This is a genomic window from Gluconobacter cerinus (assembly GCF_025961355.1).
Taxonomy (GTDB): domain Bacteria; phylum Pseudomonadota; class Alphaproteobacteria; order Acetobacterales; family Acetobacteraceae; genus Gluconobacter; species Gluconobacter cerinus.
In genome coordinates, this window is the sequence record NZ_JAOQNM010000001.1 from 1,379,399 (window position 1) to 1,436,772 (window position 57,374).

The 57,374-nt window shown below is 52.7% G+C and carries 52 protein-coding genes and 2 tRNA genes (2 of these 54 running past the window's edge); 24 read left to right on the top strand and 30 right to left on the bottom strand.

What is annotated here, in order from left to right; genetic code table 11:
• Positions 1–172, bottom strand: the beginning of a protein-coding gene (locus tag M2305_RS06390; protein ID WP_211514586.1) for a hypothetical protein. The gene continues 680 nt to the left of window position 1, outside the view; the window shows 172 of its 852 coding nt (coding positions 1–172); its start codon is at positions 170–172; its stop codon lies off the left edge, out of view.
• On the bottom strand, positions 172–813 hold the full coding sequence (locus M2305_RS06395) for a hypothetical protein (protein ID WP_264648886.1): 642 nt from the start codon (positions 811–813) through the stop codon (positions 172–174). The genes M2305_RS06390 and M2305_RS06395 overlap by 1 nt, the downstream gene beginning before the upstream one ends.
• Before the next feature lie 139 nt (positions 814–952).
• On the opposite strand from M2305_RS06395, the gene M2305_RS06400 reads away from it, so the two are divergent.
• The 4 genes from M2305_RS06400 (at position 953) to M2305_RS06415 (ending at position 4,546) form a co-directional block, all read left to right on the top strand.
• Entirely contained in the window at positions 953–1,198 is a 246-nt protein-coding gene (locus M2305_RS06400; protein WP_264648887.1) for a helix-turn-helix domain-containing protein, read from the top strand.
• A complete protein-coding gene (locus M2305_RS06405) occupies positions 1,195–2,226 on the top strand; it encodes a virulence RhuM family protein (protein WP_015072884.1) in 1,032 nt (343 codons plus the stop codon). The genes M2305_RS06400 and M2305_RS06405 overlap by 4 nt, the downstream gene beginning before the upstream one ends.
• A gap of 62 nt (positions 2,227–2,288) precedes the next feature.
• Positions 2,289–3,608, top strand: a complete 1,320-nt coding sequence (locus M2305_RS06410) for a restriction endonuclease (protein WP_264648888.1) — start codon at positions 2,289–2,291, stop codon at positions 3,606–3,608.
• A gap of 125 nt (positions 3,609–3,733) precedes the next feature.
• On the top strand, positions 3,734–4,546 hold the full coding sequence (locus tag M2305_RS06415; RefSeq protein ID WP_264648889.1) for a DUF3800 domain-containing protein: 813 nt from the start codon (positions 3,734–3,736) through the stop codon (positions 4,544–4,546).
• A gap of 218 nt (positions 4,547–4,764) precedes the next feature.
• Here the strand turns inward: M2305_RS06415 and M2305_RS06420 are convergent, their stop codons facing one another.
• Complete coding sequence (locus tag M2305_RS06420) at positions 4,765–6,030, bottom strand: tyrosine-type recombinase/integrase (RefSeq protein WP_264648890.1); 1,266 nt, start codon at positions 6,028–6,030, stop codon at positions 4,765–4,767.
• A gap of 573 nt (positions 6,031–6,603) precedes the next feature.
• Here M2305_RS06420 and M2305_RS06425 point away from each other — a divergent pair.
• Positions 6,604–6,771 carry a hypothetical protein gene (locus tag M2305_RS06425; protein ID WP_264648891.1) on the top strand — a complete coding sequence of 56 codons (168 nt, stop codon included), beginning with the start codon at positions 6,604–6,606 and terminating at the stop codon, positions 6,769–6,771.
• A gap of 30 nt (positions 6,772–6,801) precedes the next feature.
• Here M2305_RS06425 and M2305_RS06430 read toward each other — a convergent pair whose 3' ends face one another.
• Both M2305_RS06430 and M2305_RS06435 read right to left on the bottom strand, forming a co-directional pair.
• Complete coding sequence (locus M2305_RS06430; RefSeq protein ID WP_264648892.1) at positions 6,802–7,491, bottom strand: histidine phosphatase family protein; 690 nt, start codon at positions 7,489–7,491, stop codon at positions 6,802–6,804.
• Positions 7,488–9,536, bottom strand: a complete 2,049-nt coding sequence (locus tag M2305_RS06435) for a hypothetical protein (RefSeq protein ID WP_264648893.1) — start codon at positions 9,534–9,536, stop codon at positions 7,488–7,490. Before M2305_RS06435 ends, M2305_RS06430 begins: the two co-directional genes overlap by 4 nt.
• Positions 9,537–9,724: 188 nt before the next feature.
• On the opposite strand from M2305_RS06435, the gene rfbB reads away from it, so the two are divergent.
• From rfbB to M2305_RS06460, 5 genes are all read left to right on the top strand, one after another.
• Positions 9,725–10,780, top strand: a complete 1,056-nt coding sequence (gene rfbB, locus M2305_RS06440; protein ID WP_099211286.1) for a dTDP-glucose 4,6-dehydratase — start codon at positions 9,725–9,727, stop codon at positions 10,778–10,780.
• A 20-nt stretch (positions 10,781–10,800) separates the two neighbouring features.
• A complete protein-coding gene (gene rfbA, locus M2305_RS06445; RefSeq protein WP_174694806.1) occupies positions 10,801–11,673 on the top strand; it encodes a glucose-1-phosphate thymidylyltransferase RfbA in 873 nt (290 codons plus the stop codon).
• 106 nt (positions 11,674–11,779) lie between these two features.
• A complete protein-coding gene (gene rfbC, locus M2305_RS06450) occupies positions 11,780–12,343 on the top strand; it encodes a dTDP-4-dehydrorhamnose 3,5-epimerase (protein WP_046900410.1) in 564 nt (187 codons plus the stop codon).
• 8 nt (positions 12,344–12,351) lie between these two features.
• Positions 12,352–13,242, top strand: coding sequence for a dTDP-4-dehydrorhamnose reductase (rfbD, locus tag M2305_RS06455; protein ID WP_232309224.1), 891 nt, complete (start codon positions 12,352–12,354; stop codon positions 13,240–13,242).
• A gap of 76 nt (positions 13,243–13,318) precedes the next feature.
• Positions 13,319–14,329: a glycosyltransferase family 2 protein gene (locus tag M2305_RS06460; protein WP_264648894.1), complete on the top strand. Its 1,011-nt coding sequence runs from the start codon at positions 13,319–13,321 to the stop codon at positions 14,327–14,329.
• Here M2305_RS06460 and M2305_RS06465 read toward each other — a convergent pair.
• From M2305_RS06465 to M2305_RS06490, 6 genes are all read right to left on the bottom strand, one after another.
• A complete protein-coding gene (locus M2305_RS06465; protein ID WP_264648895.1) occupies positions 14,320–14,763 on the bottom strand; it encodes an HIT family protein in 444 nt (147 codons plus the stop codon). The two genes, M2305_RS06460 and M2305_RS06465, sit on opposite strands and share 10 nt — an antisense overlap.
• A 29-nt stretch (positions 14,764–14,792) precedes the next feature.
• Entirely contained in the window at positions 14,793–16,280 is a 1,488-nt protein-coding gene (locus M2305_RS06470; protein WP_086633309.1) for a sugar porter family MFS transporter, read from the bottom strand.
• 258 nt (positions 16,281–16,538) lie between these two features.
• On the bottom strand, positions 16,539–17,345 hold the full coding sequence (locus tag M2305_RS06475; RefSeq protein WP_099211294.1) for a metal ABC transporter permease: 807 nt from the start codon (positions 17,343–17,345) through the stop codon (positions 16,539–16,541).
• Positions 17,332–17,997 (bottom strand): metal ABC transporter ATP-binding protein, encoded by a 666-nt coding sequence (locus M2305_RS06480; protein ID WP_264648896.1) that lies wholly within the window; start codon positions 17,995–17,997, stop codon positions 17,332–17,334. Before M2305_RS06480 ends, M2305_RS06475 begins: the two co-directional genes overlap by 14 nt.
• Positions 17,981–18,835, bottom strand: a complete 855-nt coding sequence (locus tag M2305_RS06485; RefSeq protein WP_264648897.1) for a metal ABC transporter solute-binding protein, Zn/Mn family — start codon at positions 18,833–18,835, stop codon at positions 17,981–17,983. The genes M2305_RS06480 and M2305_RS06485 overlap by 17 nt, the downstream gene beginning before the upstream one ends.
• 57 nt (positions 18,836–18,892) lie before the next feature.
• Positions 18,893–19,309, bottom strand: a complete 417-nt coding sequence (locus M2305_RS06490) for a lytic transglycosylase domain-containing protein (RefSeq protein ID WP_202206879.1) — start codon at positions 19,307–19,309, stop codon at positions 18,893–18,895.
• A gap of 99 nt (positions 19,310–19,408) precedes the next feature.
• On the opposite strand from M2305_RS06490, the gene M2305_RS06495 reads away from it, so the two are divergent.
• Positions 19,409–19,894, top strand: a complete 486-nt coding sequence (locus tag M2305_RS06495; protein ID WP_099211300.1) for an aminoacyl-tRNA deacylase — start codon at positions 19,409–19,411, stop codon at positions 19,892–19,894.
• A 118-nt stretch (positions 19,895–20,012) separates the two neighbouring features.
• On the opposite strand, the gene M2305_RS06500 is transcribed toward M2305_RS06495, so the two are convergent.
• Positions 20,013–20,088 (bottom strand) — tRNA-Ala (locus tag M2305_RS06500).
• Between the two features lie 92 nt (positions 20,089–20,180).
• Positions 20,181–20,792 (bottom strand): Maf family protein, encoded by a 612-nt coding sequence (locus M2305_RS06505; RefSeq protein WP_264648898.1) that lies wholly within the window; start codon positions 20,790–20,792, stop codon positions 20,181–20,183.
• A 353-nt stretch (positions 20,793–21,145) separates the two neighbouring features.
• Between M2305_RS06505 and hemE the strand changes: the two genes are divergently transcribed.
• Genes hemE through hemJ form a run of 3 tightly spaced genes read left to right on the top strand, consistent with a single transcriptional unit; the run spans position 21,146 to position 23,339 of the window.
• Positions 21,146–22,195, top strand: a complete 1,050-nt coding sequence (hemE, locus tag M2305_RS06510) for a uroporphyrinogen decarboxylase (RefSeq protein ID WP_264648899.1) — start codon at positions 21,146–21,148, stop codon at positions 22,193–22,195.
• Positions 22,192–22,896 (top strand): HAD family hydrolase, encoded by a 705-nt coding sequence (locus M2305_RS06515; RefSeq protein WP_203548071.1) that lies wholly within the window; start codon positions 22,192–22,194, stop codon positions 22,894–22,896. The genes hemE and M2305_RS06515 overlap by 4 nt, the downstream gene beginning before the upstream one ends.
• Positions 22,896–23,339, top strand: coding sequence for a protoporphyrinogen oxidase HemJ (gene hemJ, locus M2305_RS06520; protein ID WP_408871460.1), 444 nt, complete (start codon positions 22,896–22,898; stop codon positions 23,337–23,339). Before M2305_RS06515 ends, hemJ begins: the two co-directional genes overlap by 1 nt.
• A gap of 26 nt (positions 23,340–23,365) precedes the next feature.
• Here hemJ and M2305_RS06525 read toward each other — a convergent pair whose 3' ends face one another.
• Positions 23,366–24,337, bottom strand: a complete 972-nt coding sequence (locus M2305_RS06525) for an SDR family oxidoreductase (protein WP_264648900.1) — start codon at positions 24,335–24,337, stop codon at positions 23,366–23,368.
• Positions 24,337–24,939, bottom strand: coding sequence for a DedA family protein (locus tag M2305_RS06530; protein WP_264649941.1), 603 nt, complete (start codon positions 24,937–24,939; stop codon positions 24,337–24,339). Before M2305_RS06530 ends, M2305_RS06525 begins: the two co-directional genes overlap by 1 nt.
• A 149-nt stretch (positions 24,940–25,088) precedes the next feature.
• Between M2305_RS06530 and M2305_RS06535 the strand changes: the two genes are divergently transcribed.
• Positions 25,089–27,005, top strand: coding sequence for an alpha/beta hydrolase family protein (locus M2305_RS06535; RefSeq protein ID WP_264648901.1), 1,917 nt, complete (start codon positions 25,089–25,091; stop codon positions 27,003–27,005).
• Positions 27,006–27,250: 245 nt separating this feature from the next.
• Complete coding sequence (locus M2305_RS06540; RefSeq protein WP_264648902.1) at positions 27,251–28,297, top strand: aldo/keto reductase; 1,047 nt, start codon at positions 27,251–27,253, stop codon at positions 28,295–28,297.
• A gap of 38 nt (positions 28,298–28,335) precedes the next feature.
• Here the strand turns inward: M2305_RS06540 and M2305_RS06545 are convergent, their stop codons facing one another.
• Positions 28,336–29,631, bottom strand: a complete 1,296-nt coding sequence (locus M2305_RS06545; RefSeq protein ID WP_264649942.1) for an MATE family efflux transporter — start codon at positions 29,629–29,631, stop codon at positions 28,336–28,338.
• Between the two features lie 297 nt (positions 29,632–29,928).
• On the opposite strand from M2305_RS06545, the gene flgE reads away from it, so the two are divergent.
• The 4 genes from flgE to htpG all read left to right on the top strand — a co-directional run bounded on the left by flgE (position 29,929) and on the right by htpG (position 35,740).
• Positions 29,929–31,188, top strand: coding sequence for a flagellar hook protein FlgE (gene flgE / locus M2305_RS06550; RefSeq protein WP_264648903.1), 1,260 nt, complete (start codon positions 29,929–29,931; stop codon positions 31,186–31,188).
• A gap of 25 nt (positions 31,189–31,213) precedes the next feature.
• Positions 31,214–32,737, top strand: coding sequence for a flagellar hook-associated protein FlgK (gene flgK / locus M2305_RS06555; protein ID WP_264648904.1), 1,524 nt, complete (start codon positions 31,214–31,216; stop codon positions 32,735–32,737).
• Positions 32,738–32,739: 2 nt separating this feature from the next.
• On the top strand, positions 32,740–33,807 hold the full coding sequence (locus M2305_RS06560; protein ID WP_264648905.1) for a flagellin: 1,068 nt from the start codon (positions 32,740–32,742) through the stop codon (positions 33,805–33,807).
• A 67-nt stretch (positions 33,808–33,874) separates the two neighbouring features.
• On the top strand, positions 33,875–35,740 hold the full coding sequence (htpG, locus tag M2305_RS06565) for a molecular chaperone HtpG (RefSeq protein WP_264648906.1): 1,866 nt from the start codon (positions 33,875–33,877) through the stop codon (positions 35,738–35,740).
• Between the two features lie 89 nt (positions 35,741–35,829).
• On the opposite strand, the gene M2305_RS06570 is transcribed toward htpG, so the two are convergent.
• The 3 genes from M2305_RS06570 to M2305_RS06580 form a co-directional block, all read right to left on the bottom strand.
• Positions 35,830–36,696 (bottom strand): helix-turn-helix domain-containing protein, encoded by an 867-nt coding sequence (locus M2305_RS06570; protein WP_264648907.1) that lies wholly within the window; start codon positions 36,694–36,696, stop codon positions 35,830–35,832.
• Between the two features lie 152 nt (positions 36,697–36,848).
• Positions 36,849–40,262, bottom strand: a complete 3,414-nt coding sequence (locus M2305_RS06575; RefSeq protein ID WP_264648908.1) for an AAA family ATPase — start codon at positions 40,260–40,262, stop codon at positions 36,849–36,851.
• Positions 40,262–41,494 carry a metallophosphoesterase family protein gene (locus M2305_RS06580; protein ID WP_264648909.1) on the bottom strand — a complete coding sequence of 411 codons (1,233 nt, stop codon included), beginning with the start codon at positions 41,492–41,494 and terminating at the stop codon, positions 40,262–40,264. The genes M2305_RS06575 and M2305_RS06580 overlap by 1 nt, the downstream gene beginning before the upstream one ends.
• A 55-nt stretch (positions 41,495–41,549) precedes the next feature.
• Between M2305_RS06580 and M2305_RS06585 the strand changes: the two genes are divergently transcribed.
• Entirely contained in the window at positions 41,550–42,989 is a 1,440-nt protein-coding gene (locus tag M2305_RS06585; protein WP_264648910.1) for a glycosyltransferase family 2 protein, read from the top strand.
• 17 nt (positions 42,990–43,006) lie between these two features.
• On the opposite strand, the gene M2305_RS06590 is transcribed toward M2305_RS06585, so the two are convergent.
• The 5 genes from M2305_RS06590 to M2305_RS06610 all read right to left on the bottom strand — a co-directional run bounded on the left by M2305_RS06590 (position 43,007) and on the right by M2305_RS06610 (position 49,531).
• The gene (locus M2305_RS06590; protein WP_099211326.1) at positions 43,007–43,513 is read right to left on the bottom strand and encodes a DUF892 family protein; all 507 of its coding nucleotides are present in this window, start codon (positions 43,511–43,513) and stop codon (positions 43,007–43,009) included.
• 159 nt (positions 43,514–43,672) lie between these two features.
• Positions 43,673–46,159: a TonB-dependent receptor gene (locus M2305_RS06595; RefSeq protein WP_064275197.1), complete on the bottom strand. Its 2,487-nt coding sequence runs from the start codon at positions 46,157–46,159 to the stop codon at positions 43,673–43,675.
• 224 nt (positions 46,160–46,383) lie between these two features.
• Positions 46,384–46,854 carry a sulfotransferase family 2 domain-containing protein gene (locus tag M2305_RS06600; protein WP_264648911.1) on the bottom strand — a complete coding sequence of 157 codons (471 nt, stop codon included), beginning with the start codon at positions 46,852–46,854 and terminating at the stop codon, positions 46,384–46,386.
• A 160-nt stretch (positions 46,855–47,014) separates the two neighbouring features.
• Entirely contained in the window at positions 47,015–48,094 is a 1,080-nt protein-coding gene (locus M2305_RS06605; RefSeq protein ID WP_015075063.1) for an IS5 family transposase, read from the bottom strand.
• Between the two features lie 441 nt (positions 48,095–48,535).
• Positions 48,536–49,531, bottom strand: a complete 996-nt coding sequence (locus M2305_RS06610) for a bile acid:sodium symporter family protein (protein WP_086633289.1) — start codon at positions 49,529–49,531, stop codon at positions 48,536–48,538.
• Between the two features lie 111 nt (positions 49,532–49,642).
• Here M2305_RS06610 and M2305_RS06615 point away from each other — a divergent pair, with 111 nt between their 5' ends.
• Together M2305_RS06615 and M2305_RS06620 are read left to right on the top strand one after the other, a co-directional pair.
• Positions 49,643–51,577, top strand: a complete 1,935-nt coding sequence (locus M2305_RS06615; protein WP_264648912.1) for a glycoside hydrolase family 32 protein — start codon at positions 49,643–49,645, stop codon at positions 51,575–51,577.
• A gap of 57 nt (positions 51,578–51,634) precedes the next feature.
• Positions 51,635–52,105, top strand: coding sequence for an MgtC/SapB family protein (locus tag M2305_RS06620; RefSeq protein ID WP_264648913.1), 471 nt, complete (start codon positions 51,635–51,637; stop codon positions 52,103–52,105).
• A 73-nt stretch (positions 52,106–52,178) separates the two neighbouring features.
• Here the strand turns inward: M2305_RS06620 and M2305_RS06625 are convergent.
• From M2305_RS06625 to infA, 5 genes are all read right to left on the bottom strand, one after another.
• Positions 52,179–52,254: transfer RNA gene (locus M2305_RS06625), tRNA-Phe, on the bottom strand.
• Positions 52,255–52,315: 61 nt separating this feature from the next.
• A complete protein-coding gene (locus M2305_RS06630; protein ID WP_211502471.1) occupies positions 52,316–52,492 on the bottom strand; it encodes a DNA gyrase inhibitor YacG in 177 nt (58 codons plus the stop codon).
• Positions 52,489–53,532, bottom strand: a complete 1,044-nt coding sequence (locus M2305_RS06635; RefSeq protein WP_264648914.1) for a ribonuclease E/G — start codon at positions 53,530–53,532, stop codon at positions 52,489–52,491. The genes M2305_RS06630 and M2305_RS06635 overlap by 4 nt, the downstream gene beginning before the upstream one ends.
• Positions 53,529–54,176 carry a Maf family protein gene (locus tag M2305_RS06640; protein ID WP_264648915.1) on the bottom strand — a complete coding sequence of 216 codons (648 nt, stop codon included), beginning with the start codon at positions 54,174–54,176 and terminating at the stop codon, positions 53,529–53,531. Before M2305_RS06640 ends, M2305_RS06635 begins: the two co-directional genes overlap by 4 nt.
• A 13-nt stretch (positions 54,177–54,189) precedes the next feature.
• Complete coding sequence (infA, locus tag M2305_RS06645; protein ID WP_007282896.1) at positions 54,190–54,408, bottom strand: translation initiation factor IF-1; 219 nt, start codon at positions 54,406–54,408, stop codon at positions 54,190–54,192.
• A gap of 281 nt (positions 54,409–54,689) precedes the next feature.
• Here infA and M2305_RS06650 point away from each other — a divergent pair, with 281 nt between their 5' ends.
• Entirely contained in the window at positions 54,690–56,279 is a 1,590-nt protein-coding gene (locus tag M2305_RS06650; RefSeq protein WP_264648916.1) for a DUF6311 domain-containing protein, read from the top strand.
• A 14-nt stretch (positions 56,280–56,293) separates the two neighbouring features.
• Here M2305_RS06650 and hisD read toward each other — a convergent pair whose 3' ends face one another.
• Positions 56,294–57,374, bottom strand: partial view of a histidinol dehydrogenase gene (gene hisD / locus M2305_RS06655; protein ID WP_264648917.1) — the 3' portion only. Its footprint extends 218 nt past the window's final position; the window shows 1,081 of its 1,299 coding nt (coding positions 219–1,299); its start codon lies off the right edge, out of view — the gene reads right to left on this strand; the stop codon is at positions 56,294–56,296.

Genomic DNA, 57,374 nt, shown 5'->3' on the forward strand with positions numbered 1-57,374 from the left:
CACGTGCCCGATCAGAAACAGCCTGAGCCTCAGGACTGGCTGGAACCGTTTCCATAAGCACATCCTTGGCCCGCACAGTCTGCACGAACTCACCGCACAGACGGATCAGAACGGCATCAGGCGACACATCAGCCGCACTCTCTCCACCCGCATTAACCTTGAACGTCTGCATCACAGGAGCCCTCCCTGCATGTCTTCCAGCAGGGAGCGCATCAGGGCCTCCCGCATGTTACGCGGGACCACCGCATCCCCAAGCACAAGCCGCGTGGCTCTGCTCTTGGCCTTAAGACCGTCCAGACTGCCTGCCTTCGTCTCACAGACCGCAGCAATCAACGTCTGACGCCGGGCCAGCAGTCCCCCCAGGCGAGACGCCGGAAGACTGTGTGCCTGGTCAAGCTGACGTTGCCGCTCTCTTTCCGTGGCAGCCAGATCCGCGCAGAGACCAACCAGGTGTGAATCCACAGGAGGCGGACAGAATGAAAGAGAGTCCGCCGTAATGGCGTCTGTCCCTGTCATGGCTGCCAGCCCGGCGAGACGGCCCAGACCCGCTACAATCGCCATTCTGGCCTTGGACTGATCGTTCATCATGAACGCCCCCCTTTCCGCTTTCGCAGACGCCAATAGGAGGGAGGAATGGGTATGGTGATGACCAGCCTGCGCCGGGCCGTGCAGGTTTTCTGGCTGAATGAGTGTCACGACAGACAGCAGGAACAGACCCGCACCCAGAACAGCAGGCGCGGCCTCAGAAACAAGGTGCGCAGAAGCAATCACTGCCCGGCGCAAGCCGGACGTGGTAAAGGCATGAATAGCCATTGCCGAGGTCCCTCTCGGTATGTGGTTAGGCTGGGCGCGGCGTTGGTAGCGCCTCATCCAGCCGCAAATCAGTTTGTTCCTTGCAGAACGATACGGAGAGTGTCACTCTCCCGCATCAGAAGCAAGCGGAAATGATATTGTGGATACCATTTCACCGGCACAGGTAAGAGCAGCAAGAGGATTGCTGGACTGGAGCCGAGATGAATTAGTTAATGAGAGCGGCGTTCCTAAAAGCACTCTTGTCCGTTTTGAGGACGGTGCGACTGCCCCACGATCCACGACGATCACAGCTATCCGAAGAGCCCTGGAAGCCGCAGGCGTAGAGTTCCTCCCCAAAAACGGAGGCGGCCCCGGCGTGCGCCTGAAAAAGGAGACGTCCCTATGAGCAACGGCGAGATCATTCTCTACAACACCGAAGACGGCACGACCTCAATCCAACTCAAAGCCATAAACGGAACAGTCTGGCTCAGCCAGAAGGAGTTAGCTGAGTTATTCGCCCGCGACGTCACCACAATCAATCAGCATATCCGGGCGATATACGAAGAGGGCGAATGCGTACGTGAGGCAACTATTGGGAAATTCCCAATAGTTCAAATGGAAGGGAATCGTGAGGTTTCTCGCGAAATCGAGGTGTATAATCTCGATATCATTCTCGCCGTTGGTATGCGCGTCCGCTCGCAACGTGGAACCCAGTTCCGCCGCTGGGCCAACAGCGTCCTCTCAGAGTATCTCGTCAAAGGCTTTGCCATGGACGATGAGCGCCTGAAGGACCCCAAACATGACTATTTCGATGAGCTACTCCAGCGCATCCGGGATATCAGGGCATCAGAAGCGCGTTTCTATCACAAGGTTCGCGACATTCTGAGCCTGAGCCCCGATTATGACGCAGACAGCCCAGTATCTCGAAATTTCTACGCCACTATCCAGAACAAGATGCTCTACGCAATAACCAGCCATACAGCGGCTGAACTGATCATTGAACGATCTGACCCAAATGCACCGAACATGGGTCTGACATCATGGTCCAGTAGGCGAGTATGCAAGGCAGATGTAACCACTGCCAAAAACTACTTGGGCAATCAGGAAATCCAAGAACTCAACCAGATCGTCACGATGTTTCTTGAGACGGCAGAATTTCGAGCCAAGCGACGTAGCACGATTGCCCTTCAGGAGTGGACGGGCATCCTTGATAACTTTCTGAGCGGTAACGAGCTTCCAGTTCTTCGTGGAGTAGGACGGCGCTCCAAAAAGCAGGCCGATGACATTGCCCACCAACGATACGAAGCCTTTGATTCAAGCCGCAAACTTGCAGACCGCCAAAAGATGGAAAGCGAGCCGGACATAGACGTGAGCGTCGCTCTGGAAGACATCGAGAAAACTGTGCGGCTTACTCGCAAGAGAAGGCAGGACTGAGCGCACTGCATCAGAACCCAGAACATTGAGCAAAACAGTCATTGAGAACGTCAGGAGAAACAATGCGCGGCCTTAACACCAGAACACTTCTCTTGGCTCTCACGCTGTTTGCTCCCATCACAGCCTTCGCAGATGGGGTATTTCATCCCGCCGGGCAGTCCTATGCCTGCGTAAACCCACGAGCCACACGCGCCCTCGCCAATCATGCAGATCCGCGCCAAAACGATCCAGGCTGGGTCCACTTCGTCATTACCGATGGCCGATGCTTCCAGGTTGAGCCCAGCGAGAAATGGGAACAGATCAGCCAGCAAAACGGACTGCTTCTCTTACGCCGCGATCCGCCACGCGCAGGGATGCCCCCACTGTTCTTCCTTCCAGAACAGGTATCCGCTGGCCTACCCATACCTCCCCAGTCTTCCGCAGAAGCCCCAGCAGACGGGCCAGTGCAGCTAGCCCCCGCAAGCCCAGACCAAGAAGCCTCACAGCCTTCTAGCGAGACCACGGATATTCTGCCTAAAGGCTGGCAGAAACCCCGCCACGACACAGAGGCCACAACCAACGAGGCACCAGAAGACAATACGCCAAGTGAGCCTGTGCCGTCTGTCACATCTAGTCCTGTTCCCAGTTCTGCAAAAACCCAAGATACAGGATCGGGCGGACTACTGATATTCGTTCTGATAGCAGCAGGCCTGATCGGATATTTTGTACTTCGGGCACGCCGCCGGGCCGCACGTAAACGCCGGGCTTGGGAAATCATCGATAAGGAAATTCGCGACCAAGGCACAGCTTTGCAGGTTCGCCGCCTTCAACTGGTGACAACAGACGCCTATGGCACAATTCATCTGACCAAATGGGCCAAGGAGATCGGCTATTTCTGCAACACCCGCGTTTCGCCTCTTCTGCAGGTAGAAGGCTTGGCCGATCAATGGCAGGGGCTAGCAGACCAAGCACAGGCACGCATTGAAGAAATCGCCCAACGTATGCCGCCCGGCGCTGTTCTCAATCAAAAGCCACTGAGCGATCCACGCGTATTCGACCCTCAGATGGACCCCTTCGACTATGAGCGGCATTGTGCCCTGCTTCTGGAACAAGCCGGATGGAACGCCCGCGTCACACAGGCCAGCGGCGACCAGGGAGCGGACATCATTGCTACCAAAGGCGGCCGGAAGATCGTGGTTCAGTGCAAACTCTATAGCCAGCCGGTCGGCAACAAAGCCGTGCAGGAGATCTACACCGCCAAACAGCACCAGCAGGCAGATGAGGCTATCGTTGCCTCAAACGCCGGTTACACAATCCCGGCCCGACAGCTCGCAGCCACAACAGGCGTGCATCTACTGCATCATCAAGAACTGGCTTCGTTCTGTGAGCGGCTGGCAGCTTAGTCACCATATCAGTTTTGAATGTATAATTTTGGATTTTCGAAATTAATCCACGCATCCATGTCAACATAAAATAGCCGCAAAGTTTGGTTGCGAAAATTCTCAGGTGGAGTAGATAATCCCGAGTAATGCCTACTCCAACTTATCACCTCTTTGTAGATGATAGCGGATCTCGCTTCATCGATCGTCCATCCACCCCTCGAAATGATGGGATGGACTATTTTGCAATGGGGGGAATCCTCATAAAGGCTGAAGAGGCACGTCAAACTACCGTCGATTTAGATAAAATCTGCGAAAAATATAGTATAAATTATCCGCTGCATTCCACAAAAATTCGTTCCAAAAAGAATGAATGGTCTTGGCTGGGAGACCAAAAACAAAAGAATAAAGCTAATTCCTTCATGGAAGACCTTAGTAATTTTTTGTGCAATATTCCAGGACATGCAACAGCTTGTGTAGTCCATAGGCCGGGATACCTAGAAAGATATTCTCATTACCCAGCCCTAGAAAGATGGAATCTGTGTAAGAGCGTTTATTCTATTCTCATAGAACGAGCTGCCAAAATAGCTTTGAGAGATGGAAGAAAGTTAGCCGTTTACATAGAAAAAACTGGCAAGCGTGAAGACGCTGATATTTGCAGATATCATACAGAAATGATAGAAAAAGGAATAAATTTCAATCCAGTTACTTCTTCGAAATATAATCCTCTTGGTTCTCGAGATTTTTCTTCATCCCTTTTAAAAAATCCAAATTTTTTCAACAAATCTCATCGAATGGGACAAGTTGCTGATCTCTTATTGTATCCCTTGGTAAAAGGTAGATATGATAAGAGTTACCTTCCTTATATTAATCTCCACAATTCATGTAAAATTATTGACAATACACTAAAGGAAACCGAGGAGCACCTTGGTGTGAAATACTACTGCTTTGACGGAGTTTAAACAGACAAAAGGCCCGAGAGTATAAACTCCCGAGCCTCCTATCCCGCTGTCATACGACAGCGCCCGGCCTCAGTTGGCCCTATGGGTCGCCTTATAACGACTTACTTGTAACTTTTGAAGCCTCAAAAAGTTTAAATTTATATTTTATCTTATATGACCGAAAATCGTCGAAGATTATCAACTGCTTAATGTCAAAATGTCATAGCTTCACATTTATACTACTTACTGATTACAAGCACGTAAGTCGTCCAACTATCCATGGCAATCTCCCGTTCCTTCAGAAATTCATGCCGCTGATAGACAGCCGCTACCCCCTTGATCGTCCCCTGAACATGGTTCAGCACCCGATCAGCCACATGAGGCCCAACCCCTAGGCGGGCCATAACCGTCACGCCTGTTCGTCGCAGATCATGCAATCGCCAGCCCGGTGCGGGCATGGCGCAGACTTCTTTTCCCGGCGATTTTTCAGCTCTCTCAACTTCAATCAGTCTCTCCAGCCGTTCCTTGGCCCCTGAGAAGTCGGAGATCGGCGTCCTGCCTGTATTCGTGAAGACATAAGGAGAGATGGCCCCTGTCTTCGGATCTGTCTGCCTATGCAGCGCAGCCAGGACATGCCGTGCAGGTTCCGACAAATGAACGATATGCGCTCTGCTGTTCTTTGTTCGCTCCGCAGGAATGGTCCAGGTTGTCAGATCAGGTGAGATTTCCTCCCAGCGCATTTCTGCAACCTCTGCCCGCCGCTGCAGGGTGAGCAACAACAACCGGAAGAACGGCCCGAAGGGATAGGCCATCTGTCCAGCCGCCCGCCATATCTCCCCGATTTCCTCATCGGTCAGAACGCGATCCCTTGAGACTTCACGCCCTTCAACAATCAGTCGGGCGAAAGGGTTATCCTCGACCAGCTGACGCTTCACCGCCCAGGCATACATGGCGCGGGCATAGGCTTGCAGGCGCCGGGCCGTGGTGGGGTGCCGTTCTGCAATCTCATCGAGCCGGGCCTGTAACTCAGAAACTGTCAGGGATTGCGCGGGGCGATTCAGGAACTGCTGGAAGTTATACCGGATGCGTTGCGGACCCTCCCGCCTATAGGTCTCGCTATGCTCCCTGAGGGCCATGGCAGCCCAGCGATCAATCAGCACATCCAACGTCAGGGCATCTATCGCCGCTTGTGCGGCCCGTTCCTGTAGGGAGGCTTGATAGGAGACTACTTCCGCCAGGCGTTCACCCACGGGATCTCCGCCAGCAAGAACGCGCCCACGAGCTTCCTCAGCCATCTTCCGGGCTTGGGCAATGGTCAGCGCCCCATACTCTCCCAACTTGAGGCGACGGACCTTTCCTGCGTAGCGATACTGAAAGAGGAACAGCTTGGCTCCCGTGTCAGTGACACGAACAAGGAAACCTTTGGTCTCTGTATCCGCAAACAAAGCGTCCCGTTTGCCCGGCGGGCAGGTGAGAGCGTCTATTTCCCGCTTCGAAAACCTCATGCCCAGCCCTCAATAACACCTTTAACACCTACGAAATCGAAAGGTGTTAGTGAGAAAACCGGATAAAAACACAGTAAAATCAATATATTATATATGTGAGTAACACCTATAACACCTATAACACCTATAACACCGTAATTGTGTAGCTCCCTGAATTTCATTTTGCCCCATTTCCCCTCTCTGAACCCGCTGACGAGTTTTTCCGGACTCAATCCGGACTCATTTGAAATAGCAATAGGGGCGTTTCGGTGCGTCTCTTTGCACAAACCGTCTCAGACGCCCTTTTATAAGGCGTTGTTATTGCGCGGTTTTGCGTTTTATTGCGTCTTAACTGTATTTCGCCGGGCGTAACTCTTAATCAGCGGGTCCAAGGTTCGAGCCCTTGTGTGCCCACCAAGCTCCGTTTCCGGTCTTACCCTTCAAAAATATAAATTTTTAAATTCGGTTGCTTTCGCTTTTAAAAAGCATTCGCTCGAGCATTTTCACAAAAATTAAAAACAATAGCCCCTAGAAGAGCTTTCTTTAGTGCTAATGAAATCTTCCTATCGCCATTTTTGACGACAAAAAGATCTCATGGAAAAAGCTTTAAAGAATTTTTGCCCGGCGCTGTTCGCAGTTCTGACATACAAGCTTCTGCAAGAGTACCATCACGCATCCTATATTCTGGCTGCACTCGGCGGTTGCCTGATGCACTGGATTGTTGATGTGACAAGTGCTCGCTTAAAGAAAAAGAATACCTGACCACAAGACCTCTTCAGGGGCATCCCCGGTTTATCCCCGAAAATCTGGCAGTTCATTAACAGCCACAACACGCCACAGCCCATTGATACGCTCGATAATCGAAATCGATAGATTTTGAATAGTGAAGCGCAGAGCAATATCAGGGTGAATGGCCAGAGCATGTGAAAGTGCCGCCCGGATCGCGCCACCGTGGCTCACAACAACCATATCCTGACAAGCATTTGCGTTGGCAAGATCTTCCAGCCCATGGGAGACGCGCGCACAAACATCCAGCATGCTCTCTCCGCCCGGCGGAAGCTCACTGGCTGACAAAGACCAAAATGGATTGGGCGGCAGCCTCAGCAGAGAGAGAAACTGATCGTGCGGCGTTCCGTGCCACTCTCCGATAGATTGCTCAATAAATCTTGGGTCAACCGTGACGTCAGCGTGTGTAAATGCTCCTGCGCAGCGTATCTGCGCGGCAGTATCGCGTGCCCTTTGCAGGGGTGAGGTATACCAGACAGCATCGGACGGCAGACGTCGGGCCAAAGCAGCGTATCCACCCTGCTGGCTTGCCATCGCATCCCTGCAAAGCGGAACGTCCATCGCGCCATACATGGTCTTTCGCGCGCTCGCCTCTACAACGGCATGTCTGATCAGCCAGAAGCGGGTAATACCGCGCGGCAGTTCAGGCGTATCAAGAAAGTGTCCATGAGGGACGGCTTGGTCTGTCTGTGTCATGAGAGAGGCGCGTAACGGGGAACAGGGTTGGCGTCCAGAAGAACGTCCCAGTTTTCCAAAATGAGCTCAAGTTTGGCAAGCACCCGCTTCGCGTCTGCGCATTCCCGCTGCAAGCGCTGCTTTTCGTCCAGGCCTTCGTGCGATGGCTCTCCTGAGACCAGACGCGCGCCGCCGCACAGTCTTAAAGCCCCGGCATGGCCAGCTACCAAGGGATGTGGAACCGGAACGGGCTGGCCAAGAACACAAAGAAGTGCTGGCTCCCCCTCCCCTATCCATGGTGAAAGATCTGCATTGAGCCACCGGTGCAACTTACGCGCATCTTCCAGTCCGAGAGGCGCATCCGGATTTTTGGGGTCTTCCACCAGAAATGACAGAATGGTCGGCACAGCGTCCCACCGACCGTCATCAATAGGCTTCCCGACGGGCAGTAACGTGCAGGTAGGACTGGCCTCTACCAGCTTAACAGCCTCGGTCATGAAATCATTGAGTCTCTGGCGGATCAGGGAATCAGGAAGCGAAAAGAGCGCATCCATTTCAGCGAGAGCGGCATGCCAGCGTAGGGCCAGACCAATATTATGACCATTATTCAACGCGTGCCTGTCAGCCTGCTCAGGCCACTCGTCTCGATTTCCATAAGACTTCAAGCCTTTTGGAAGCGAAAACGCTGGCATCTTTTCCAGGATCACATCTGGCACCAGAAGTGCCCCACAGAACGGCGGTCCCGTAAAGAATTTGGACCCTGTGATCATAACCATCAGACCATCGCGGACCCATTCCGAAACACGCGACGGGCTGAGGCGAGCCTGACAGGCATCTACTACTACACTCAGATGCTCTCCCAACTCAGCCTGCAACTCTGCAACCGTTTCCATATCAGGCGCAGCAAGACCCGTTTTTGACTGATCCAGACGATGAAGCAGGACATGTCGGCCAGCTTTCACTTCTCGTCTGGCCAGTTCCCTACATTCGGCATTGATGTCTTCAAGCGGACGCGAAGTTCCATCCTCATTCCGGATGGTAACCCCGAACAGTTGTGTGTCTTCAGGGAATCCCTCAATCAGTTCTCCCTTCCCGACTGTCGTGGAGCATGCGCTGTCACCCGCGAAATGACGGCCACGCGCAGCAAGGGGCACGCCGCTTCCTGTCTCGTCGGGCGCCAGCAGAATGGAACTAACTGGTCGGTCTGTTCCAGCAGCGACAAGGGCAAGAACAGCAAGTTCGCAGTCCGTGCCAGACGCAGACAGAAGAACGGCATCTTCAGGCAATCCGTAGTGGCGCCCAATACCTGCGCGCGCGCTTCTGACGATCCCTTCCTGCACAAGATCAGGGTCCTGCTTGGACAGAAGCGCATTCATCATCATGCAACGCGCGAATTCTGCTCCCCCGAACCCCCGCTCTGACAAAGATGAAGCTGTGGAAGAACCGAACGTCACAGCCCAGGGGCGTGGACGATGAGAGCAGGAATACTTGTTCAGGCCAGTTTCGGGATCAACGGCCAGACGGGAATCCCCGCCACTACTCATCAATGTCTCTGCCGGCGCCATAACGTGCCACAGACGCACCAGAACGGGTCTGAGGCGCTTTGCGTCATCTTCGGTGAACTCAGGCGTATCCGACAGGTGTTTCTTCAGAGTTCCCCAAAGGGACAGAAGCGTTGTGCTGTTCGGAACGTCTCCCGCACAGAGAGCCAGCTCCTGCGGAAGGGGATTGACCGCGTTCGTATCAAGCGCATGAAAGAGAGCGGCAACACGAGCGGCTGCAAAACTCGCAAGCCGGGCGTCAGCTCCATTGTGAAGAAGCCGGAAAAGCTCAACGGCCTGTCGAAGGAATGTCGGAGCCAGACCCGGCATTCGCAAACAGGGTTCACCCAGCTTCAAACATGCGCGGCCTGTAACCGAATGAGGTTCAGACAGAAGATTCTCACCGAGTTGAAAAGACTGCTCCAGCGAAATATCAAGCTCGGGCATCAGCCCTGCAGCAACGACCCTCAGATCCGGACGCTCCAAAACGTCTACAAGCGATCGGGTCAGTATATCAGCCAGCATGCCTCTAATCTCCTGCCTAACAGGAATGTCTGGGTAGCTCATTAAGGAACTCGGGGCGAGGCCTTAATGGTTACGGGAATTGGTTTCATTAATATTACCATGATCAAAGTTTGCGCCTCTTGTACAACACTGTAAGATACTTCTTCGTGACGGGGCTGGAGCTCCTACCGTGATGTTAAGAGGTTGAAATGCGGATATTGTTGACAGGCGGTTGCGGCTTCATAGGTTCAGCCGTGGTGCGTCATATTATCAGAAACACCGAACACAGCGTGCTGAATGTAGACTGCATGACGTATGCAGCTTCTGAAGATACCGTAGCCGAAGTCGCTTCTGATCCGCGTTATTCCCACGCACGGGCGAATATCGTAAACGGCGTTGAGATGCAGCGCCTCTTTGAGGAATATCGCCCTGATGCCGTCATGCATCTGGCTGCTGAAAGCCACGTAGACCGTTCGATTGATGGTCCTGGCGTTTTCATTCAGACAAATATTGTTGGCACTTATTCTCTTCTTGAAGCTGCCCGGAAATACTGGAGCAGCCTTGGGAATGATGAGAAAGCGGCTTTCCGTTTCCACCATATTTCAACGGATGAAGTGTTTGGCCACCTTGAGCCAAACGATCCGCCATTTACTGAAACAACCCCTTACGACCCTCGCAGCCCTTACTCCGCTTCAAAAGCCTCTTCCGATCATCTGGTTCGTGCCTGGTATCACACCTATGGCCTGCCAACTTTCGTCACCAACACAACCAACAACTATGGCATCTGGCACTTCCCGGAAAAGCTCATTCCGCTCGTGACCATCAACGCCATTGAAGGTCGCGAATTGCCGGTTTACGGCAAAGGTGAAAACATCCGCGACTGGCTGTTTGTTGAAGACCACGCTGAAGCCCTTGTCCGCGCTGTCGAAATCGGCGAGCCGGGAGAGACTTACGCTATTGGTGCCCGTCAGCCCCGGACGAACCTGGAAGTCGTCAAGAAAATCTGCGCTGTTCTGGACGAACTTCTTCCTGACCCGGAAGGCCCGCGTGAACGTCTGATCCGCTATGTGACAGATCGTCCCGGCCATGACTTCCGTTATGAGATTGATCCGTCCCACGCCGAGAAAGAGCTGGACTGGAAAGCCAAGAACGACTTCGAAACCGGCATCCGCAAAACGGTTCAGTGGTATCTCGACAACCGTGACTGGTGGGAAGGAATCCGCTCCAAGCGTTACACGGGACAGCGACTGGGAACACGCTCATGAGCACGATCGAGACGAAGCCCATGAAGGGCATTATTCTGGCTGGTGGTTCAGGCACACGCCTGTATCCCATGACGCTTGCTTCCTCAAAGCAGCTCCTGCCGGTCTATGACAAGCCGATGATCTATTATCCTCTTTCCACGCTGATGCTGGCGGGAATCCGGGATATCATGATCATCACGACCCCGCATGACATGCCACAGTTTCAGCGCCTTCTGGGCGATGGTTCACAGTTCGGCGTCAACTTTGAATACCGCATCCAGCCTTCCCCGGACGGTCTGGCCCAGGCATTTCTGATCGCGGAAGACTGGATCCAAGGGGCGCCTTGCGCACTCGCCCTTGGCGACAACCTGATCTTCTCCGAACATCTCGGCGTTCTACTCCGTGCGGCATCGAACCGTCCGGAAGGAGCAACCGTCTTCGCCTATCAGGTCCGCGATCCAGAACGTTATGGCGTGGTGTCATTTGATGAAAGCGGTCGGGCCCTGAAGGTTGAGGAAAAGCCGTCCGAGCCAGAGTCTCACTGGGCCATCACAGGTCTGTATTTCTATGATCACCGCGTTGTGGATTTTGCCAAAAAGGTAAAGCCAAGCCCTCGTGGGGAACTGGAAATCACTGACCTTAACCGGATGTATCTTGAAGAGGGAACGTTGCAGGTCGATCGCCTTGGGCGCGGCTGTGCCTGGCTTGACGCCGGCATGCCGGACAGCCTGATGCAGGCTGGAACCTTCGTTCAGACCATTCAGTCCCGTCAGGGTATGCTGGTTGGCTCACCTGCTGAAGTCGCGTTTCGCAACAAGTTCATCAACGCTGACCAGCTTCGTGCCCATGCGAAGAAAATGGGCAAGACAGAGCTTGGGCGCCTTCTGCTTGAACTCGCGGACCACGCTTCCTGAAATAAAAACCCCAAACGCTGTCTGAGTTTTCAGACAGCGTTTTTTCGGAGGCAATCTCTATTTGGCCTCCGGTTCTCAAACGTCATTTATAAAAAAGGATTTTGTTATGAAGGTTGAACGTCTCGCCATTCCCGACGTCATTCTTGTTACGCCGCCACGTTTTAGTGACAACCGGGGTTTCTTTTCAGAAACTTACAATTTCGATCGTATGACGGAAGCGGGCATCAACCTTCCTTTTGTTCAGGACAATCAGAGCCTATCCTGCGAAAAGGGCGTTGTGCGCGGGCTTCACTGCCAGCTTGCCCCCTATGAGCAGGGAAAATTGGTTCGTGTGACGCGCGGTGCAATCTGGGATGTTGCTGTAGATGCACGCACGGGTTCCCCGACCTATGGTCAGTGGGTGGCTGCAGAGCTGTCTGCTGAAAACTGGTCTCAGCTCTGGGTTCCGCCGGGCTTTCTGCATGGTTTCGTGACTCTCGAAGAGAACACGGAAGTTCAGTACAAATGCACATCGCTTTACAGCAAGGTTTCCGAGCGCGCCGTCATCTGGAACTGCCCGGACCTGAACATCGATTGGCCCATCGCCGAAGAAGAGGCTATCCTTTCTGACAAGGATAAGGTCGCTCCGCACTTCTCCGCAGCCAAGGGCTGGTTCTCTTACGAAAAGTGAGTCGCATTATGTCCAGCACAGGTCCTATCCTCGTCACGGGCGGCAATGGCCAGCTTGCGACGTCTCTTGCGAACATCGGGGGTGATCAGATCATCCGTGTTGGGCGCCCTGAATTCGACTTTGACAAGCCGGAAACCATTTCCGCAGCTATCGAAAAATACCGCCCTGAAGCTGTCGTAAATGCAGCTGCCTGGACGGCCGTTGATCTGGCAGAAACGGAAACAGCTGGAGCTGAACGCGCCAACTGCTCAGGCCCAAAGGCGCTCGCGGAAGCCTGCGCAAAGGCTGGCATTCCGTTCATCCACGTTTCAACGGACTATGTTTTCTCCGGTGACAAGGGATCTCCTTACACGGAAGAGGATCCTACCAGCCCTGAAACAGTCTATGGCAGCACAAAAGCTGACGGCGAACAGGCTGTTCTGGCGGCAAACCCAAAGAGCATCATCCTTCGGACCTCTTGGGTTTACTCCGCGCACGGCAAAAATTTCGTCAAGACCATGATCAATGCTGGGGCCAAAAATCCGGCGCTCAAGGTTGTTGGCGACCAAAGCGGCAACCCCACCAGTTCTGACGATCTGGCTGACGCTATTCTCGCTATTCTGGCCCTCATCGAGAAAGATGGCTGGAAGCCGGAATTTGCTGGCATCTATCATGCCAGCGGTACAGGCGAGACGACATGGCACGGTCTGGCTGTCGCTGCACTGGAAGAAGCAGAAAAGCATGGTCAATCCATGCCAACAGTCAGTGCAATCCGGACTGAAGACTGGCCGACCCCGGCCAAGCGTCCGCAGGATTCAAGACTGGATTGTTCAAAACTTCATCGTGTGTTTGGCGTTCGGTTGCCTGAATGGCGTGAAAGCGTCGCACGGACAGTCCACCGGCTTTTCGCTGCGATCTGAAAAAATGGGTCATCCAGCAATTACGCAGGATGACCCTCCTGCCCAGCTTCCCTGACCCGTCTTAACCAAGGATATTATGTCTTCTCCCCACTCCGGCATTCGCCGCTGGAACCCACAGATGATACGGGGAGGAGCAAGCCAGACCGCCGACAGGACAGACCGTGTCGCCATTCTACTGTCCTTGCATAACGGCGAAACCTATCTCAACGCACAGCTCGACAGCATTCTCGCGCAGACCCACACGGACTGGGTCCTTTACTGGCGTGATGACGGGTCAACTGATGCATCCCGTGTGATTATGCTCTCATTTGAAGAGCATCGCGGACACGGGCGTTGCGTCGAAATTACATCCGTCATGGGCAATATGGGCGTGACGGGGTCTTATCTGCATCTTCTGGATTCCATTCCTCCAACGCCGTTCGTAGCGTTCGCGGACCAGGATGATGTCTGGCAGCCTCAAAAGCTGGAATGGGCGCTGGAATGGCTCCAGAAACAGCCGCTAAATGAGCCAGCGTTATACTGTGCCCGTCAGTATCTGACAGATTCTTCGCTCAACGTGTTCAGTAAGTCGGCGTCCCTCAGCAGAGCCCCTGACTTTGCATCCGCTCTGACGCAAAACATCGCAACCGGGCATACGGTTGTTATCAACGCGGCGACATATGAGCTTTTATATGAGCGACTGCCTCCACCCTTCATCCTGCATGACTGGTGGGCTTATCTCGTTACGATGGCCTCTGGCGGTAAAGTCTTTTTTGATGAGCGGTGTGTCAGCTACTATCGCCAGCACGCGCGCAACACCGTCGGAGCCAAACGCTCGCTTCTCAGCCGCGGCTTAAGTGCTCTCAGACGTGGACCCGGCGTCTTCATGACGATCTTTGAGTCCAATGTTCAGCACCTGTTCCAGGAACCGGATATCCTGACAGAAGACGCAAAGACCCTTCTGTCAGAACTGGCCGGAGCCCGAACGTTAAGAGCCAGAATCAAAATCCTCTGGAAGCGAAGAGAGCTTCAACGCCAGACACGTTGTGAGACCGCTATCTTCCGTCTCTGGTTTCTTCTCGCGATCCGACAGCCTTCTCAAGGCTGAATATGTAGCTCACGCCGCATGACGTCCATGAAGGCCCCGTCATGCTCAAGACTGAATGGGCGCGCAGACGCATAATCATAAGCAATACTGGCTGCCTTGATGCGTAGCTCTTCAGGTTCTGAAGCATACCGCGGAACAATATGTGTATGAAGAGACGGTGCCAGATTGCACCATGTTTCGTAATTGATGCGGTTTGAGGCGGTAAGAGCCAGAAGAGCATCCCCGACGGCAGCAACATCCAGAAGATATTGAATCCGCTCCTCACCTTTCAAGTCATTCAGGGAAGGCACAACAGGATCGGCGAGGAGTTGGCAATATCCTGCAAGAGGCTGCGTTTCACCAATAACAAGCCAGCCTGATTTCATACGCCCAATGACAAACGGGTTGCTGCCACTTCGCGCGGCAACAACCCGTTTTGCAATAACATCCAACATGCATGTTTCCCTTCAAAAAGGGAAAGCTATCATGCAGCGGAACGTGCGTCCTCTTCATCCTCTTCCGGCACAATACGCTTGTTGTCGCGAGTGGGCCGGAAACGGTTTTCCACCAAGGCGTCTTCAATATCTTCGAGAGAAGCACCGGATGTTTCTGGGACGAAGAAAAAGACAAAGATAACCGAAGCCAGATTGACGAGGGCATAAAACCACATCGTCCATGTCAGACCAATGCCCTCTGCCATCGTAAGAGCCGTGCTGGTGACAAGCAGATCAGCCCCCCACAGGGTAGCAGCATGCAGGGAGGTCGCCTGTCCACGCATGGACAGCGGGAACATTTCAGCACCCAGCAGCCAGCCACAGACCTGAATGCCACCCGAGTTGAACATCATGAACAGCAGCAGGAACGCTACAATCAGATATGACCCTGCACTGCCTGCGGCAGGGTGCAGCATGAACATGATACCCAGGCCAACCAGCGAGAGTGCTGCCCCTGGCCCCATGATCAACATCAGACGACGCCGACCGATCCTGTCCACAAAGAGACAGCCCAGAATGGTCATGATGCAATAAACGATCGCAACACCAAGCGATGCCCAGAGCGCTGACGAAGCTCCGAAACCAGCATCATTCAGAAAGGTTGGGGCGTAGTAGATCATCATCTCCAGGCCACCGCACTGCGTAAAGAATGCTACACCCAGTGCTGCGACGAGAGCCGGTCGAACCCAGGGCTGGAAAAGACCATGCCACCCCCGGTTCTCCTGCTTGATGCCCTCTGCGTTCTCACGAATGGCCTCAACTTCTTTGCGAACTGCCCTTTTTGTAGTGCGGATACGGCTAAGGTGAAGGATGGCATTCTTCATGCCTTCATTCTCAGCAGACCAGCGCGGGCTCTTTGGCATGAAGAACATGGATACAAAGACAAGGAAAGCCGGTATCGCGGCAATCCCCACCATAGGGCGCCAGCCCCAGTTCGTGCGCTGTGTAAGACCGATGATATTGGCAATCAGAATACCGAGGCCGATCGCCACGTTGAACATCGTCACAAGGCTTCCCCGCCGTTCCTGGGGGGCCAGCTCCGAAATATACATCGGCACAACCTGTGTGGAACCACCGACGGCAAGTCCAAGCACAAACCGTGCAGCAATGAGGCTCCATACATCCGGCGAGAAAGCGCACGCTGTCGCGCCAAGGACAAAGACACCACTCACGAGACACGTTGTGGTGCGCCGTCCGAATTTTTCTGAGAGAGACCCGGCCACGAAGGCGCCGAATACTGCTCCAAGAAGAATAGCCGAAGCGACGCTTTCTTTCATTGTAGAGTTCAGATGAAAATCATCGCCAATCAGAGGCAATGTACCGGAGATGATGCCTGTGTCGTAGCCGTAGAGGCCACCGCAGATTGCAGCAACCATGGCTGCAAGCATCAGGATCAATTTCGCGTTCGGTGAGACCTCAACCTGTGAGAGGTCTATCTTTTCACGAGCAGGTCGAGATGTTTTTGTATCATTTGGCATAATGACATTAACATATCGCAATCTATTCAGTTTTTCCGCATTTTTCTATTTTTTTGAAAATTAAGTGAGCTTCCACTTATTGTGGCCACGAAAACCAGAATTCTATATGAATATCAGGACTGCTCCGGAGACCTTCTATGCTGACGCCCACACCCGATACCACCCGTGATGTGCCCTATATTTCTGGTAGAATCCTGATCATCATGCACATCTGTATCGTTGCTTTCATCGTATTCGTGCACTGGTTCGCCGGATCTCTTAATTAGTCCGCAGCCTCGTCCAGAGGTTCGCCAATCCATAAAAAATCCCTGCTCCCAACCCAATCCAGAATGGAATGGGGATATCCGTTATCCAGGACAGCATCAGACCGCCCCAGGACAGGACAAGCGCGAGCAATACGGAAACCAGTAGTCCCATCGCCGGGCATAGCCCTAGCCTCAATGCCGTAGCTGCCGGGCCAATCATGAGACTGAAGGCCAGCAATGCTCCGGAGACTTCGGCACATGCTGAACAGGCCAAAGCTGCTACAGCCATAAATCCAAGGGACGTCAGGCGCACAGGAACACCCCGTGCACGCGCCACTTCTGGCGTCAGGCTCGAAAACAGAAGCGGCCGTCCAAGAAAAACCAGCCCCAACAGACAGAGGGCCGTCACTCCAGCCAGAATGAACAGCGTCGGAGTGTCAATTCCGAGCACATCCCCAAATAGCAGTGTCGTCGCCATGCTGGAGGCTCCGTTGGCCTCATGCAGGAACCAGGTGCCCAGGCCAAGGCTGGCAGCAAGCACAAGGCCGATCGTACTGTCTCTCTGAGGGGGAATTTTACCGCGTCCCTCACCTTCGCTTCCTATGGCAAGTCCTGCCAGAAGGCTGAAAGCAATCATTCCAAAGAGAGGCGAAACGCCAAGCCAGACTGCCCCTGCGGCTCCACTGAAGCCAATGTGGGACAGTGCATGGGCTGCAAAAGCCTGTCGCCGCAGGCTCAGAAACCATCCCACAGTTCCTGCGAGAACAGAGACGAGCGTGCATCCCAGAAATGCATGCCGCATGAATTCAAATTCGAACATGCAACTCGCCATTTTCCAGAACCAGAACGCGCGTTACTTTTCCTTCCAGCGCAGCAGTTTCATGAGATGTCATAAGGATTGAAACGCCAAGGGTCTGGGTGAGTGATACCAGCAGGACAACAATCTGCTGCTGCGCGTCGTGATCCAGAGCGGCAAGGGGTTCGTCCAGAAGGAGCAGACCCGGTTGACCAGCAAGTGCCTGTGCCAGACAGACACGCTGTCGCTCTCCCCCTGACAGATGTCCCAGAGGCCGTTTTGAGAAAGAGAGTGCTCCAGTCAGGGCAAGAAGCCTCTCGGCCTCCCTTTTTCTTTGACCAAAACGAACAGGCACGCCCCAGCGCGCACCGTCCATGGCAGCCATCACATGACTGATCGCCGGAATCATGAGAGCCGCATCGCTCAAGCCCTGCGGCATATATCCAATGCGTTCACAGGCCATTCCGGGGGAGAGGCCGTCAATCAGGATCTGTCCTTTCTCAGGCCTTACAAGATCCAGGCAGGCCCGCAGAACAGTCGATTTTCCTGCACCATTTCGTCCTGACAGAAGCGTAATGCCTTCAAGAGGCACGGTCAGGGAAACCTGATTTAAAACACGTGTCTGGCCTGCACAGAGGGTAACATTCTCAAGAACAAGGTTATTGGGACTGGCCATCAAGTGCCTGCTGAACGGACTGAAGGATCGACGAGACCCAGTCTTGCCATTGCTGGCTGACAGGGAGCGTCTCTCCTATCATAACCAGCGGCAGACCGCTGCCCCTGGCCCGCTCTACCATACGGTCAATCTGTGGAGACCTGACGGCAGGATTGACGATCAGAAATCTGATCTGTCTGCTGTCGATTGCAGTTTCCAGTTGAGCCACATCGCGCGGAGACGGTTCGCTATGATGCATGACCGACAGGGCGAACCCGGGGTCAATGATCCTAAGTCCCATCGTCTGGATCAGATCAACTCCCACCGGTTCCATGACACCGATGATAGTCCCGTCGTGTTTCTGCCTGATGGCTGCTGTCTGGCCAGACAGAGCATCAACTTGTGTCAGAAAGCTCGTTAGGCGACTATGAATATCCGTCTGATCCAAGCCCCGCGCTATAAACGCGTCCGCCACGGCTGAGGCCACTTTACGCACGGCGTTCAGATCGAGGAACAGATGCGGATTATCCCCTGCGCGCCATCCCGCTTCTTCTGCTGCAATAATCCGTGTTGCTGATGAAGGAGAAAAATGGACTGCCCAGTCATCGTAGGTCGCGCCATTCAGAACGATGACGCTGGCATGAGCCATGTTCCGCGCCATGGATGGCGTTGGCGTCAATTCATGGGGATCGATGCCCGGAGTTGAAATTAAAGACTGTGTCTGAACAGCCGGTCCACCAATCTGCGCTGCAATATTACACCAGGCTGCCTCAACGCAGACCACAGGCAACGGAGCAGCATACGCAAAAGGCGCAGTCAGAAGCGAACCAGCCAGAAACAGGGTTCGGACACAGCGCATGAGTTTCCCCGGACGGATGGAAAGGAAAAACGTTATAAGATAACATTCTCCCTTTGGCTATCCTCGGGACGGCGGCCTTACGTAAAGTTCGGTTGCTGCGGCAAGAACCTTACGCTGATACGCCATATTCAATGGCACGGTTCGTGAATGGTAATCTCCAATGGCGCGCATGAGATTCCCGTGTTCATTATCCAGAGCGGTGCGAAGGATCATCGCAGCGGCAGCAACATTAAAACAAGGCTCAAGGGCCAGTCGCGTTGCAATCTGGGCAGGGCTCTGGTGCAGCATGGATGAAATAGGAAGGATCCACCGCGAATTGATCTGCATGAGACCAATATCCACTGATCCATCCTTATTCTGGCTAACCTTGCCCATCACTCCACCCTCAACCCGCTGAATGGCAGGAAGAACACGGGGAGGAATACGATAATGCAAAGCCGAAGCAAACATACAGGCTAGGAAACCAGCGGCCATGAAACCCTGTCATCTTTATTAAAGAAGCTCATAGTCTAGCATCCCCTGACCCTACCTGCCATCCTGACACAACAAGCCGAAAGAATAAGAGCAACAGGAATGAACACACAGGATACTTCCGCAACCCTGACCTTGGATGCTCTGTCCATACCCTATCAGCGTCGCATTTATGACTATGATCCATCCGCCGGGAAACTAGGTATCGCCGCCGCCAAAGCCCTGGGTCTTTCCCCGGATCATGTTCTCAAGACCCTGATGGTGCAGATTGACGGGCGCCCTGCCTGTGTTGTCCTGCCTGCTGATCGCGAGTTGGATTTCACACGGGTTGCAGCAGCATTTGGGGGGAGAAAAGCCAAAATGCTCTCTCGCCCGGAGGCAGAACAGCGGACAGGGTACAAGATTGGCGGTGTCAGCCCATTCGGCCAGCGCAGTATTGTACCAACAGCTTTTGATCAGAGTGCAATGGATGGCCCCCCTGTCGTCATCAATGGTGGAGACCGAGGCCTTCTTCTGGAACTTGGACCTCAAGATGCTCTCATAGCGACGAACGGTCTGGTCGCAGACCTCGTTCGCCCACTGCCCTGAATTTGGACATAGACCTGATCTTCATATTGAAAGGGCAAGGTCTGATCCAACGATAAGCGCGTCGTGTGTAAAGACACAAAAATCGTAGAGCAGAAGTTTCAGATTTTTTGGAAGAAACTGGTGGAGCCAATCGGGATCGAACCGACGACCTCCTGAATGCCATTCAGGCGCTCTCCCAACTGAGCTATGGCCCCACGTGTTTCATCTACAGCCCCTTTTGGGGTGGAGCCGGATGAGCGCGGTATATAAGGATGTTTTCATCGTGACAAGCCATAAAAACACTTTTTCAGGCTAGAATCACGTTCTCCTGACGCAGCTTCTCAAGAAGCGAAAGTCGTGGAAGCCCAAGGATAGCATCCTGATCGCCCGAAATTTTGGAAAAGAGCTGAATACCCAAGCCTTCCAGCCGATAAGCCCCTACGCAGGACAATATCCTATCTCCCTCTTCCTTTAGATAGAGCTCCAGAAATTCATCGGAAAAGGGGCGCATCGTCATTTGAGGAGTAGCGAGTGTCTCCCAGATTTTCTGTGTGCCCCGATACAAAACGACAGCCGTCTGAAGAGTATGCGTGCGGTTTCGAAGGCATTTAAGATGCGCCTTCGCCTCATTGAGATCCTGCGGCTTCGCAAAGGCTGTTCCGTCCAGATCGAGGATCTGGTCAGCCGCGATAATCAGACTGGTGTCCGGCGATACGTCGGCCGCAAGCCTCGCTTTGGCATCCGCGAGAGCCAAAGCCGTGTCTCCCAGAGATTTTCCTTCACTTTCACACTGCTGGCGCAAGGCCTCTTCATCCAGATCTACCGGTCGAACCTGAATGATCAGACCACTCTCTTCCAGAAGTACTCGCCGAGCACTCGAGCCACTTGCGAGGATTATGGAATTATTGAGCAAGGTCATAAGATGCGACTCCAAACTATCGACGGCGAGCACGAGTACCAGTACTGCGTATGACCCGGTGAAAAGATTGTGTCAGTACTGGGGTACATGGGGACAGTACTTGAAGTTTGCGGGAAGGTACCGAGTACCGTGGATTGTTGGGTACGCCCCCAAATTTTGGGGGTTGTACACAGGGGGTCTGTGAGCAAATCGGGATAGAATCCTACACCCCCTTGTCCACTGCGGGTTTTGCAGTTGTACACAGTGTGAGTAAGACGGGGTACATTTTTAGAGAGCCGGGTACCCCGGTATCCACAGGGATCATCCTATCCTCCAGGATTTCTTTCTTATTTCTTTCATGGTTAGTGAGCGGCATGAATTCGGAAAACGCACCCCTCTCCCCATCCTCGAAACCGCTCCTGAGAGCTCTCAAGGGTGAAGCTGTCTGGCCCCCGCCGGTCTGGCTCATGCGGCAGGCAGGGCGTTACCTTCCCGAATTTCGTGCCATGCGTGACAAGGCTGACTTCCTGACACGCTGCATGACTCCAGACATGGCTGAAGAACTCACCCTTCAGCCGATCCGCAGGTATGGAATGGACGGAGCAATCCTATTCTCGGACATTCTCATTCTGCCCTGGGCAATGGGTCAGTCCCTTGAATTCATTGATGGTCGGGGCCCGGTTCTTGGCGCCATCCGTTCTCAGGCAGATCTGGAAAAACTTGATCCCAAGCGTGTACAGGAGGCCACGGCACCTGTTCGGGAAACACTTTCGCGACTAAGTAAATCACTCCCAGATGTCACGACATTGCTCGGCTTTGCCGGCAGCCCATTTACGGTCGCCTGTTACATGGTTGAGGGCGGCGGATCGCGGGATTTCGCCAATACCCGCAAAATGATGCAAACTGATCCAGCGCTGTTTGATCGTCTGATTGAAACCCTGACGATCAACACGGCAGAGATGCTTTGCGGCCAGATTGAAGCGGGCGCTGAAGCTGTCATGCTCTTTGATTCCTGGGCTGGAATTCTCCCTCCCAACGCATTTCGTCGCTATGTGATTGAACCTACCCGGCAGATCGTGCGTCATATCCAGGAGAAGCATCCGAATACGCCGATTATCGGTTTCCCGCGTCTCGGAGGGATCATGATACGCGAATACGCAGAAAAGACCGGGATCAATACGCTGGCGCTCGATACAGTGGCTGATCCGGCGCAGATTGCGGAGCTGGTACCAAACGTGACGCTGCAAGGGAACATGGACCCGATGGTCCTGTTTTCTGGCGGTGAGGCCATGGTGCGTGAAGCTCAGGGGATCCGGGACGCGCTTCGCGGACGTTCGCATGTTTTCAACCTGGGACACGGCGTTATGCAGCACACTCCGCCTGAAAACGTCGGTGCCCTCGTTGAGGCGGTGCGCGCGATATGACCACGGCTCTGGATGCAGCAGGCCAGCTGAAACTGGTCATCTTCGACTGTGACGGTGTACTCGTGGACAGTGAGCGTGCGTCCTGCCGGGCCACAGCAGAGTTCGCCCGGTCCCTGGGTCTTAAGATTTCAGATGATGAGGCTCATGACCGGTTTTCAGGTAAGGCACTTTCTCAGGTCGTGAAGGAACTGGAGCACGAAACAGGACGTGCTCTACCTGAAAATACGGCACTCAAAATGAGGGAAAATCTTGTACGTCTAATGCAGAAAATGGCAGAACCTGTAGAGGGTGCGCCAGAAATGCTACATGGAATACGTGGTTTGCAACTGCCGTTTCGTGTTGGTTCGAACTCGTCTGTCGTTGAGATGGATGCCAAGTTTGAACGGACACAGATGACCATGTTTTTCCCGGAAAACCGGGTCCATTCAGCAAATGACATGGATGAACCGAAGCCATCTCCTGAGGTTTATCTGTACGCTGCAAAAGCAGAAGGTGTTCTGCCAGAAAACTGTGTTGTGATTGAGGATAGTGACACGGGTGCTGAAGCCGCCCGGCGTGCTGGTATGAGTTGTGTGCTTCTTCGTTCAGAAGACCTCCCTCTTCCGGCATTTTGGCCAACGCCAGGCTTCGTCAGGATCGATCATCTTTCCGAACTGGTACCGCTGCTTCGCAAGACGCTTCAAAGCCAGAAAGAGAACTGATGGACTTCGTTGTTGATCACCTGAGCTGGTTCCTGTCCCTCCATATCATGGCCTTCACGGCCTGGATGGCGGGGACATTCTATCTGCCACGCCTCTACGTGTACCATACCCAGACAACGCCTGGTACTGCGGAGAGCGAACGTTTCAAAATCATGGAGCGCAAGCTTCTCCGTCAGATCATGACGCCTGCGATGATTGTCACCGTGCTCGTGGGGGGTATGATGTCGTCGGTGCCGGGTCTGGTGGACTGGAACAGCGGCTGGTGGTGGACAAAAGTGGTCTGTGTTCTTGGCCTCATGGGTTTTCATGGGGCATGCAGCAAATGGCGTCGTCTGTTCGCAGAAGACCGTAATCCGCATTCCGAGAAATATTACCGGATCGCAAATGAGGTACCGACCATTCTCATGGTGATCATTGTCATTATGATCATGGTTCGGCCCTGAGACACGTCGCCTGTAAAGATACGGCCTTAGAGAAGGCCGTATTTGACGCCAGTCATTTCTTCAGAAATTGCCCAGAGGCGTTTTGCAAGCGTATGGTCTGACGCAGCCTCTGGCAGTCCGGCTCCACCCGGGAGACCGGTTCTTTCTCCCTTGCCCTGAGGCCCATAATAACCTCCGTCATGCGCTTCAGGAGACGCCAGAGCATAGAGAAGCGGCCAAGCCCCCTCTTCCACCGTCTGTCCCATCATATGAAACACAGGGCCGGCGAAGCTTCGGGCAATTTTACGACCCCAGCGACCAATCGGGGTACCATTCCGATCAAGCGAGCCGTTATTGGAGACAATATCGCTTGCCGCCCAACCGGGATGAGCAGCCCGTGAATGAATGGGCCAGGGAGCTTTCTTGGCCCGGCGGTCTAGTTCCAGAGCAAAGAGCAGATTTGAAAGTTTACTCTGCCGGTAACGTGCCATCGGATTGTAGCGGTGCCGGGCATTCAGATCACCAAACGGAATTTCACCCTTCAGGGCAGCAAGGGAAGCGACAGTCATGATTGTCGCATTGCCCGCGGCTAATAGAGGGAGCAGCCGTCCGGTCAGAGCAAAATGACCAAGGTGGTTGGTACCAAACTGAAGTTCAAACCCGTCTTTTGTGGTGAGACGGGATGCAGGGCCCATGATGCCAGCATTATTGGCAAGAAGCTGAATGGGGCGTCCCTGCTCGCGCAAAGCGGTGGCAAAAGCTGCAATAGATGCCAGTGAGGCAAGATCCAGCACTTCAAAGCGGCCCTGCACACTTGGAACACGTTCATACAGGCGGTTAAGAGCCGCCCTGCCCTTCTCCAGGTTACGACCACTCAAAATGATGGAAGCGCCACGCTCAGCCAGCCCACAGGCAATTTCGAAACCCAGGCCGCCTGTGGAGCCCGTAATGAGCGCAGTCTGACCATCCAGACGATTCAGATTATCAAGAGACCAGCTGGTCTGGGGAAGACGGGTCATCAGTGTTGTCCTTTTTCGTGGGCTCCGGCGGTTGAGCGCTTTTCATCTTCTTCAGCCTGTTTCATGGCTTCTTCAGTCAGTCGTTTCTCGTTCTTTTTGAGAAAGAGAAACGCTCCTCCCAGACAGCAGGCTCCTACGACGGCCAGAGCAATTCCAACCGGCCCAGTGATCTTTTCGATCTGCTTACCGAGTTCATAAGTGATGAAGGCATAGCCTCCAGCCCAGAAGAGACCGCCCAGCGCGTTGAAAAAAAGAAACGAATGCCAGGGCATTCGGTTTGCTCCAGCCAGAAGAGCAACGAACACACGCAGAACAGCGACGAAGCGTCCAAGGAAGACAACAATCCCGCCGTGTTTGCGAAAAAGATAGCGGCCGAGCATCAGGCGCTCGTCAGTCAAGCCGACCTTCTTGCCGTGTTTCTTCAGGATGCTGTAACCAAAATGGTGGCCGAGCAGATACCCGAAATTATCGCCCATGATGGCGCCTGTCACAGCGGCAAGGGCAATCCATCGAATCTCGAGATGGTGCGTACTTCCTGCATAGAGGGACGCAGCAATGATGATGCTTTCCGCTGGCAGTGGCAGGCCCATGCTTTCCAGCATGACTGTCACGCCGATAACGCCGTAGCCATATTCCTGGAGCAGGTGATCGAGAAATTGCGTGAGATGAAACAGTGTCGTGATCCTGTGCGAATATGGCGGAAGGCAAAACCGCCAGCTACGATATTAGGACATCAGACACGGGATGAAAAATGACTGAGCTTTGCCCTCCTCACGTAGCCGGAAACTGGCCCTCCTGGGTTGGCCCTGAACTCGTGGCTGGCCGCACTCTTTCTTTCTCTGAACTCAGAACGGTCGAAGACTGGGTATTCTGGCAGGAGACCCGACCAGAAGAGCAAGGCCGCACGGTGATCGTCGGACGACGTCACGATGGAACACTCGTAGATCTGATACCGCCAGAGAGAACCGTCGGAACCCGTGTTCACGAATATGGTGGAGGAGCGTGGGATGTCCGCCTGAAAAACGGATATCCAGAAGTCGTTTTCAGTGACCGAAAGGTCGGCGGCCTGTGGTTCAGTAACAGAGAGGGCACGTTTCAGGCGTTATCTGGCTATCGTGCACCGGAAATGCGTTATGCTGATCTGGCATGGGATACAGCCGGAGACGGTGTTTTCTGCGTTCGTGAAACGCATGACGAAGGTCTGCCAATAGCGGCGCTAGTTCATGTATCACGGTCGGGCCAGGAAACGGTTCTGGTAGACGGGGCTGATTTCTATGCAGCCCCTCGCCCCTCGTTGGATGGTGCCTCTCTGGCCTGGTTCTCCTGGCAGAATCCGGAAATGCCGTGGACAGTCACCCGACTGTATGTGGCACCTATTGACCGAACCGGCCTCAAGCTTGGACGAGCCACAGATCTGAGTGGCCAGACACCCTGCAGTATTATTGAACCGCGTTGGGGAGCAGATGGTAGCCTTTATGCGACATCAGATGCTCAGGGCTGCTGGACGCCTGTTAAATTTGTGCATGATCAAACGGGATGGAAAGAGCAGTTTTTCCCAGAGGCTGGAGCTGAGATTGGTCTGCCGCATTGGGTCTTCGGACAAAGAACGCTCACGCCATTGCCTGACGGTCAGCTGCTCGCATTAGGAATTCGGGAAGGCCTCACTGGCGTTCTGCTCTTTGCAGAGGGACATTGGAAAACTGTTCAGATGGGAGCGCCCGTCAACGTTCCAGAACGTCTGTCGAACGGACAGTTTGCCTGGATTGATGCCCCCGAAAACGCTCCACCTGCTTTGGCTGTTGGTGATATGGATGGGAATTTCGAGCGTTTTCGCCCAAGTGTTGTGCTGCCTGATACGATTACGTCTGACGACATTGCCAAGCCTTCTCTGTTCTCCTTTCCAACAGCCGATGGATCGAAGGCATATGCGCTCTTCTATGAACCAGCGAGCAGCACTTCGCATCTAAAAGAAGGCGAAAAACCGCCTTTGGTTGTTATGGCTCATGGTGGTCCAACAGGGCGTGCCAATTCAGGCTTTGCTTTCAAAGTGCAATGGTGGACCTCCCGCGGTTTCGCTGTTCTTGATGTCAATTACCGCGGTTCAACAGGGTTTGGTCGCAAATATCGGGAAGCCCTAAACGAACAATGGGGTGTTGCAGATGTCGAGGATTGCCTGGCCGGTGTTCAGTCTCTGATTGAACAAGGGCTGGTTGATCCAACACGCTGCGTTATTCGCGGAAGCAGTGCAGGAGGGCTGACGGTTCTGTCAGCGCTGGCACAGTCTGATCTTTTTGCGGCAGGCGCCTCTCTTTATGGCGTTACGGATCTAAGGGCTTTGGCAGCAGAGACGCATAAATTCGAAGCACGCTATCTGGATGGTCTGATTGGGCCTTATCCCGAAAAGGAAGCTGTGTATCTGGAACGTTCTCCTCTTACACATGCAGAGAAAATTTCCGTTCCTGTCCTGTTCCTGCATGGCGGTGCTGACAAGGTGGTGCCTCTCGCACAGGCTGAAGCCATGAGAACAAAACTGGCACAGTCTGATCTCCATGTTTACCCGGACGAAGGTCACGGTTTTAGAGCCCGTGAAGTTGTCGAAGATGCTCTTGAGAGAGAGCTGAGATTTTACCGAACTGTTTTTGCCACATCCGCTGATCCGGCCATATGAGTAAAAAAATCAAAATAGAAGACTTTATAAAAATTCGATTTTATTCCGGAATGGTATGTTTGAATGTTTTGAATAAGAAATATTCAATTGGAACAAATGAAATTGTTTGGTCGAGGGCAGCGCAAACATGCATGCCCTGCCCTTGCGTTTGATCCCGGCACAGGAGAGACTCAGCTTAACCGGTTGCGCATTTATCTGTTGGATGCGCAACCTGACATCCAAGAAATCATCTCATCGGACCTTCTATGAAACATCGAAAACTTGGACGCACCGGTCTTCAGGTCAGTGAAATCTGCCTGGGCACAATGACTTTCGGTCAGCAGAATACGGAAGCCGAAGGGCATGCGCAGCTCGATATGGCGCTCGATCAGGGGATCAATTTTATTGATACTGCTGAACTTTATTCCATTCCCCCGCGTGCTGAGACTTATGGCGCGACTGAGACCATTGTTGGAAGTTGGCTAAAAGCTCGCGGCGGTCGTGACAAACTTGTTATTGCGAGCAAAGTTGTTGGACGCAGTTCTTCACCGTGGTTTCGGCCCGGCGGTGAGGAAGCCCGTTTGATGCCAAAGCAGATTCACTATGCAGTTGAAGGCTCTTTGCGTCGTCTGCAGACGGACTATCTTGATATTTATCAGCTTCACTGGCCCGACCGTAAAATCGGGTTGTTTGGTGAAGGCGGCACGACGTTTCGGGATGTGTCGGCAGCCAATGAAGTTCCGATTTCTGAAACTCTTGGCGCATTGGGTGATCTGGTCGCACAAGGTAAAATCCGTCATGTCGGTGTTTCAAACGAAACAGCGTGGGGTGTCTCACAATTCCTTGCGGCTTCGCAGAATGGCCTTCCGCGCTTGGCATCCATTCAGAACGCCTACAATCTCATTAACCGGACGTTCGAAATCGGTCTGGCAGAGATGTGCCTGCGGGAAGATGTCGGGCTTCTGGCCTACTCTCCGCTGGCTCAGGGATATCTGACAGGGAAATACCTGAACGGAGCACGCCCTGTTGGCGCACGAACTACGCTCTTTAATCGTGGTCAGCGTTACGAGAAGCCCGGTGTGGATGTTGCCATTGAGGCCTATCACGCATTGGCCCGTGAGGAAGGACTGGATCCGGTTCAGTTGGCTGTGGCTTTTGTGACGTCGCGTCCATTCGTGACATCCAATATCATTGGGGCCACTAGCACGGATCAGCTTCAGACAATTCTGGATTCAACCCGTCTACAGATCACGCCTGAACTGGAAGCCAAGATCAACGCCATTCACCAGGTGCATTCAAACCCCGCTCCCTGAGTTTCAACGATGCAGGCATGATCTCATGCCTGCGTCTGTCAGGGAGCTGTGTGCGGCCCGAGCCGTCCAATGACGCGGAAAGCTGTCAGAACTGCAAACGTGCCAAAAATAACGACACCCAGAGACTGCCCAACGAGAATACCAATCGGGCCATAAGCTGAGCCGAACCACACAAACGGGATGGTTCCCAGTGTGGCGCGTCCCCAGTTGAAGCCGGTTGAGTAAAAAGGGTGCCCAAGGTTGTTGAATGCCGTATTGGCGACAAATAGCAGCCCGACGAACATATAACTCAGGACCAGCCAGCAACAGAACAGGCGTACGATTTCCGCCCCAATACCATGAACGTTGAAAAGCTGGAGAATGACATTGTGCCCGGCGGCAAGAACAAACCAGGTGGTTCCCACACAGAGCGCTGTCAGCTTCAGCGCGGCCATCAGGGCTTCACGCACCCGATCAAATTGTTGGGCACCAAGGTTCTGCGCCATGATAGGTCCGACAGAACCTGTCAAAGCAAAAACCAATGAAAACGCAACAGGCACAATGCGGTCGATAGTTGCCTGTCCCGAAACAGCATCCAGCCCAAACTGTGCCATGGCGTGAGTTACGAACAGTGCGCCTGTTGGTGTGGCGAGATTGGTTGCAATCGCCGGGACAGCAATGCCGCCAATTTTTCGCATCGCAGGCTCAAAGGCTTCTTTCTTTGGCCATTCCAGCATGGCGTGCCCCCGAAGGTTCAGGAAGCCGCTCGCTGTAATGGCACATCGCGCCAGAATGGTGCTGATGGCTGCACCTTCCAGACCGAGATGCAGCACAAAGATCATCAAGGGGTCCAGCAGAGCTGAAACAAGCGCACCTGTCAGGGTAATGCGCATGGACCGTTTGGCATCCCCAACTGCGCGCAACAGAGCTGACAGAGCCATTCCCAGGCACACTAATGGAAGAGCTGGCGACACTATGTGCAGGAAGGTCGCCGCGTTTTCCAAAGCTGCTCCCTGAGCGCCAAGCAGCCTGAGAAGTGGCGTGGCAAATACCGCCGTGAGCGTTCCGAGAACGGCCGCGATGCCAACCATGACAGCAATGAAAGCAGATGCGAGACTTCGGGCCTCCGCATGCTGGCGCGCGCCGATCAGACGACCAATGCAGGCGCCAAGTCCAATGGTCATGCCAATGGAGACTGAAATCTGAAGAAAGCTTAGAGACGTCGCAAAAGCGATGGCGGCCGTCAGGGCAGAATCATGCAGGTGGGAGATGTAGAAGTAGTTCAGAAGATCGACAGCAAAAACTGCCATGAGGCCAATGGCCCCTGTTCCAGCCATGGTGATGACATGACGCATGATGCTGCCATGCACGAATCTCGCCGGCTTTATGGGAGAATCGTCAGGAATTCTGGGCTTGGATGGGTCATCTGATGGTACTGGCATGTCGGCATATACTGCCTCGTCCCGTGACAAAGAACCAGTGCCTGAAGTGCTTTGTTGGGAAGGTTTTCTGTCTGCCAGAAAGGAAAGGGAGCGTGGGAGGAAGGAGGTTTTCCGCGAGTGTAAGGGTTTCGTTAACGCATGGTGTGGAACTGTCAGGTCAGATAACACCCGGGCGTGAGGCCCGAAGCCCAGTTTCTGCCGGAGTCCGCCATGTCGATCATCAATTCTCTCAACACGGCTGTCAGTGGCCTCAATTCCCAGTCACATGCTTTCAGCGATCTCTCCAACAACATCGCGAATAGTCAAACGACAGGATATAAAGCTGCAACAACAAGCTTTGCCGATTATGTGACGAGCAACGATCTAGCAAGCGACGGGGAGTCACTGAGCGACAGTGTGGCTGCGACAACCAGGCAGCATACTGACAATCAGGGTATGGTTGTTTCTTCCACAAATACGCTGGCGCTCGCAATTTCAGGCAACGGATTCTTCAACGTTGTCCAACCCACGGGAAGCAGGACATCCAGCACAGCGCCGACGTTCAGCAGCCAGCAGTTTTATACGCGAAATGGTGACTTCTCACAAAACAACCAGGGATATCTGGTCAACACTTCGGGTTATTATCTGGAAGGGTATCAGGTGGGTTCAGAGGGTGCTTTGAGTAGCACTCTGTCACCTATCAAAATCTCTGATTCCGTCGCATTTCAGCCGACCAAGAGCACAACTGTTTCTCTGTCTGCTGCAATTGGCAGCACCTCTGGGGCAGAAGGTACCAATACATCTACGGCAACAGCCTATGACAGTAAGGGAAATGCTCAGGAGGTGAGCCTGAACTGGAAACAGTCTTCCACGGATCCTTTGGTTTGGACCGTCAGTAATTCAGCAGATTCGAGCAATTCAGCCACAGTGAAGTTTAACAGTGATGGTTCTCTGGCATCTGTAAATGGAGCGTCCCAGTCTACGGGGTCAGCGGCAACCTTTTCATATACGGGGCTGCCGCAGGATATGACCGTCAATCTGGGAACCATCGGAAGCACGTCCGGTGTGAGCCTGGCAACAGACAGCAGTAATTATAGCACCAATCCCACAATGACGACGGACAGCGTCACAAGCGGTACCTTCACGGGTCTGTCTACGCAAAGCGACGGGTCCGTGATGGCGACATTTGATAATGGGCTTTCTCAGCTCCTTGCAAAAATACCACTCTCGACGTTCGCAGACCCTAATGGACTCTCTGCCCAGAACGGGCAGGCTTATACGGCAACGGCGTCATCTGGTGCACCGACAGTCAATGCAGTGAACACGAATGGGGCAGGGACGCTCAGCACCAGTTCCACTGAAAGTTCAACGACGGATCTGACCAGCGATCTTACCAAACTTATCGTCGCGCAGCAGGCTTATGGAGCGAATACAAAAATCGTAACCACTGCAAATCAGCTTCTGCAGACCACTTTGGCGATGATTCAGTAAGGCCGGGTGAGGGGAACTCTCTATCATGGGGCTGACTGATTCACTTTCAATCGCCGTCTCTGGCTTGCAGGCCGTCCAGTATGGAATGTCTACGGCTTCTCAGAACGTCGCCAATGCGTCTACTGCAGGTTACATCAAAGAAGTCGCAAACGTTCAGTCTGTCGTAAATGACGGGACGGGTGGCGGCGTGCGACGCGCAACGACCAGTCTGGCTACAAACGCACATATCCAGACTGCTTTATATTCCCAGAATTCAGATGTTTCCCAATATACGACAACGAGCAACGCGCTCTCTGTCGTCACGGCTCTACAAGGTTCAACCTCTGCAGATTCTGGTAGCAGCGGGACACTTTCTGACCAGTTGGGAAATCTTCAGTCAGCCCTTATTTCTTTGACCAGCTCCGCGTCCAGTTCGACCACCCAAAGCACAGTTCTTTCGGCGGCCAATAGTTTTACCCAGTCGTTGAACACTCTTGCAGACACTGTGCAGGAGCAACGTCAGAACGCACAGGATGGTGTTGTCTCGTCAGTTTCGGATATCAATACCAACCTGACGACTATTGGCTCTTTGTCTACCAAGATCATGGCTCTTAAAGGGCAGGGGCTCGATACTGCGGACATTGAAAATCAGCGCTTTACGGCCTTGTCATCGCTCTCCAGTGAATTGGGTGTGAGCTGGAAGGTTTCCTCCAATGGAGACATGTCCATTACCACGCAAGACGGTGTCACGCTCCCTACACACAATACGTCTTCGGGTTCAGCAGACACCATTTCCAGCACCTGGCCTTTGACGACAGCCGCAGCGCAAATTTCAACCAGTATGAGCTATCCGGGTAACTCAGACGCTAATGCGATTCCGGCAATTACCCTGAACGGAAAAGATATTACTGGTCATCTGACCGGTGGAAGCCTCGGAGCCGATATAACGCTGCGAGATACCACGCTCCCAACGATGCAGGCCCAATTTGACTCTCTAGCCTATACTGTAGCTAGCCGCTTCAATGCGCAGGGAATGTCTTTATTTACAACATCCAGTGGCAATATTCCCGATGCGTCCCAGACGTCCATTGTGCCGCAGGGAAGCGCTGGTTTTGCTCAGAACATTCAGGTTTCCCAGTCCTATCAGGACGATCCATCGCTTCTTGTATCTGGTGACACCGCAAGTAGCAGTGTTGTCCAGAACATTCTGTCTTATGCGTTTGGAACCACTCAATCAGATGGCACAGGACAGGTAGCCGCCCCTACCAATAATTTAGGTGTGACGGGGAAATTGTCTACCGGATATAGTGGAAGTCAAAGCCTTGTGGCTCTTGCGACGTCTTTGACAGCCAACCAGGCTGCGACAGCTAATAATGCAAGTAGCAGTCTGTCTCTTGCACAAACAACGCAGACCAATCTTTCTTCAAGCCTGGCAGGAACATCAACTGTCTCTGTTGATACTGAAATGGCCAATATCGTTACATTACAGAACGCCTATTCAGCCAATGCGAAAGTTATTTCGTCCGTACAATCCATGTTTACCGCTCTTTTAAATGCTGTTGGAAGCTGATTATGACTGGAATTACGGTATCGTTTGGTTATGGCGGATTATCGAATCAACAGACGCTAAACTTGGCTTCGTTATCCCAGATAAAAGATAATCTTCAGGAACAAGCTTCTACGGGCGTAAAATCCAGCAACTACGCCCAGCTTGGGGAAACACGTGCTCAGGCGCTAGCGCTCCAGCCTGCAATCACTCAGGTTTCGTCTTGGAACTCCAACGTGACCATGGCACAAAACAGATTAACAGTCACGCAGAGTACAGTCAGCCAAATTGCGACAATCGCAGATAATCTGAATGAAACTCTTTCAACTCTTGTCGGGAATTTTTCCCCAACGGCAGTAAGTTCTGCCTCCGAACAGGCTAAATCATATTTATCGTCTTTGGGTAATTTGTTGAACACGCAGGAGGGAGGAAGTTATATTTTTGCAGGGTTGCAGTCTTCCACTGCTCCCGTAAGCACCAGCTTAAGCAGTTCCAGCCTCGCATCTTCTATACAGGAGACTGTGAAAAACATGGAAAATGGTAGTGCGTCAGATGTTCTGTCAGAGACGCTTTCTCTTGCAAAAGACACCAGCCAGAATCAGCCATTTTCCGCTGCACTTTCGACTGACCCGGTTACTGCTGCACAGCAGAAATTAAAAATCACCGTTGGGACTAATCAAACAGTTTCTGCAGGCATCGTTGCGACAGAGGGGAGTACATCGTCAGAAACGTCAACGGGCTCTCCGATCCGAGATCTCATGCGAAACCTGATGGTTGTTGCCTCTCTGAGTTCTGATGACGCAGGGACCACAGATTACACACAGCTGGTTCAAGGATTACAGACGGCGAATACCGGTGTAACAGAAGGGCTATCCGATATCAGTGGTTCACTTGGAATACAGCAGAACAGCTTGACCAGTCAGAGTACGATGCTGGCACAGATGAAAGCCGCTCTTACGACCCAGCTTGGAACGGCGAAGGATGCGGATCTGGCACAGGTTTCCGTCCAATTGAATGATACCAGCAATCAGCTCCAGGCATCATATTCCATTATCGCAAATATGAAGGGTATGACGCTTGCAAGTTATCTCTGACGTCTGTTGAAAAATTGACCCTGACGTCGCATATCTTCGTTACTTTCCTAAGAGGAGATTGATGACGATGAGTGCAACGCAAGGCCAGCCGGAACAGCATGAATTCAGTGCAGAGGTGGGGCGTCTGCTCGATCTTGTCGTGCATGCGCTTTATTCGGATCGAGAGATTTTTCTGCGTGAACTTGTTGCGAACGCAGCCGACGCAACAGATAAGCGCCGCTTTGAAGGGCTGACGAACTCTGCTCTTGCTCTTCCCGAAAATGCGTCAATTCGTATTGCCCCGGAAAAAGACAAGAAAGAGTTGGTCATTTCCGACGACGGGGTGGGAATGACGCATGATGAGCTGGCTCAAAATCTAGGTACGATCGCCCGTTCAGGCACACGCGCTTTTGGTGAAAAACTGAATGCCGCCAAAGCTGAAGATCGCCCAAGTCTGATTGGTCAGTTTGGTGTTGGGTTTTACGCGGCATTCATGGTTGCCGACAGGGTGGATGTGACGTCCCGCAAGGCTGGGGCAGACGAGGCTTGGACTTGGTCTTCAGACGGGAAGGGTGCTTTTACCCTGACGCCTTCCACTCGCTCTACGCCTGGTACTGACATTGTTCTGCACATGAAAAGTGATGCGGAAGACTTCCTGGACAGCTGGCGTCTCCGGTCAATTATCCGCAAGTGGGCTGACCATATTTCCTGGCCAATCACTTTGCGTGAGGTCAATGAGGATGGAACAGTCGAAGAGAAAGCTGCCAACGAAGGAACAGCTTTATGGCGCAAGCCTAAGGCCGACATTACCCCTGAACAGTACACGGAATTCTACAGGCACATTGCGCGTGCTTTTGATGAACCTTATGCAACAATGCATTGGCATGCAGAAGGTACGACAGAATTCACAGCCCTTCTGTTTCTTCCCAGCGCTCGACCATTTGATTTCATGGAGCAGTCTCGGGAAAGCAAGATCCACCTTCATGTTCGACGCATGTTCATCACAGATGAGGCAGATTTGCTTCCCAACTGGATGCGCTTTGTTCAGGGTGTAGTGGATACAGAAGATCTGCCGCTTAATGTGTCTCGTGAGATGTTACAGGCGACACCAGTTCTTGCTCGTATCCGCAAGGCCGTGACGAAACGCGTTCTGACGGAGATTAAAACCCGAGCCAAGGACGCAGATGCTGGATTTAATGCATTCTGGGAAAACTTTGGGGCGGTTCTCAAGGAGGGATTGTGGGAAGATAGCGAGCACCGTCAGGAAATTGCCAGTTTCGCACGTTTCCATACAACCCATGGTGACGATCTAACGACGCTTGATGACTATATCTCGCGTATGAAGGACGGACAGGACGTTATCTACTTCCTCACAGGTGACAACCTTGACGCTCTGAAGGCATCTGCACAGCTGGAAGGCTTCCATGCCCGGGGTTTGGAGGTTCTTCTTCTCTCTGATCCAGTAGATGCTTTCTGGCCAGAGCGGCTTCATTCATACAACGACAAAACTTTGCGGTCAGTCGTCTACTCTCATGGAGATCTTGAGAAGTTCTCGACAGACAATGAGGAAACAGTCGAGGCAGCTAACGTAGACACCTTGGTTCCTGCGTTGAAAGAGGCTTTGGGCGATGCAGTGAAAGATGTCCGGAGTACGGTTCGCCTGACGAATAGTGCGGTCGTGATTACGTCTGAGGGAGGCCCGGACTTGGCCATGCAGCGGCTGATGCGCCGATCAGGACAGGCTCTTCCGGAAACGCTCCCAATTCTGGAAATTAACCCTCGCCATCCGCTGATTAAAGCCTTGGCTCAGCGCGTTGAAAAGAAGGAAAACATTCAAGATCTTGCACGCGTGCTGTTGGATCTCGCGCGTGTTCAGGAAGGCGAGCCTCTACCAGATCCGACTGGGTTTGCTCGGTTGCTTGCAGGTTTGCTTGCCGGGGCTGCTACTGCCTAATAAATCGCTTTTCGGCGACTTAAGAAGAATAGGAAAAAGCGGAAGATTATTCTTCCGCTTTTTTTGATCTTGAGGTAACGAACGAAACTCTAGCCAGTCAATTTTCGTTGACGCAGCTCTCTGGGCGAAAGGCCGAATTTTTGACGGAAGCGCCTTGAAAAATGAGCCGCATTTCTAAAGCCATGTTTTGCAGCGATTTCTGCAATGGCCATAGATGTGTATTCAGCCGATTGAAGGTCCTTATAAATTCTCTCCAGCCTCTTGTTTAAAATCCAACCTGAGACAGCACCAGGTTCTCCATCAAAAAGCAAATAAAGCGCTCTGGATGAAATGCCGTAGGCATTGGCAATGCTTTTTGGTGTTAAATCAGGTTCTTGTAATCGGCTTTCAATATAAGATCGAATATGTTTTTGACGGTGTTTGCGTCGACCAGCAACGCTTAACTCCAGATCGAGAGAATCCAGAAGTGTTGTGATCAGAAGGTCTGTCAGGTGTTTGAACAAGCGCGTCTGCGTTTGAGAGGGGCTGGCTTCCAAGGCACCATCGAGAATTAATTCACAGCAGGTGAGAAGAAAGCGACCCGGGCCTGACTGGGTCTTGAAATGAACCACAGGAAGGCCGGATAGGACAGGAAGGTGATTGAGCAGACCGCCCTTTGTCACAGATATAAGAATGCTGTCATTAGTCAGAAGAATTTCGTGACCTAGAGCAGGCTTTTCAGATTGATGGGTTCTGATGAGCTGTTCACGGTCAATATACAGGTTTCCACCAGTATGTCGTGAGATTGTGAAGAGAGCTCTGTCTTCATTGAAATAGGGGAGAAGGCTCTCAATCGTTTCATGAGAGGCACCTTGTCGTCTTTGAACGACGGGCTGCAGCCCTTGGGACGGAGTAGCAAGCGTCGCAAGCGGAATAATGCGAGCGGGCAGCTCTGGCGAAGGCCCTTTTTGGGTCATGGCAGAAACTCTATGGAGCCTCCAGAAGAAAACAGGAATGGTCTGCTATAACGAAATTACTCAGGCATAGGAATGAAAATATAGAATTTCGTTATGTGTCTGAGGAATGTCTCTAAAACATAAAAATTAAAATATCCTTTAAATTTTATATTTCAAAGACGAGTAATATGACCAAAATTCTTTGCAATATCTGCAATATGCGCATGGTGTGTGAAAAATAATATCTGAGTTCGTTTTGATATTGAAGAAAGAAGTTTAAGTCCCGAAAGAGATCTTTCTTCATCGAATGTTATAAAAAGATCATCTGCGATAAAGGGAAGTTGGATTCCACGGTCGAGAGATTGTTCTACCGAGGCAAGTCGTAATGCCAGATAAAGTTGATCTCTCGTCCCTTCACTCATGGAGTGTACGGGAACAAGAGAGGACTTATCTGGAAGAAGGCCGGACAAGGTCAGATTGTCCGTTCCTGTGTCCTCTAAAGCAATTCCTGCATATCGATGTCGTGTGAGGTGCGAAAACATGCTTCCTGCTTTCTCCAGCAAAGGACCATGAGTTTCCTGGCGCTGTTTTTCCACGAGACGACGTAACATCAGGCTTTGAAGGCGAAGCGAAACATATCGCGCTGCACGATCATTCAGCTCTGCCTCGACTTCCTGTATCCGCTCGGCAGTTTCGTGCGCGCCGCCTTTATTTTCCAGAGATGTCAAAATTTGCCGAGCATCCCAGAGCCTCTTTTCAATTTCCGAGTGTTTTTGCTTTAGCATAAGACTCTGCTGCTCAAGTTCGTCAGATTCCCTTTCAAGGGTCTCAGGATCAGACTTCTTTGCTTCTAACAGAAGGGCCTCAAGAGCCCGGCCGTTACCCGCGGAAAGAATAATAGTGTTCAGCTCATCACGGCGTTGAAGCAGAGTGGCGCGATGCCTAAGTTCCGCAGCGACATTATGGAGACCGTCACTGTATGAAATGCCAAGCTTCATTAATATGGGAGATAGGCTTTGCCGCAATGAGGCGAGCCTTATAGATGTGGCTTCGAGAGTTTCCTGGAGTGTTGCTCTTTGGGTTATGAATTCTTGACGTTTGTGTTCAGCCTCTTCGGACTGTTGAAGTGAGATACATAAATTTTCCAACGAGGTCTTGTTATGCTTTTCAAGCATGGAATTGAGAGAATTTTTAAATTCCAGAATATCCGCGTAATTTTTATGGTGTTCTTTCTTTTCGTTTTCCAAACGGATTTGAATTGATCGCGCTTCTTGCACATCAACAAGATCAACATGCCGGGCTCCAGCAGGATAATGGCAAGAGGCACAAGCTGTTTCCCATAAAACCTGCCATGCGGCCAAATTATGTTTGAGCGTTTCGAGTTGACGCTCTTCAGCTGCGATAGCAGTTTGCAGTCTTTCTTGGGCCTGTTTTTTATCCAGTGCACTCCTTAAATGAGCCTCATATTCATCCAGAATATTTTGAGCATGATGGAGGCAGAGAACAAAATTATCCGTCTGAGCCTCCTGTAGATAAGGTAACAACTGTTCTAATGCAGAACGTTTTTGTTGCTGTTTTTTCTGAAAAAATTCTGCAATTTGTTCCTGATGCTTTGATTTGGAAAGAGCATCAATTCTAGCGTCACACCAGCTCAGAAACTCTTTAGGTGGAAGTGCGGGCAGCCCAAGATATTTTAATGTTTCAAACCAAGTATTTTGACGAGAAGTTTGTTGTGATTTAATAAAGAGGATGTGTTTCTCAACCTGAGCAGCTTCAATTTTAATGCTGCTAATATGATGGCTAAGATCGTTCAGTCGAGCCGATTGCTCAGCATGGGCATGGCGCTGATCCGCAAGAATATCTGTGTTTTTTAGCAGAATGAAAAATGCGTTTAAAACAGATGGATCCGGATATTTCTCTGCTTGTAAAATACCCTGAATGTTGCACCAGGTCGTATCGCGGAGATCTCGTGCATTTGAAAGAGCTTCAATGGAAACAGCATTTCCAGATTTTTCCAAAAGATCATGATCAAAGTTTTTCTTCGAAAGCGATTCTTGGAGTTTGAGGAGAAGGCTATTTTCCTGAAGAGACTTCTCCTCAAAATCACGCCACTTAAGATATTCTTCGTCAATTATCTCTTTTTCCAGAACAGGAAGACCATCCAGTGCAGCCCAACGATTTTCAGCACTTGCTGACCAAGGAAGCAGACGATCAAATGCTACATTAGTGTCGTGAATGGCTGTTTTCAAATCCGTCTTTAATTTTTCAATTTCATCATCAATTCCACTTAGGCTTCTCGCATAGTTCAAATTGGTTTTTAATTGCTCGAAATCGGCTGTAGAGACGGTTTTCTGCTTGTCAGAAGAAAAACTAGAAGATCGTATTAAATCAAACTCTTGGCGTAATTTTTTCAAACGATCTTTTATTTCATGCTCAAGGGTCAGATAATTTTCTCGCTCTTGAAGTTTTTTATTTAAGGTGTCCAGTTCGCCTGCGTCAGGAAGGCGATTGGGCGTTGCGCGATGTCGTACCCAAAACTGCTCCATCCAGATCTCATCATTGCGAATTCGATCTAACCTTAAATTTGTATCGATATCGATTTTATTGATAAAATCATTTTTGTTAGTTAATGATATTATCTGGTTTGCATCATCTAAAATTTTGCCTCTAGGTGCGGACTCATTTATACGTTCTGATATCGACTCCAATTTTAATTTTGTTGCAGATTCGATAGTTGTTTCTGTTTTTATTTCTGAAAGAATAACTTCAAAATTGTCGCATTCAGAGAAAGAAAATTCAGGAAGTCCTGATTGCGAAAGTTGTAATTGCAGATCCATAAGCTGAAGATAGGGAATGCTGATGTTTCTGGCCCGAGAGTTTCCTCTCTGCCGCACGACAAGGCGTTGTTGTTCAGCATTACATTCAGAAAGGGCTTTCTCTTCTTTTTCCTGCGTTTCGCGGGCGACAGTTAAATCGTGAGGGAGGACTGCGGTATTTCTTAGGGTTTTATTCAGCTCTGAAAGGTCACGCTTTGCCTTCAGAATGGCAGATGTACTGCTTCCCTTTCGCCATTGAGAATTCATTTCTTTTTCGAGTGAAGTTATCAGGCCGCCCAAACCGCCGACGCCCAGACCTGCAGAAAGAATTTGCAGGCCTGCATCGTCCTTAAGGCGGCGCATTTCCTCACCGCCTTCACGAAGGCGACGATGGTCAAGAGCCCATCCGGTTTCGAAGCTTTTAGCGTCCAGGTCTCCCATCCATTGTCTCAGCAACTCGTCACTTTTGGGGGTGGCGTCATCGGAGGCGTAGAAGGTCTGTGTGCGGGCTCTACGTCGTATGCCTTCCAGTACCGCTTCATTGTGACTTACCTGCCCGCCAACTCGCAGAAGGGGTGCTGCACTTAACCAGTCAGCACTGATGTGATGCGGGAACTGAAAGAGAAAATCCCTGATAGCCGCAAGCATCGTGGATTTCCCGGCTTCATTGTGTCCATGAATGACGTGAAAATCCCCTTCCGATTTTGGGAAGGTAATACTGCGGTCTTGAAAGCCGCCATATCTGAACAGATCAAGACGATCAAACCGCATCAGCTTGCGCTCCCCATCAGTCGTGCGCGTAAGGCAGAGCTTGCTTCTTCCAGCGGCCAACTATTTTCATCAGCCATCAAAGCACTTCTCTCGACACATCCAGGAAGCGCGGAGAAGAACATCTCAAAGTCATCAGAAAGCGTTGCTATAAATTCGGGATCGCTCATGAGCTCCGACAAAGCCGCATCTAGGTCATGGAGTGTATTTGTAGAGGGCGGAGAGGTTGTCTTGTTCCGGAGCTTCTCCAAGGCGATTTGGTTCTGACCGGTATCCAGAGAGACAGCAACGCTCCTTAAATCGTCTTGCCAGCAGGTGGATGCACAGAGGCTGTCATGCAGAGTGGTTGTTCCCGTTAGCGTCACACGTGCGATAACGGTGCGTCCCTCGGCCTGAGCCAGAGCTTGCTCCATACGAAGCCTCGCGGCATGCATGAGGTCATCCAGATCATGCATATCAGCTATATCTATGACGATATGGCTCCAGCGTATGACGTCACAGGCAACTGGTGTGACAGACTGGACAATATTGTTTTCGACGCTGACGAGCATTGCGCCACAAGTGCCTGTCTCCCGGATGTGTCGCCCTTGAAGTACTCCAGGAAAAACAATCCATGGATGATGACAAACAATCTGTTGGGCGTGAACATGCCCTAGAGCCCAATAGTCATAGTGCTTTGACGCAAGCGTTTCGACGGAGCAGGGCGCATAGGTTTCATGTTCGCCGTAGCCTGAAAGAGAGGTATGGAGAACACCAATATTGAACCATCCGGAAACAGGCTCAGGGTATGTAGGCGTCATGTCTTTTCGAACATGTCTGTCACGAAAGCTCTGACCATGCAGGGCGACCTGGATGTCTTGCAGTCGTATGGTTTCAGGAGCATCGTAACTGAAGTGATCAATGCCAGCCGGACGAGGAAGCTCACGTGCGATGACGGACTGAGCGTCATGATTGCCCGAAAGAGTAATGACTCGAATTCCAGCATGTACGAGGCGACTAAGAGATTTCATCATGTAGAGGCCGGTACTGGCGTCCTGCCAGCTCCCATCATACAAATCGCCTGCGAGGATTAGAAAATTGACCTTTTCCTCAATGGCAATATCGATGAGACGATCCAGAGCTCGTCGGGTTGCATTCCGGATTTCTTCCAGTGGAAGACCCTCATAACGGCTTAGTCCTTTAAGGGGGCTATCGAGATGAATGTCGGCGGCGTGAAGGAAGCGGAAGCTGGACATAGCGACACTCTAACGCGAGAGCAGAAACGAGCGAAGAGTGTTTTGGAAGATGGCCTTGACGAAGCAAGACAACCCACCCTATGCCGGATCAATGGATAGTTGGACAGCCTACGGTACTGCACCTCGTGAAGTGATTGCTGGAGGAGGACAACGGCCTACTCCCAAGCATCAGTTTTCTCTTGTGACCACGGTACGGTGGGAAACACCCTATATTTTAGAGTGGCTTACTTATCATTTTTCGATAGGGTTCGAGCACGTCTACATATATTGCAATGATGACGACCCAAGCGAACTTTATGATGAAGTTCTTCCTTTAACTGTTGGCCCCAATCCTAAAGTGACATTTGTTCACTATGGGGTTGTCGGTGCCCAGTTTCAGATGTTTTTTCATTATTTACGCCACTACTCGACTGAGACAGAGTGGCATATGTTTCTAGATGTCGATGAGTTTTTGTGTCTGAGAGATTGCGACAACATCGAAAAATTTCTTGGAAAATTCCCGCAGAATGATGCTCTTTATTTCAACTGGTCTTTTTTTGGCAATAATGGGCATAAAATTCGACCTAAAGGTTCCGTCCTGACCAATTATACGCGCCGCGAGAACGGAGCGACGCCATTTACGAAAATCCTCGTAAGGTCAGCGGCTGTTCCTTATCAGGTTATCTTTGAAAACCCGCATGAAGCAATTCACCATAATCTTCTCACGGTAGCACCGGATCTCAGGGCCACGAATGTTTTGGGAGAGACGATGCTTGGTTACTATGAAAATTTTCCTGAAAACGCGTGGGCGTATCTTAAAAAAAACGAGCGAAATCACAGTATAATGGATATCGCTTTTATTGCTCATTATAATATAAAATCCGAGCAGGACTTTGAAATCCGTGCAAAGCGGAGCGTTGTCGGGAATTTTAGTGGTCAAAACACCTGGAAGTTAATGACGCAGTCAGAGCGCGAAAGCTTTTTTTCGATGACAAATGCTGTTCACGACACTTATCTGGCCGATTACTGGAAAAAATTATCTGATGCGCGTGTAACCTGCGTTTTTCCGATTTCAATGTGGCCGCTTTTGTCAGAGGGATGCACCGCTACGCAGTCTTCAGCACTTTTGGACATCTCTCCAGAAGATGACGCAGAAGGCCCACTCTCAGGACAAATCGGTAATTTCCCTGCGCACCATACTGCTGAAGAAAAAGACCCGTGGTGGCAGGTCGATCTTCAGGAAGAAGTAAGCGTTCATGAAGTGCGGTTGTTTAATCGACTTGATACTGCATTAGAGCGTGCAAACAATCTGGCAATCTCTGTTTCAGTTGATGGAAAGGCTTGGGCCGAAGTCCATCGTAAGGAAGACGGACAGATTTTCGGTGGTGCCGACGGGAGCCCCTATATTTGGCTGACCCCAGAAGGTATCCGAGCGAGATTTGTAAGGATTACAATCCTAGGTGAAAGAACATACCTGCATTTCAGTCAGATTCAGGTTTACGGCCTGCCTGACTGAAGAGGGCGACTATGTTTTTAGTGATTGGCGAGATACTGCGTCACGATAACTGGCAAATTCTGCTGTAGCTTGTCAGTCGAAGCTGTTTCCTCATTGCGAAGCCGCTCCAGAAGAGACAGGTCGCTGCTGAAACCCAAGCGGTCTGCAAGGATCGCCAGCATATTCAAAGATGCGATCTGATGAGCGCGGTAACTGACGTCGGTGAGTACGTTTTTGAGGAGATTACTTTCCTCTCCAGTGCTCAACAAACTGGAAACAGTGCTGAGAATAGAAGAGACGGTCTCATGCGCTGCGGGCGTTTGCCGGCCATGTCGGCTCAGAAGGGCCGTGATGTCGCTGACATGTTTTCGACGCAGGATAAGGTCCTGTTCCATCTGGGCGCTCACACTTCCATAGCGCTCGCAGAATGGAAGCTCTGAAAGAACGGTCTCGATGGCTTTGGTCTCGATTGCCAGATGGTCCTGCAACCGCTCCAGATAAATATCCAGTGCTGTTGTTTCTGCGGACTTTGTTCTGCCAGCCATGGGTTTCCTCTAGCGTCAAGACGACGGGGTCTTGGCTTATATCTGTGCATGACGTGTGAACTGTCAACGTCATGATGAAAATTCGGCGTAGGGTACAAAAAAAGTCCTCATATCAGAGACTGGTATGAGGACTGTACGAAGCGATATCTGGTCGGAAGATCAGAAACCGGCGCTGACGCTCGCAATAGCAGAGAACGGAGCTGCGATGGCGTAGGTCGGAGTAGATCCACTGATTTTCTTACCGAAAATACCGGTCTGCTGAGTCGCGTTGGTCTGAATGCCCTTCACGAAGCCCAGATAAGCGTGGTCCGACAGATTGGAGAAGTTGATCCGAACGTTTGGAGCCTGAAGAAAACCAAGGTTCTGGAAGCGGTAACCAATGTTGGCGTTCATAAGAACATAGCCAGGAATGGACTGGTCATTCATGAACGTGGAATATTGGCGGGAAACATATTTCAGGTTGTAGCCACCGAACAGATGACCATCGTCGTAGTCGAGGTTAAAGCCAACCTGGAACTTCGGCGTTTCAGGGGCAAATTTACCCTTGGTGTGTAGATAATCAATTCCGGTGCCGCTGCCTGCCTGGAGATTGCTACCAAGACGGGCATCAACGTATTCAAACGAGACGTATGGGCGGAAATAACGGAAGACGGGACGAGTTCCGATTTCAGCATCTACGCCGTTTGTCGTCTGACCGCCCGCATTGATGTTAGTTGTGTAATAATTGTTACAAGCAGCGTCCATGCACTGGCTGGTGGACATCAGGCGGTTCGTGAAGTCGTAGTGGAAATAAGTGATCGAACCCATGATGGTCTTACCGGTATAACGGTAACCAACTTCTTCAGAAATGGAGATTTCCGGGTTCTGATTTGTGTTGGCATGCGTCGCGTAACCGGAACCCGTGTAATAAGCACCCGCATCGTACAGGGAGTAGTTGGTCGGCATGCGGAAGTTCGTGGCGCCGGAAACGAAGATCTGGTTTTCCGGGTTGATCTGATAGCGGATCGCTACAGTTGGCAACGGCTCAGCATAGGTCTTGCTGGTGTTTCGGCCAGTGGAGGTGTCCGGCAGCATATTGGTGCCGCTACGCAGAACAATGGCGTATTTGAATCCAGCATCAATTGTTAGCTTGTTGTTCAGCAACGACAATGTGTCACCAATAAACATGGTGTGCACGCGTGTCTGCGTGAGGGTATTGCGGTACATGTAAGTCTGCCCGTTACCCAGAACGACGTTTGCTGAACTACCCCAGATATCCCACGGATTTCCATCGGCACCGACGCCAGTGTAGGGGCCTTGCTGAGCCTGCTTGGCGTATTCAAACCAGTAACCAACCATCAGGCGGTTTTGGCCGGTGGTCAGTGTCAGCTTCGTAACTGCACCCGGACGATAGGTTTTCGTAATGGACGGATTGTAAAGAACGCGCTTGCTGGTCACGCCGTTCAGGCTACCTGTTGTAGCCTGCGATCCGTAAGACAGTTTGTTCATGTCTGTCAGATATGCGCTACCACCGCTACCATCACCGTACCAGAAATACGGGGTTTCCGTCAGAACAAGGTTGTCTGCCAGTTTGAAGGTAGATGGGGCACTGGCATAAATGTTGGTGAACGGGTTCTGGTGCAGCTTGTAATATGATGTGCCGCTGTCAGAAGCATTAGGATTGTAAGTGGAATTCCACACCGTATTGGAGATGCTCTGGCCGGCTGCATTCTTGCCAGGGGCGACGTAACGGTCCTTGACCCCGCGGCCGTAGGCATCCCAAGATGCTTTGCTCACGCTAGGCGTCAGATAGTTGTACAGACGGTTGCCAACGATTGCGAGAGAGACGCGGTTACCGTCGCCCCAGTCATTCACAATCTTGGTTTCTGCGTGCAGCTTGCGGTTTGTTGCGTCGCTGTTGTTGACGCCTTCCGTGGCATAAGAACCGGAGAAGTAGGCACGCAGATTGGTGTTACCAATCTTGCCCGTGTCGAGACGCAGGAAGCCACGGGTATAATCGTAGGAACCATAGCTGACGCCCAGACGGCCGCCTGCTTTCATCTGAGGATCGATCATGTACATGTCGACCACACCGCCCGTCGAACTGATATGCGGGCTGTCGAGATCTGCCGAGCCCTGTGCGACGCGAACCGTACGCAGGTTTTCGGAGTCCACGATTTCCTGAGAATAGACTGCGAAGTTTCCGATATCGTTGATCGGGAAGCCTTCAAGTGTGAAACCGATCTGTGACTGGTCCAGACCACGCATGCTCATGGAGCTGCCTGTCAGACCTGCCGGATCAGTCGAAGAGACGTTCGCACCCGGCAGCAGGGCAATCAGCTGCATCGGGTCAGCACCCGGAACCTGCTTCTCGATGAAGTCACGCGAGACGGCCGACACAGACTTTGCGCTGTCCTGCTTCTCCATCAGGCCGCCGCCAACGGCACGACGTGTTACGCCGTCGAAAGAATGCCGACCGCTGACGGAGACATGCTCTTCATGCACATCTGTCGGAGCCGTATTACCCATCATGGATGGGGCGGCTATTTCCGTCTTCGGATGAGCCTTTTGATTTGGATGTTTCGTATCTGAAACAGGCGCTGCAAATGCTGGCAGTGTGCCAAATGCGATCAGCGCTGAGGTCGAGAGGAGGCGTGTAAGGCGCATCGTCTGTGGGGTCTTTCTCGGCCAGGTGGGTTTGGTTCGGCCGAGAAAGACCATGGTTTGCAGTGATCTTCAATCAGATCATGTAAGTCACACTATGACATTTAGGGTGTATGGTAATTTCGCAACAACACAGTCTTTCCGGGGCTATTTATAGAGCGATAGCTGTATGCTTTGTGACAGTTTAGAGAAAAGGGTCCTATTTTTCCCTTTGTCTATTCTTGGCGTTACGGGCGCAGCGCTTCATCCTGCTGGTAGAGCTTGCGGATTCTGCGAGCTTGTAGTGCCGTAACTTCGATTGCGTGCGGGTTCTGATTCAGGTGTGGGATGACGTGGCCCCGCATGGCTGGAACGAGTTCGGGCAGTTGCGCAATTTGTTCCATAGGAAACAGGTTATCCACCTCAAGCTGTCCGTCCTTTCCGCAAATGTACCAGGCCTGCGGGCGGAAGACGTGGTCTACGTCATATGGAGATGACTGGCTTTCCACGTGTGTGATGGCATCGTCCAGCGTGTGGAATGAGCGGTAAAGTGCATTTACAGAAGGGTGGATCTTGACTGTCGAAGTGCCGCCTTTTCTTGCGAACGCCCAAGCAGAAACAAATCGCTCTACCGGATCACGCCAAATGGCAAAGCTCGGCAGTTCCTTGGACAGCTCTGGTGTGACGTGGCGATAGTATCGGAACGTCTGATGCATCATGGAACAGCCGTAAAGCTGGTTACAGATGGAGGGATCGAAGAACCGTTGGTTGATGCGCCTGGCTCGTGATTTCAGGCTTTTGGCGATTTGATTGACGGTTTTTGGGGGAGCTTTTGATCTGCGTTTTGAGCAGATCGGGGACTGCTCTCCCGCTGGATGACTATGCGCTCGCGTTCAATCTTTCGAGGAAGAGGAAGCGGCGCATGTTGTAGACGATATTGGCCAGCCCGATCCTCATGGTGGCCCGGGTGATACCGACAGTTCGGATGAACAATCCCGTCTGTGATTTCTGGTCGGCAAAGACGTGCTCGACGCGCGATCGGATCACGGACTTTCCAGCATTCGATTTCTGGATATGTCGGGGCATAGGCTTGAGATGCGGCTTTTTTCTGTGAACCTTTGAGACAAAACCCTCTTTGTCCATGAAGTCCTCATTCGCTTTCGAGCGATAAGCTGTATCAGCCCAAACGCTTGAGGCCGTATTGGTTTTATCTAACAGCCCCTCTCTCAATCGCGCACCATCACTGGCGGCGGCATCCGTCGTCTTCCATTTTCGGATGAACCGAAACTTCCGGTCGATGGAGACGTGGGATTTGTAGCCAAAGAACGGGATGGCGAGATCGCTCGACGGTATGGTTCCATCGTCCTGCCGCTTCGCCTTCGTGAACTTAAGTGTCCATCGTGCATGACGATCCTTATGCGACATCTTTGCGGGCTTGTCCTGCCAGTCTTCTGGAATACGTCCTGCCCGGAGATCCGCTTTCTCAGCCTTCGTATTGCGCTGCTTTGGAGCAGCCACCAGTGTTGCATCCAGGATCTGGCCGGACATCGGGAGATAACCGGCGTTCCGCAGGGTCGCGTCAAATCGGTCAAACAGCCTTTCAATGGCACCCGCCTGTGTCAAACGCTCACGAAACAGCCAGACCGTTTTGGCATCCGGCACGCGGTCCGACAGCCCCAATCCCAGAAAGCGCATGAACGACAGGCGGTCGTTGATCAGATACTCTGTCCGTTCATCAGACAAAGTGTTCAACGTCTGGATGACCAGAATTTTGAACATCAGCACCGGATCAAACGGCGGACGTCCGCCTTTACTTCCGTCTGAATAGGCCAGAGCCAGCTCCAGATCAGGGCGGAACACCTCAAAATCCACAGTCCGGGAAAAGGCCTCCAGCTGATCGCCAAGCCCGCTCAGCCGAGCAAGGCGCTCTTCAACATCAAAGAAACCAGGCTGCTTCATCTTCCACCATCCCCAATCAACGCCGAAGAAATGGAATCACACAGAACAGCTCAGAGCCAAGGGTTTTTCGAACCCTCCAGATTGATGTTCCGCCATTTTTGGGAACATGAATAAACAGTGCACCAGCACTTCGAATACATTCCAGACGTTTCAAGCGCTTTTTGCCCAAGGGCAGGTGCAGATGCAGCTCAGCAGCTCGTTCGTGAATGTCATTGAATTGCTGAACGCGGAAAAGTCGGCAGAGAAGGGATTGTGGAATGCCGTCTGGTACAGGCCTGAGTACCGACGATTCAGGAATTTTTTCCTGAACCAGGGTCGAGTATGACGGCATATTCTGTAGCTCCGGTTTTCAAACTGGGGCCACACTGGTCTACGAACCCAAGGGGGTCAAAGACCACCTCGTGACAAAAAGAAACCTCTTTAACAGCTTTGTCATGAAGCTCAGGAATGAGGCTTTGAATGTGTTTCCAAGCCTATGCGTTTTCCATAATGACGCGCCAGAAGCGTGCAGGTGAAAAGCTGGATCTGGTGATAGATCATGAGGGGTAGAACAATGATGCCTACCGAGGCAGAGGGGAAGATAACGCTCGCCATCGGAACGCCAGAGGCCAGCGATTTTTTTGAACCACAGAACTGAAGCGCGATGCTGTTTTCCGTGGACTGGTTCATGCCCTTGCCCATGAAATGCGAGGCTACCAGCACCAGCGCAAGCATGAAGCTGTCCAGCAGCGCCACCTCAAGCAAATGAAGCGGTGAAACGCGGTGCCAGATGCCTTCGACAACGGCTGAACTGAACGCGGTGTAGACGACCACGACGATGGAGCCACGATCTGTGAACGAAATCAGGAATTTGTGGCGTTTGACAATCGGGCCAATCCATTTCTGAAGGATCTGCCCGAGAATGAACGGAAGAAGCAGTTCCTTGGCAACGTCCAGAACGCTCTCAAGGGGTGAATGACCTGCACCAACGTGCCCAAGGACAATGCCTGTCAGAAGCGGGGTCAATGCAATGCCTGCAATATTCGACACAGTGGCTGCGCAGATGGCCGCAGGAACATTGCCGCGTGCAATCGAAGTCAGGGCAATCGAGGACTGAACGGTTGAAGGCAGGCAGCACAGGAAAAGAATGCCAGCCCACAGATCTTCTCCGAACAGCGCATTCGGGAACAAATTGCGGAAGAGCAGATGCAGCCCGATGCCAAGAAGCGGGAAGAGAGCAAATGTGCAGAGTAGAACCGTTCCCTGAAGGCGCCAGTCACGCACGCTTTCGATAATGGCATGGCGCTCAAGTTTGGCCCCCTGGAAGAAGAACATCAGGGTGATGAGAACCGTGACGACCTGCTGCAGGATATGTTGCATTTCCCCGCGGCAGGGCAGGACGGAGGCCAGGACGATCGCGCAGATCAGGGCCATCAGGAAAGGGTCTAAGCGCTTCATGACGCCCTTATGTGCGTATTCGCAACGGACATGCAATGTCCTTCCTCTTTTTGAAGACGGGCGCTTTCCTGAAAGGCTTCCGGCTTAAGGATCCTCCTGTATGGTGGAGGTATGACAGATCGAAACGACAGGCCCGAACTCGGGCGCCGCACGGCTCTGGCCAGCATTCTAGCCGCAGGAGCTGCTGTTGGCAGTAGCCGGATTGCCAGAGCCGCCGAGGAAACGCCGATGTCTGCAATGACTCCTCATCACGATGAACCCAGCAATTCCCATCAGGAGCCGGGCAATCATCCGGGGATAGCAAGCCAGCCCGTTGTCAGAACGCAGAGTGACTATCTCTATCGCCCCACGGTTCATTTCTCGCCACAAACCGGCTTCATGAATGATCCCAATGGTCTGATTTTCGACGGGCAGACGTATCATCTCTATTACCAGTACGACCCTTTTGCACCCTATGCGGGTCAGGTGCACTGGGGGCATGCAACCAGTGCGGATTTATACACGTGGCAGGATCAACCTATCGCGATTGATCAGACAGCCGCTGGCGAGGCGTATTCAGGGTGCGTGGTTCTGGACCGAAATAATGATTCTGGTCTTTTCCCCCCGAAGGCAAGCTCCCCTCCGCAAGGGGACACTCCACCCGCTCCCAAGACGGCAACGCAGGCGGCAGTTGAGGCCTTGGCTCCCGGCTTGACCAAGGCCACGTCAGATGTACCATTTTCGCCGGAAAACATGGATGTTCTTGGTCCGGGGACGAATGCTCCCTTCGGACATGTCTTTGATCCACCGACAACAGCTGAACTTCCGCCAGCGGCTCCTTCGGTTCCTCCGTTACCATCCATGCCGGGTGGTCTGGTCGCTCTTTACACGCGCGCTACACCCCAGAAGCAGACGCAGTATCTGGCATGGAGTCCGGATGGCGGTAAGCGCTTTATCGACTACGAGCACAACCCTGTTCTGGATATCGGGCTGAACTCTTTCCGCGATCCGAAAGTGTTCTGGCACCAACCCAGTGGAAAGTGGGTCATGGTCGTCGTGAAGGCTCGGGCTCACAGGGTGGCCTTCTACGGATCAATTGATTTGAAGCACTGGATGCATCTCAGTGATTTCGGGCCAGCAGGTCTGTTCGGCGTGGATTATGAATGTCCCAATCTTATTGAATTGCAGGTTGAGGATGAGGGGAAGACGTCCCGTTGGGTTCTGTTCGTTTCAGTCAATCCCGGTGGACCTCAGGGCGGAAGTGTCACGCAGTATTTTGTAGGTGACTTCGACGGTGAGCGCTTTATCCCCGAGAATACGGTCATAGGTCTGACGGACTTCGCCAAAGACAGCTACGCCATGCAGGTTTATGAAAACATGCCGGGCAACGAGGCTGTCTATTTCGCCTGGTTTGGGAACTGGCAGTATTGCGAAGAGGTCCCGAACAGAAGCTGGCGCGGTCTTATGACCCTTCCGCGAACCTTGTCGCTCAGGCGGGACGATATGAACTGGCTACGGTTGGTGCAGCGTCCTCGAGGACTGAAAATGCTGAGAGGCGAGCAGATTCCTTTTCGGGTTGAACGTATTGCTGCCCAGAGCGGCGTTCAGGTCTCCATCCCCACAGGGCAGGCCATTGAACTCTCCCTGACGGTAACCGTGGATGAGCGCAGAAACCCGCAACCTGATGGCAACAAGGGACGAGCGGGTCGCTTCCTGATTGTCTTCTCCAACGGACAGGGAGAATCTCTCTCTATCGGGTTTGACGCATTTTCAGCTCAGCTCTGGCTGGATCGCGGAGATCTGCATGGCTTTTCGCAGCCATTTTTCACGGAGAGGTTCTCCACACCACTAACGGCAAACAGCCGACGTTTCTCGTTGAAACTGGTTCTGGATGCGTGTGCGCTCGAAATCTTCATCAATGATGGCTTGTCGGTCGGGACAGCTCTGGTGTTTCCTGCAAGTCCCTTGGATACACTCAGTCTTCAGGCAACGAATGCTGGTGCAACTATCGAAAATCTCAGTCTGTATCCTCTGCGGAAAACCATGGAGCGTCCGACCGCCGTATGATTGCAAACAGCCAAGGCTTCTGAACCGCGATACACGGCAGGCAGCGAAAGAATAACAATGCATTTTACCCAGACCTTTGATGCGCACTCCTTTCTGGATACGTTCGGAAGCTATCTGGCTGCTTTTGTATTTGGGACGCTGATCGGGGCGGAACGTCAGTTCCGCCAACGGACCGCCGGGTTGCGTACCAATGCGCTGGTCGCGATTGGTGCCTCTGCTTTCGTAGATCTCGCAGAGCGTATTGGCGGCGATGTTTCGGCCATTCGCGTGATTGCCTACGTGGTATCAGGCGTTGGATTTCTTGGCGCCGGCGTCATCATGAAAGATGGCCCCAATGTGCGGGGCCTGAATACTGCGGCAACACTCTGGTGCTCAGCTGCCATCGGTGCGTGCACAGGGTGCGACATGATTGCGGAAGCAGCTCTGCTGACCGTCTTTATTCTCAGTGCCAATACGGTGTTGAGAGTTCTGGTGAAATGGATTGATCGGCGCCTGCCTCCACAGATCGATGCAGTGGATCAGGAATGACGGCCCTGTGCGCAGCTCAGACGTGCTAGGCATTAAGGCTTAGCACAAACATATTTTTATTTTCTGGAAAAAATGGTGCCCAAGACCGGGATCGAACCAGTGACACTGCGATTTTCAGTCGCATGCTCTACCAACTGAGCTACTTGGGCACCGGGCTTAAGGTGAGATACCCGCTGCGGAAACGGGGTTTAGCTGATGATTCGCTTGGGATCAACCCTCAGTATGAGGATATTCTTCAGAGTCTTCTTCATTATCCTGCCTGAAGGATGGAACGCGGTAGTTACCGTTGAACCAGCGCCCCAGATCAATGTCTGCACAGTGCTGTGAGCAGAAGGGCCGAAAAGCCGGTTCCGTTGGGCGATTGCAGATAGGGCAGGTGGCACTCATGACAGGCTCCAGCTTGCGGGGGATGCGTTTGGATCCATGACCAGCTCCAGTGGAGCGGCCCGGCGGGAAGTAAAGTCACTCAGGGCTTCCGGATCGTTCTCCAGAGCCCTGATGAGAGAAATGGATGCTGTCAGAGTGCGACCCTTGCGGTCTTCTCGCAAAATGGTGCGGAGCACTGACAGCGCCCTCCCATGTGGGGAGGACAAAAGTTCGTGCAAGGGAGGTCTGCGCCGCGGGCGAGTGATTTCCAGAAGGCCGGAAGGCGTGGCCCCGAGCACTTGCGACTTCAACGGATCATCCAACAGGGCATCGCGCAGGAAGCCGACGAGGGCAGGCCTCTTGCGGGTTTTAACGCCTGCGGGATCAACCAGCAGAGTGCCTGACAGATTGCGGAGGCGGATCTGTCGCGCCAGGGCCGGAAAACTTGCAACGTTTTCCTTGAAGTCAGGAGCGCTGGTGCTGTCCAGGTCTATGGCGATCAGGGCTGGGGTGGGAAAGATACTGGCTGTCAGTTGGCCAAGATCTGCAAATTCGGAGCCAAGTTCGTCAAAGTCGCTTTCCAGCGTGTCGTCAAAAGCCTGCTGGCATCGCTGAAACCGGGGGCGCAGTCGGGCCGGAAGGCGGGCGGCAATACCTGGTGCATCAACGTACAGAGGGGCGTCAGGATAGCGGTCTGCCAGCTCTTCCAGTGGTGAAGGGCCGCATGCCAGAAGCGTCGGTGCAACAGGCATATCCGGCACAGGCTCTGCCTTACGCAGGCGGAGGCCCTTTCCATTCTGTGCGGAGCGGCTGACGCGGACGGAGATCAGTTCTCCTTGAACCAGCGCATCCCGGCAGGACAGAAAGCCATTATCTCCGTTGTGGAGTGTGACAAAGGCCCCGCCCAATGCGGGAGCGACCGTTTGGATGCGCGCAATATGCCAGTCGTCAAACCCATCCGGAAGGCCGGGACGCCAAATGGCCGCATCCAGAAGGGTCTCATAGTCCGTAACCGCAATCCGCACATCGCCCGGAGAGCAGGCGGCGCGGATCTCGATCACGCGATCCACCCACCCTGACGACGGGGCTGCCCGCGCAGAAGCTGTGCGGTTTCGAACAACGGAAGACCCACGACAGCAGAGTAGCTGCCGCCAATCTGCCGGATATGAGCTGCGGCAGCCCCTTGGATGGCGTAGCCGCCAGCCTTGCCCTGCCAATCTCCGTTGGCGATCAGTGCGTCGATCTGGCTGTCAGTCAGTCGGTGGAACGTGACGGCCGTTTCCACAAGGCGCTCATTGGCCACACCGTCCGGCCAGGCAGAGGTGGGACGCAGAGCCACTGCGGTCAGCACTTTGTGGTTTCGGCCTGAAAGCAGCCGCAGACACGCGCGTGCAGTCTGTTCATCCTCCGCCTTGGGGAGAATGCGTCGTCCAACCGCAACGACAGTATCCGCACCGATCACCAGAGCTGCATCCTGACGCTGTGCTGCTGCATGGTCAGCTTTCGCTCGGGCAAGACGCTGGACCAGCGCGCGGGGAAGTTCACCGGGGCGCGGTTCCTCATCCACATCTGTGCCGATGATGTCATCAGGCACGATTCCAATCTGCTGCAGAAGAGCCAGACGTCGGGAAGAGGCAGACGCCAGAACAAGCGCCGGGCGATCTGTCATGCCGTTTTCAGGCACGGGAGACTGGGAAAGGGGCATACGCCGCAGTCTCTTACTTGAAGCGGAACGTGATCCGGCCCTTGGACAGGTCGTATGGGGTCATTTCAACGTTTACGCGGTCACCAGCGAGAACGCGGATACGGTTCTTGCGCATCTTGCCGCTCGTATGGGCGAGAATGGTGTGCTCGTTGTCGAGCGTGACACGGAACATGGCGTTGGGCAGCAGTTCCATGACGGTGCCGGTGAACTCGATAAGGTCTTCTTTGGACATGGGAATCCTTGCTTCAGGGACAGGGTAAAGGTCTGCGGATGGCAGTGGCCCCGATCGGAGCCTGAAAATCCAGTTCCGCTATGTGCGGACTGTCCGGCAAAAGGTCAAGCTTAACGCGGTTTTTCTGATGTTTTTGGCCGAAATGATTGTGGACTTTTCACAAGACATACCGATTGTCCATGGCACCGGGTATGAAAATGGCAGAAATGGGCTGGTGCCTCGGTAATATGAAACAAAAGCGGGACGGCTTCTGACAGCTCCGCCCGGAGGCGAGGACATGCGTGGCGAAAAGGTATGAGTGGGTGCGAGTGGTGCCTTCGATTGTCTGGGCTTTGGTCCTTGCCGTGCTCATGGGGCTGGGCGTGGGCGTGCACCTTGTCCCGCTGGACAGTCTAAGCCGTTTTCCAGTTTTCCAGGACGGAATCCAGGCCGTCGCTGGGCAGCGGTATTTCCTAAGCGATGTGTGGCAGTGGCCTTTGCTGGACACACACTCGCTCCTGGCCCCCTGGGGTGCCAGCGTAGCAATGACAGACAGTACACCGTTACTGTTGTTACTGTTCAAACCGTTCGTGGCTCTGCTTCCCGCCGGATTTGTACCTTACAGGCTCTGGCTGGTGTTCTGTTTCCTTATGCAGCCGGTCTCTATGGTTCTGGCGCTATCCGCTGCGGGTGAACGGCGTTTTACTGCGTTGATGTCCGGAGCCATCCTGGCTCTCTGCATGCCATTTTTTCTGGGACGTATCATTCATCTCAGTTTGATGGGGCAATTCCTTCTTCTGTTGGCATTTGCGTTTTATTTCTCCCTTGTGCGGGGGAAAAAGTGGGCTTTGGGGCTGACGCCGATCTTTCTTGTGATCTGTCTGCTTATTCATCCGATCCTGATGCTGTTGGCCTCTGGGACTATTGCGGCAGCAGCTCTGACGCTTCTGTGTCGGAGGGCTAAGGCGTGGCGTGAGGTAGCCTGTTCATGCGGAGCTGGAATTGCATTGGTCCTGATCGTCAGCGAGGTGCTGGGATATTTCCGGTATGCTCAAGGTGCTGGCGGGTATGGCCTGTTCTCCATGAACCTGCTGTCGCCCATCTGGCCCATGCATTCTAATCTGCTAGCGTTTATTCCTGCGCTGCATTACGGCATGGAGACCCAGTCTTTTGAGGGCTATTCCTATCTCGGTGTAGGGCTTCTTTTGCTTCTGCTCTGTGATGTGGTCTTTTGCAGGCGCGAACTTCTGAGCGCGATGCGGCGGCATGCCGGACTGTCGATTTTCCTTGGAATTATGGCGCTCTACGCTGTTTCCAACATGGGATATGCAGGCTCATACCGGCTTTGGCACATAGCCCTGTCGCCCCCTTTGGCAGACGTTTTTCGTGCGAGTGGACGATGCTTCTGGCCTGTAGAATATGGCCTGTTGATCGCGGCTATCCGTCTATCCCGCTTCATACCGAGAAGGGTGGGAGGCAGCCTACTTATTGTTTGTGCCTTGCTGCAATTCCTGGACACCCGCTCGTTACGCGCGCAGGCACATGACCTGTGGAAGGCCGATTTTCCTGTTACGGGCGTTACCAGGTCTTTGACAGGTTTGATTGGGGACGCGCAGCAGGTAGCGCTCTACCCGGTTGCAGGCTGTGGATTGGATCTCTACGGCCCGGATGCCGATCGGATTATGACTGTTTTTCGGCTCTCTGCCGAACAAAACCGGCCGATCAATACGTTCTACCTGTCCCGCCCGCCCAAAGATTTTGCATGTGGCAGAGAAAAGCCCCAAGCCGACCAGGCGGAGGGAACGCTCGAAATTTATGTGGGCGGATTGCAGCCTGCTGCCAATCGGCACTGTCAGGATTTAGACGGCCTAAAGATTTGCCCGCCCTCGTAAGGGCGGGCGAACACTTAGTTTTTGATCTGGCCCAGACGTAGCGAAAGACTCAGAGCATGAGCATCCAGCCCTTCCGCCTGTGCGAGAGCAACACCAGCGGGGCCGATCTTTTCAAGTCCGGCTTCATCCGCCTCAATGGTCGTTGTGCGTTTGATGAAGTCGAACACAGAAAGCCCTGATGCGAAACGGGCCGTGCGGCTTGTGGGTAGAACGTGGTTGGGACCACCGACGTAATCGCCGACAGCTTCCGGGCAGTAGCGGCCCATAAAGATGGCCCCCGCATGGCGGATTTTTGCACTGAAGGCACGCGGTTCGTCGAGCAGCACTTCAAGATGTTCAGGAGCAAGCTGGTTCACAATCCGGGCGGCTTCATCCAGATCCCGAACGACAATGACTGCACCATGGTCTTCCCAGCTTTTGGCCGCGATAGCGGTACGGGGAAGGGTTTCCAGCTCTGTCTGGACAGCCGCCGTTACTGCCTTTGCAAACGCGGCATCCGTAGTGATGAGAATGGCCTGTGCCTGTTCATCATGTTCAGCCTGCGCCAGTAGATCGACTGCTGCCAGACGGGGATCATTATTCCCATCGGCTACAACGACAACTTCTGAAGGCCCGGCGATGCTGTCGATGCCAACATGGCCAAAGACCTGTCGCTTGGCCTCCGCCACAAACGCATTGCCGGGGCCGACAATCCGGTCCACCGGAGCAATCAGTTCTGTTCCATACGCCATGGCGCCCACAGCCTGTGCGCCGCCGATCCGGTAAATTTCTTCCACGCCGCAGAGACGGGCCGCTGCCAGAACAAGTGGGTTCAGCACCCCATCGGGAGACGGAACACACATGGCCACGCGCGGCACTCCGGCGACGCGCGCGGGAAGGGCATTCATCAGAACCGAGGAGGGATAAGCGGCTTTTCCGCCGGGCACATAAAGACCTACGGCATCCAGAGCCGTCCAGCGCATGCCAAGCCGGATTCCTTCGTCGTCCGTGAAATCCAGATCCTTCGGCATCTGTGCAGCATGGAACGCTTCAATGCGCCGGGCAGCGGTTTTGAGAGCATCCATCAGGTCTGACGGGACAAGATCTGCCTGCGTG

Excerpts from the sequence above, each read along its gene's own strand:
- M2305_RS06395 (WP_264648886.1), bottom strand. The coding sequence starts at position 813 with ATGGCTATTCATGCCTTTACCACGTCCGGCTTGCGCCGGGCAGTGATT.
- M2305_RS06405 (WP_015072884.1), top strand. The coding sequence starts at position 1,195 with ATGAGCAACGGCGAGATCATTCTCTACAACACCGAAGACGGCACGACC.
- M2305_RS06410 (WP_264648888.1), top strand. The coding sequence starts at position 2,289 with ATGCGCGGCCTTAACACCAGAACACTTCTCTTGGCTCTCACGCTGTTT.
- M2305_RS06415 (WP_264648889.1), top strand. The coding sequence starts at position 3,734 with ATGCCTACTCCAACTTATCACCTCTTTGTAGATGATAGCGGATCTCGC.
- M2305_RS06420 (WP_264648890.1), bottom strand. The coding sequence starts at position 6,030 with ATGAGGTTTTCGAAGCGGGAAATAGACGCTCTCACCTGCCCGCCGGGC.
- M2305_RS06425 (WP_264648891.1), top strand. The coding sequence starts at position 6,604 with ATGGAAAAAGCTTTAAAGAATTTTTGCCCGGCGCTGTTCGCAGTTCTG.
- M2305_RS06430 (WP_264648892.1), bottom strand. The coding sequence starts at position 7,491 with ATGACACAGACAGACCAAGCCGTCCCTCATGGACACTTTCTTGATACG.
- M2305_RS06435 (WP_264648893.1), bottom strand. The coding sequence starts at position 9,536 with ATGCTGGCTGATATACTGACCCGATCGCTTGTAGACGTTTTGGAGCGT.
- rfbB (WP_099211286.1), top strand. The coding sequence starts at position 9,725 with ATGCGGATATTGTTGACAGGCGGTTGCGGCTTCATAGGTTCAGCCGTG.
- rfbA (WP_174694806.1), top strand. The coding sequence starts at position 10,801 with ATGAAGGGCATTATTCTGGCTGGTGGTTCAGGCACACGCCTGTATCCC.
- rfbC (WP_046900410.1), top strand. The coding sequence starts at position 11,780 with ATGAAGGTTGAACGTCTCGCCATTCCCGACGTCATTCTTGTTACGCCG.
- rfbD (WP_232309224.1), top strand. The coding sequence starts at position 12,352 with ATGTCCAGCACAGGTCCTATCCTCGTCACGGGCGGCAATGGCCAGCTT.
- M2305_RS06460 (WP_264648894.1), top strand. The coding sequence starts at position 13,319 with ATGTCTTCTCCCCACTCCGGCATTCGCCGCTGGAACCCACAGATGATA.
- M2305_RS06465 (WP_264648895.1), bottom strand. The coding sequence starts at position 14,763 with ATGTTGGATGTTATTGCAAAACGGGTTGTTGCCGCGCGAAGTGGCAGC.
- M2305_RS06470 (WP_086633309.1), bottom strand. The coding sequence starts at position 16,280 with ATGCCAAATGATACAAAAACATCTCGACCTGCTCGTGAAAAGATAGAC.
- M2305_RS06475 (WP_099211294.1), bottom strand. The coding sequence starts at position 17,345 with ATGTTCGAATTTGAATTCATGCGGCATGCATTTCTGGGATGCACGCTC.
- M2305_RS06480 (WP_264648896.1), bottom strand. The coding sequence starts at position 17,997 with ATGGCCAGTCCCAATAACCTTGTTCTTGAGAATGTTACCCTCTGTGCA.
- M2305_RS06485 (WP_264648897.1), bottom strand. The coding sequence starts at position 18,835 with ATGCGCTGTGTCCGAACCCTGTTTCTGGCTGGTTCGCTTCTGACTGCG.
- M2305_RS06490 (WP_202206879.1), bottom strand. The coding sequence starts at position 19,309 with ATGGCCGCTGGTTTCCTAGCCTGTATGTTTGCTTCGGCTTTGCATTAT.
- M2305_RS06495 (WP_099211300.1), top strand. The coding sequence starts at position 19,409 with ATGAACACACAGGATACTTCCGCAACCCTGACCTTGGATGCTCTGTCC.
- M2305_RS06505 (WP_264648898.1), bottom strand. The coding sequence starts at position 20,792 with ATGACCTTGCTCAATAATTCCATAATCCTCGCAAGTGGCTCGAGTGCT.
- hemE (WP_264648899.1), top strand. The coding sequence starts at position 21,146 with ATGAATTCGGAAAACGCACCCCTCTCCCCATCCTCGAAACCGCTCCTG.
- M2305_RS06515 (WP_203548071.1), top strand. The coding sequence starts at position 22,192 with ATGACCACGGCTCTGGATGCAGCAGGCCAGCTGAAACTGGTCATCTTC.
- hemJ (WP_408871460.1), top strand. The coding sequence starts at position 22,896 with ATGGACTTCGTTGTTGATCACCTGAGCTGGTTCCTGTCCCTCCATATC.
- M2305_RS06525 (WP_264648900.1), bottom strand. The coding sequence starts at position 24,337 with ATGACCCGTCTTCCCCAGACCAGCTGGTCTCTTGATAATCTGAATCGT.
- M2305_RS06530 (WP_264649941.1), bottom strand. The coding sequence starts at position 24,939 with ATGCTGGAAAGCATGGGCCTGCCACTGCCAGCGGAAAGCATCATCATT.
- M2305_RS06535 (WP_264648901.1), top strand. The coding sequence starts at position 25,089 with ATGACTGAGCTTTGCCCTCCTCACGTAGCCGGAAACTGGCCCTCCTGG.
- M2305_RS06540 (WP_264648902.1), top strand. The coding sequence starts at position 27,251 with ATGAAACATCGAAAACTTGGACGCACCGGTCTTCAGGTCAGTGAAATC.
- M2305_RS06545 (WP_264649942.1), bottom strand. The coding sequence starts at position 29,631 with ATGCGTCATGTCATCACCATGGCTGGAACAGGGGCCATTGGCCTCATG.
- flgE (WP_264648903.1), top strand. The coding sequence starts at position 29,929 with ATGTCGATCATCAATTCTCTCAACACGGCTGTCAGTGGCCTCAATTCC.
- flgK (WP_264648904.1), top strand. The coding sequence starts at position 31,214 with ATGGGGCTGACTGATTCACTTTCAATCGCCGTCTCTGGCTTGCAGGCC.
- M2305_RS06560 (WP_264648905.1), top strand. The coding sequence starts at position 32,740 with ATGACTGGAATTACGGTATCGTTTGGTTATGGCGGATTATCGAATCAA.
- htpG (WP_264648906.1), top strand. The coding sequence starts at position 33,875 with ATGAGTGCAACGCAAGGCCAGCCGGAACAGCATGAATTCAGTGCAGAG.
- M2305_RS06570 (WP_264648907.1), bottom strand. The coding sequence starts at position 36,696 with ATGACCCAAAAAGGGCCTTCGCCAGAGCTGCCCGCTCGCATTATTCCG.
- M2305_RS06575 (WP_264648908.1), bottom strand. The coding sequence starts at position 40,262 with ATGCGGTTTGATCGTCTTGATCTGTTCAGATATGGCGGCTTTCAAGAC.
- M2305_RS06580 (WP_264648909.1), bottom strand. The coding sequence starts at position 41,494 with ATGTCCAGCTTCCGCTTCCTTCACGCCGCCGACATTCATCTCGATAGC.
- M2305_RS06590 (WP_099211326.1), bottom strand. The coding sequence starts at position 43,513 with ATGGCTGGCAGAACAAAGTCCGCAGAAACAACAGCACTGGATATTTAT.
- M2305_RS06595 (WP_064275197.1), bottom strand. The coding sequence starts at position 46,159 with ATGCGCCTTACACGCCTCCTCTCGACCTCAGCGCTGATCGCATTTGGC.
- M2305_RS06600 (WP_264648911.1), bottom strand. The coding sequence starts at position 46,854 with ATGATGCATCAGACGTTCCGATACTATCGCCACGTCACACCAGAGCTG.
- M2305_RS06605 (WP_015075063.1), bottom strand. The coding sequence starts at position 48,094 with ATGAAGCAGCCTGGTTTCTTTGATGTTGAAGAGCGCCTTGCTCGGCTG.
- M2305_RS06610 (WP_086633289.1), bottom strand. The coding sequence starts at position 49,531 with ATGAAGCGCTTAGACCCTTTCCTGATGGCCCTGATCTGCGCGATCGTC.
- M2305_RS06615 (WP_264648912.1), top strand. The coding sequence starts at position 49,643 with ATGACAGATCGAAACGACAGGCCCGAACTCGGGCGCCGCACGGCTCTG.
- M2305_RS06620 (WP_264648913.1), top strand. The coding sequence starts at position 51,635 with ATGCATTTTACCCAGACCTTTGATGCGCACTCCTTTCTGGATACGTTC.
- M2305_RS06630 (WP_211502471.1), bottom strand. The coding sequence starts at position 52,492 with ATGAGTGCCACCTGCCCTATCTGCAATCGCCCAACGGAACCGGCTTTT.
- M2305_RS06640 (WP_264648915.1), bottom strand. The coding sequence starts at position 54,176 with ATGCCCCTTTCCCAGTCTCCCGTGCCTGAAAACGGCATGACAGATCGC.
- infA (WP_007282896.1), bottom strand. The coding sequence starts at position 54,408 with ATGTCCAAAGAAGACCTTATCGAGTTCACCGGCACCGTCATGGAACTG.